Annotated in this window: 43 protein-coding genes (2 of these 43 cut by a window edge); 33 read left to right on the top strand and 10 right to left on the bottom strand. The window is 64.5% G+C overall.

Going from position 1 to position 57,671, the window contains the following annotated elements:
• On the bottom strand, positions 1 to 4,542 hold the 5' portion of the coding sequence (locus tag C1A15_RS01010) for an InlB B-repeat-containing protein (RefSeq protein ID WP_101720852.1). The gene continues 330 nt to the left of window position 1, outside the view; 4,542 of the gene's 4,872 nt are visible here — the first part of the coding sequence; it begins with the start codon at positions 4,540 to 4,542; its stop codon lies off the left edge, out of view.
• A 148-nt stretch (positions 4,543 to 4,690) separates the two neighbouring features.
• On the opposite strand from C1A15_RS01010, the gene C1A15_RS01005 reads away from it, so the two are divergent.
• From C1A15_RS01005 to C1A15_RS00945, 13 genes are all read left to right on the top strand, one after another.
• Positions 4,691 to 7,312, top strand: coding sequence for a winged helix-turn-helix domain-containing protein (locus C1A15_RS01005; RefSeq protein ID WP_101720851.1), 2,622 nt, complete (start codon positions 4,691 to 4,693; stop codon positions 7,310 to 7,312).
• A 156-nt stretch (positions 7,313 to 7,468) separates the two neighbouring features.
• On the top strand, positions 7,469 to 8,641 hold the full coding sequence (locus tag C1A15_RS01000) for a hypothetical protein (protein ID WP_245864860.1): 1,173 nt from the start codon (positions 7,469 to 7,471) through the stop codon (positions 8,639 to 8,641).
• A 190-nt stretch (positions 8,642 to 8,831) separates the two neighbouring features.
• Positions 8,832 to 9,347 (top strand): ferritin, encoded by a 516-nt coding sequence (locus tag C1A15_RS00995; RefSeq protein ID WP_101720849.1) that lies wholly within the window; start codon positions 8,832 to 8,834, stop codon positions 9,345 to 9,347.
• Between the two features lie 130 nt (positions 9,348 to 9,477).
• Complete coding sequence (locus C1A15_RS00990) at positions 9,478 to 10,518, top strand: type IV toxin-antitoxin system AbiEi family antitoxin (RefSeq protein WP_146001776.1); 1,041 nt, start codon at positions 9,478 to 9,480, stop codon at positions 10,516 to 10,518.
• Entirely contained in the window at positions 10,515 to 11,354 is an 840-nt protein-coding gene (locus tag C1A15_RS00985) for a hypothetical protein (protein WP_101720847.1), read from the top strand. Before C1A15_RS00990 ends, C1A15_RS00985 begins: the two co-directional genes overlap by 4 nt.
• A gap of 463 nt (positions 11,355 to 11,817) precedes the next feature.
• On the top strand, positions 11,818 to 12,612 hold the full coding sequence (locus C1A15_RS00980; protein ID WP_101720846.1) for a ZIP family metal transporter: 795 nt from the start codon (positions 11,818 to 11,820) through the stop codon (positions 12,610 to 12,612).
• Between the two features lie 386 nt (positions 12,613 to 12,998).
• The gene (nrfD, locus tag C1A15_RS00975; protein ID WP_101720845.1) at positions 12,999 to 13,835 is read left to right on the top strand and encodes an NrfD/PsrC family molybdoenzyme membrane anchor subunit; all 837 of its coding nucleotides are present in this window, start codon (positions 12,999 to 13,001) and stop codon (positions 13,833 to 13,835) included.
• A gap of 69 nt (positions 13,836 to 13,904) precedes the next feature.
• Positions 13,905 to 14,312, top strand: coding sequence for a GntR family transcriptional regulator (locus tag C1A15_RS00970; protein ID WP_101720844.1), 408 nt, complete (start codon positions 13,905 to 13,907; stop codon positions 14,310 to 14,312).
• A 12-nt stretch (positions 14,313 to 14,324) separates the two neighbouring features.
• A complete protein-coding gene (locus tag C1A15_RS00965) occupies positions 14,325 to 15,284 on the top strand; it encodes a slipin family protein (RefSeq protein ID WP_101720843.1) in 960 nt (319 codons plus the stop codon).
• Between the two features lie 187 nt (positions 15,285 to 15,471).
• Positions 15,472 to 17,940 carry a molybdopterin-containing oxidoreductase family protein gene (locus C1A15_RS00960; protein WP_101720842.1) on the top strand — a complete coding sequence of 823 codons (2,469 nt, stop codon included), beginning with the start codon at positions 15,472 to 15,474 and terminating at the stop codon, positions 17,938 to 17,940.
• Positions 17,941 to 17,942: 2 nt separating this feature from the next.
• Entirely contained in the window at positions 17,943 to 18,566 is a 624-nt protein-coding gene (locus C1A15_RS00955) for a 4Fe-4S dicluster domain-containing protein (RefSeq protein WP_101720841.1), read from the top strand.
• 90 nt (positions 18,567 to 18,656) lie between these two features.
• On the top strand, positions 18,657 to 19,349 hold the full coding sequence (locus tag C1A15_RS00950) for a ferric reductase-like transmembrane domain-containing protein (protein ID WP_101720840.1): 693 nt from the start codon (positions 18,657 to 18,659) through the stop codon (positions 19,347 to 19,349).
• Entirely contained in the window at positions 19,334 to 19,984 is a 651-nt protein-coding gene (locus C1A15_RS00945; protein ID WP_180952948.1) for a TorD/DmsD family molecular chaperone, read from the top strand. Before C1A15_RS00950 ends, C1A15_RS00945 begins: the two co-directional genes overlap by 16 nt.
• A gap of 42 nt (positions 19,985 to 20,026) precedes the next feature.
• Here the strand turns inward: C1A15_RS00945 and C1A15_RS00940 are convergent, their stop codons facing one another.
• On the bottom strand, positions 20,027 to 20,515 hold the full coding sequence (locus C1A15_RS00940) for a hypothetical protein (protein ID WP_101720839.1): 489 nt from the start codon (positions 20,513 to 20,515) through the stop codon (positions 20,027 to 20,029).
• 98 nt (positions 20,516 to 20,613) lie between these two features.
• On the opposite strand from C1A15_RS00940, the gene C1A15_RS00935 reads away from it, so the two are divergent.
• A complete protein-coding gene (locus C1A15_RS00935) occupies positions 20,614 to 21,786 on the top strand; it encodes an iron-containing alcohol dehydrogenase (RefSeq protein ID WP_101720838.1) in 1,173 nt (390 codons plus the stop codon).
• Between the two features lie 192 nt (positions 21,787 to 21,978).
• Here the strand turns inward: C1A15_RS00935 and C1A15_RS00930 are convergent, their stop codons facing one another.
• The 5 genes from C1A15_RS00930 to C1A15_RS00910 form a co-directional block, all read right to left on the bottom strand.
• A complete protein-coding gene (locus C1A15_RS00930) occupies positions 21,979 to 22,677 on the bottom strand; it encodes an LrgB family protein (protein ID WP_101720837.1) in 699 nt (232 codons plus the stop codon).
• Positions 22,678 to 22,681: 4 nt separating this feature from the next.
• Entirely contained in the window at positions 22,682 to 23,170 is a 489-nt protein-coding gene (locus C1A15_RS00925; protein WP_101720836.1) for a CidA/LrgA family protein, read from the bottom strand.
• 192 nt (positions 23,171 to 23,362) lie between these two features.
• Complete coding sequence (locus C1A15_RS00920) at positions 23,363 to 23,734, bottom strand: phage holin family protein (protein WP_101720835.1); 372 nt, start codon at positions 23,732 to 23,734, stop codon at positions 23,363 to 23,365.
• A gap of 145 nt (positions 23,735 to 23,879) precedes the next feature.
• Complete coding sequence (locus tag C1A15_RS00915) at positions 23,880 to 25,382, bottom strand: basic amino acid/polyamine antiporter (RefSeq protein WP_101720834.1); 1,503 nt, start codon at positions 25,380 to 25,382, stop codon at positions 23,880 to 23,882.
• A gap of 257 nt (positions 25,383 to 25,639) precedes the next feature.
• Positions 25,640 to 26,416 (bottom strand): dimethylarginine dimethylaminohydrolase family protein, encoded by a 777-nt coding sequence (locus C1A15_RS00910; RefSeq protein ID WP_101720833.1) that lies wholly within the window; start codon positions 26,414 to 26,416, stop codon positions 25,640 to 25,642.
• Between the two features lie 383 nt (positions 26,417 to 26,799).
• On the opposite strand from C1A15_RS00910, the gene C1A15_RS00905 reads away from it, so the two are divergent.
• The 11 genes from C1A15_RS00905 to C1A15_RS00855 all read left to right on the top strand — a co-directional run bounded on the left by C1A15_RS00905 (position 26,800) and on the right by C1A15_RS00855 (position 41,418).
• Positions 26,800 to 27,450, top strand: a complete 651-nt coding sequence (locus C1A15_RS00905) for a GntR family transcriptional regulator (protein WP_101720832.1) — start codon at positions 26,800 to 26,802, stop codon at positions 27,448 to 27,450.
• The gene (gene rlmD / locus C1A15_RS00900) at positions 27,428 to 28,696 is read left to right on the top strand and encodes a 23S rRNA (uracil(1939)-C(5))-methyltransferase RlmD (protein ID WP_101720831.1); all 1,269 of its coding nucleotides are present in this window, start codon (positions 27,428 to 27,430) and stop codon (positions 28,694 to 28,696) included. The genes C1A15_RS00905 and rlmD overlap by 23 nt, the downstream gene beginning before the upstream one ends.
• Positions 28,693 to 31,356 carry a bifunctional diguanylate cyclase/phosphodiesterase gene (locus C1A15_RS00895; RefSeq protein WP_101720830.1) on the top strand — a complete coding sequence of 888 codons (2,664 nt, stop codon included), beginning with the start codon at positions 28,693 to 28,695 and terminating at the stop codon, positions 31,354 to 31,356. The genes rlmD and C1A15_RS00895 overlap by 4 nt, the downstream gene beginning before the upstream one ends.
• Positions 31,356 to 32,471, top strand: coding sequence for a tRNA lysidine(34) synthetase TilS (gene tilS / locus C1A15_RS00890; RefSeq protein ID WP_101720829.1), 1,116 nt, complete (start codon positions 31,356 to 31,358; stop codon positions 32,469 to 32,471). The genes C1A15_RS00895 and tilS overlap by 1 nt, the downstream gene beginning before the upstream one ends.
• Positions 32,472 to 32,768: 297 nt before the next feature.
• A complete protein-coding gene (locus C1A15_RS00885) occupies positions 32,769 to 33,455 on the top strand; it encodes a Maf family protein (protein ID WP_101723637.1) in 687 nt (228 codons plus the stop codon).
• 263 nt (positions 33,456 to 33,718) lie between these two features.
• Positions 33,719 to 34,261 carry a hypoxanthine phosphoribosyltransferase gene (gene hpt / locus C1A15_RS00880; protein ID WP_101723636.1) on the top strand — a complete coding sequence of 181 codons (543 nt, stop codon included), beginning with the start codon at positions 33,719 to 33,721 and terminating at the stop codon, positions 34,259 to 34,261.
• A gap of 150 nt (positions 34,262 to 34,411) precedes the next feature.
• Positions 34,412 to 36,616, top strand: a complete 2,205-nt coding sequence (ftsH, locus tag C1A15_RS00875; protein WP_245864858.1) for an ATP-dependent zinc metalloprotease FtsH — start codon at positions 34,412 to 34,414, stop codon at positions 36,614 to 36,616.
• Positions 36,613 to 37,920, top strand: a complete 1,308-nt coding sequence (folP, locus tag C1A15_RS00870; protein WP_101720828.1) for a dihydropteroate synthase — start codon at positions 36,613 to 36,615, stop codon at positions 37,918 to 37,920. Before ftsH ends, folP begins: the two co-directional genes overlap by 4 nt.
• Entirely contained in the window at positions 37,917 to 38,939 is a 1,023-nt protein-coding gene (locus tag C1A15_RS00865) for a biotin--[acetyl-CoA-carboxylase] ligase (protein WP_245864857.1), read from the top strand. The genes folP and C1A15_RS00865 overlap by 4 nt, the downstream gene beginning before the upstream one ends.
• 215 nt (positions 38,940 to 39,154) lie before the next feature.
• Complete coding sequence (locus tag C1A15_RS00860) at positions 39,155 to 40,663, top strand: MATE family efflux transporter (protein WP_101723635.1); 1,509 nt, start codon at positions 39,155 to 39,157, stop codon at positions 40,661 to 40,663.
• Between the two features lie 164 nt (positions 40,664 to 40,827).
• Positions 40,828 to 41,418, top strand: coding sequence for a biotin transporter BioY (locus tag C1A15_RS00855; protein WP_101720826.1), 591 nt, complete (start codon positions 40,828 to 40,830; stop codon positions 41,416 to 41,418).
• 168 nt (positions 41,419 to 41,586) lie between these two features.
• On the opposite strand, the gene C1A15_RS00850 is transcribed toward C1A15_RS00855, so the two are convergent.
• The gene (locus tag C1A15_RS00850; RefSeq protein ID WP_101720825.1) at positions 41,587 to 42,693 is read right to left on the bottom strand and encodes a 3-oxoacyl-ACP synthase III family protein; all 1,107 of its coding nucleotides are present in this window, start codon (positions 42,691 to 42,693) and stop codon (positions 41,587 to 41,589) included.
• Between the two features lie 399 nt (positions 42,694 to 43,092).
• Positions 43,093 to 43,899 carry a gamma-glutamyl-gamma-aminobutyrate hydrolase family protein gene (locus tag C1A15_RS00845; RefSeq protein WP_101720824.1) on the bottom strand — a complete coding sequence of 269 codons (807 nt, stop codon included), beginning with the start codon at positions 43,897 to 43,899 and terminating at the stop codon, positions 43,093 to 43,095.
• Between the two features lie 195 nt (positions 43,900 to 44,094).
• Here C1A15_RS00845 and C1A15_RS00840 point away from each other — a divergent pair, with 195 nt between their 5' ends.
• Both C1A15_RS00840 and C1A15_RS00835 read left to right on the top strand, forming a co-directional pair.
• On the top strand, positions 44,095 to 45,339 hold the full coding sequence (locus C1A15_RS00840; RefSeq protein ID WP_101720823.1) for a CoA transferase: 1,245 nt from the start codon (positions 44,095 to 44,097) through the stop codon (positions 45,337 to 45,339).
• Positions 45,340 to 45,491: 152 nt separating this feature from the next.
• Positions 45,492 to 46,766, top strand: a complete 1,275-nt coding sequence (locus C1A15_RS00835; protein ID WP_101720822.1) for an MFS transporter — start codon at positions 45,492 to 45,494, stop codon at positions 46,764 to 46,766.
• 676 nt (positions 46,767 to 47,442) lie between these two features.
• On the opposite strand, the gene C1A15_RS00830 is transcribed toward C1A15_RS00835, so the two are convergent.
• On the bottom strand, positions 47,443 to 48,204 hold the full coding sequence (locus C1A15_RS00830) for an Hsp70 family protein (protein ID WP_101720821.1): 762 nt from the start codon (positions 48,202 to 48,204) through the stop codon (positions 47,443 to 47,445).
• Positions 48,205 to 48,335: 131 nt separating this feature from the next.
• Here C1A15_RS00830 and C1A15_RS00825 point away from each other — a divergent pair, with 131 nt between their 5' ends.
• From C1A15_RS00825 to C1A15_RS00800, 6 genes are all read left to right on the top strand, one after another.
• On the top strand, positions 48,336 to 49,679 hold the full coding sequence (locus tag C1A15_RS00825; protein WP_245864856.1) for a CaiB/BaiF CoA transferase family protein: 1,344 nt from the start codon (positions 48,336 to 48,338) through the stop codon (positions 49,677 to 49,679).
• A 17-nt stretch (positions 49,680 to 49,696) separates the two neighbouring features.
• Positions 49,697 to 50,968: an MFS transporter gene (locus C1A15_RS00820; RefSeq protein ID WP_101720820.1), complete on the top strand. Its 1,272-nt coding sequence runs from the start codon at positions 49,697 to 49,699 to the stop codon at positions 50,966 to 50,968.
• 141 nt (positions 50,969 to 51,109) lie between these two features.
• Positions 51,110 to 53,206 carry an oxidoreductase gene (locus C1A15_RS00815; protein ID WP_101720819.1) on the top strand — a complete coding sequence of 699 codons (2,097 nt, stop codon included), beginning with the start codon at positions 51,110 to 51,112 and terminating at the stop codon, positions 53,204 to 53,206.
• Between the two features lie 23 nt (positions 53,207 to 53,229).
• Positions 53,230 to 54,054 (top strand): enoyl-CoA hydratase/isomerase family protein, encoded by an 825-nt coding sequence (locus C1A15_RS00810; protein WP_245864855.1) that lies wholly within the window; start codon positions 53,230 to 53,232, stop codon positions 54,052 to 54,054.
• A gap of 21 nt (positions 54,055 to 54,075) precedes the next feature.
• Positions 54,076 to 56,775: an AMP-binding protein gene (locus C1A15_RS00805; RefSeq protein WP_101720817.1), complete on the top strand. Its 2,700-nt coding sequence runs from the start codon at positions 54,076 to 54,078 to the stop codon at positions 56,773 to 56,775.
• Between the two features lies 1 nt (position 56,776).
• Positions 56,777 to 57,671: the 5' portion of an acyl-CoA dehydrogenase gene (locus C1A15_RS00800; RefSeq protein ID WP_101720816.1), read on the top strand. Its footprint extends 287 nt past the window's final position; only the first 895 of its 1,182 coding nucleotides appear in the window; it begins with the start codon at positions 56,777 to 56,779; its stop codon lies off the right edge, out of view.

Here is a 57,671-nt window from a genome sequence, read left to right as displayed (position 1 = left end):
GAACGTGGGCGGCGCGATGGGCAGCTCGCCGTCGAGCACCGTGTGGGAGGTCGGGTTTCCTGCGGGGTTCTTGCCGGTGCCCGCGAAATAGAACAAGGGATACTCGATCAGCCTCCACTTCGCGTACAGGCTGATGTCGCCCGTCGCGCCGCGAGGGATGGCCGTGACGGGCTGCGAGAGCGAGCTGTCGGCGAACCATCCCTCGAATGCGTAGCCCTCCTTCGAGGGATCGCGCAGGGTGACGGTCGTGCTGTCGTTCATGAGCGTAGCAGGGTTGTCGAGGCTGTTCGTTCCGCCGTCCAGCTCGTATGAGATGGCGTACTCGTTCTGAGACCAGGCGCTGTACACCGTCGTCTGGCCGGGGCCGGACGCGAACGGGGGCTCGAACGGGCTTGCCAGGTCGGCATCGGTGAACCAGCCATCGAACTGGGCGCCCACCATTGCGGGGGCGATGCTAGGCAGGGGCATGTGCTTCGTGAGGGCGTACGTCGGTCCGCCGGGCATAAGGCCCTCGGTGTCGCAGGTGAGCAGGTGGGCGGCGCGCTCTGGCAGGACCACGCCGTAGTTGATGATGAAGTACTCGTTGATGGGCAGCACCTTGGTCACCGTGGGGCTGTCCAGCGAAAGGCGAGCCTCGACTTCGAACACCCGCGCGCCGTCGCCTCCCGAAGGAGTAAGGGGCCAGTAGCTTGAGCTTGGATCGGAGGCGGGATAGTCGCCTTGAAGCGTATGCAGTCCGTCTGTGAGGGCGAGGTCCTTGCTCGTTCCGACATTGCGGCTGCCGTTCTCGTAGGTGTACCTGGAGAGGGTGATTTTGCCGAGGCACGGGTTGCCCTCAGCGTCCTTCACGGTGAAGGTCATATCGAATTCGCATCCATAGGGAACGAAGAACTCGTCGCGGTGCTGGACGATGGTGTTGCCGTCGGTGGGCGTCAGCTCGAGCGTGACGGTCGGCACCATCCTGAGCGTCGCCGCGGCTGCGTCGGGGTCGGCGATTGCGCTCGTTTGCTCGACGCCCAGCCGCGCCGGTTGCGAGCGCACCGTCGGCACCACGCCGCTTGCGTTGACCGTCCGGTCCATCACGTCCACGCAGAAGAGCGTTCCGTTCCACAGGGTGTCGGCCGCATCGATGGCGTAGTCGGGTCCTGTTTCCCCCACGACGGGCTTCCATTCCGCATAGGCATTGTTGCTTATGTCGAGGTAGAACCACTGGTAGCTCAGGGTCTCGCCGCGCTGGGAGTGCGCCTGCACGGAGAACGTGGCGGCGGTCCCTCCGAACACGGTCACGCTTTTCGGCTGGACGTCGATGACGGGAACGTCGCCGCCTATCGTGGTGCCGACGATTGCCGGGCCAAGCGCGCTCGGGTTGCTTTTGCCCAGGTCATCGTAGGACTGGAACCGCACCTGCCGGGTGTCGCCTGCGGCGAGGCCGTCTTCGATCCAGAACCTGCCCGCGTCGACGCCCATCACGTTGCCGGCGGGCACCGTCCACTCGTTGGTGCTCGTGGGCAGCGCCACGCCGTAGGCTCCTGCGGGGCGGGTGGTGTTGTTGCTCCAGGCCCAGATGATGCTGTGCTCGTTCGCGCTGTAGGCCATGGGGTAGAGCGGAAGGCTCTTCGGCGCGGTGCCCGATCCGGTTCCCTCCACCACGTAGCCGATGACGAGCGGGTTCTTCGCCACGGCATCGGTCTGCCACACGGCCAGGCGAACACCGTAGGCGTATTCGTTGCCCTTGTTCTTCAAGTAGGAAAGGGTGTGCAGCGAAGGCAGCGAGGTGGAGAACCGCGCGCCCTTCGTCTGCGAGGACACCCAGCTGGCACCGCCCGTCGCCTCGGCCTTCCATCCCGCATGTCCGCTCGCGGACATGGCGATGCCGATCGTCTCCTGGGCTTGCACGGCCAAGGACATGCCTCCGCTCACGGTTATGTCGAACCCGTTGGTGAACTGGGACGTGTCGGTTACCGTGATCTCCGCCGACGTCTCCGAGCCCTTGTCGACGGTAACTTGCACGTTGGGACTCTCCAGCACCGCGTTGTTGTGCGCATTCGCGATCTGGCTCGTTTGGGTGAAGTAGGTGGTGGGGTCGCCCTGCGTATGCGGGAACACGGCGGCCATGTCGATGGGCGGCACGTCCGGAGATCCCACGTTCGCCGCCGCATTGTTGTAATCCTCCAGCGTCATGAGCCCGAGGGTGGAATCGTAGGTGTTGTCCACCTTGTAGGCCACGTGGACGTTTCCCGCTTTGGTGCCCACCTTTTCCGGCCCCCACTGCTTGCCGGGCGCGGCGTGCTTGTTGTATTCGTCGAGATAGTCCTGCGTGACCGTGAACTCGGGCACGTACACGTCGTACTCGTAGACGACCACCGGCACCGCCGACGTCACGACCATGGTTCTGCCTGCATACTCCTGGTACGAAAGCGCACGTTCGACGTTGCGCTCGTGGTAGTAGCTGCCCACGTAGTTGAGCATCTCCTCGAAATCGAAGCCGCCGCCTAGCATGGCGCTGTTTCCGAGGATCCCCGCGCCCAGGAGCAGCTCGGCGGACATGTTGAAGCCGCCGCCCAGGCCCCACCTGCCCTCGGTGCCCGCCGATTCGGACGACGAGATGCCGAAGGTCGTGGTGCCGATGTCCGTTTTCTCCTCGCCGAGCCGCTCGTCGGAAAGCTCGCTCCAATAGGGCACGCTGGCCAGGATGGCAAGGGGCTGCGGTGCGCTCCAGCCGAACGATTTGGACTTCAGCGCGAACTTGAACGCGTTGTTCTTGTTGATATCGCAGGCGGCGATGGTCAAAAACGTGCCGTTGTCGTCGGTGCTCGCGTTGTGGATGAAGCTGGGATCGGTGTCCTCGGTTGCGAGCTTGCCGTTCTGCTCCAGCACCCAGCGCACGTCGAAGGTGACCTTGTAGTTGCCCGATTCCACCGCCCCGCTCTGCACGATGAGCTGTTCGGTGCCGATGTTGGTTTTGGCGAAGTTGCCGGATACCGCTTTGGTGATGAAGTGGTTGCGGTAGCCCGTCAGATCCATGTGGTACAGCGAGGTGAAGCTGCTGTCCCTGAAGTGCGCCGCCTCCGAATCGCCCTTTTTGTTCGTGGACGAGAGCGAGAACACGTACCCCTCCAAGAAGAGCAGGTCGTTGGCCTCGGAGCGCAGGAACTTGCCCGTGGCGAGCGCGGCGGGTTCGCACATCTCGTACTGCACGTAGATATCGCTTAACGCAGATACGACCTGCGGGGTATCCCAGACGTACTGGTACTGGTTCTCCGTCGTGTCGAACGTGAACATCTGCACGAGGTTCTTATCCGATTCCATCCAGCCCACCTTGTCGCCTTTGTCGTAGGCGTTGTAGTGGCCGGCCATGATGAGCTCGGGTACGCCGTTGCCGTTGAGGTCGGTCTGCAGCGTCGAAGCGAACCGCATACGATACGACCCGAAGTCGGGGGCGTACTTGTATACCTGCTCGAGCTGGGACCACGATCCCCCGGTCTTTCTCGAGTAGATGGCCATGTATGAAGGCGTGCTGCGGAACCCGAGGCTGTTATGGTAGGTGAGCGGCAGGCTCATGGTGACGACGAGGTCGTCGTAGCTGCCGTGCGAGAATGTGGCCAGGTGGATGATGGGCATGAACCAGTCGCTGAATTCGCCGCCGAAGCTGGAATGGATGTCGCCGAGGTAGATAACCTGCTCGTTGACGAACGCGTTCTTCGAGGAATCGAAGCGGTAGATGACGATGTGGGGACCTGCGGGGTAGGGGTTGTAGACGGCGAGCTCCTGGTTTCCGTCGCCGTCGAAATCGCCGCCGACCATGGCCAAGAGCCCGAGCGAGCCCTCCTGTTGGATGTGCTCCATGATGAGCGGATCGTTTTTCGCGGCAAGGCCGTGGCGGACCCGCGCCAGCGTTTGAACCTGCCCGTTCGCGAAGCGCTGCAATTGGATATCCTGTCCGCTTTCGCGATTGTTGCCGTGACCCGACTGATAGGTGCCCGTGTAGATGGTGTTCGAGACGATGAGCTGCTCTCCGCTGTGTTCGAGCGTGCACGCGTTGTTCGCGTGATACTGATAGTCCTTCCAGTTGGTGTCGAGGGATGTTGCTCCGAGGGTTTTGCGCGCCATGCTGTCGAGCTTCATCGAGGATGCGGTGAGCGCCTCGAGGCTGTCTGCCACGTAGGCGCTCCCCTTGTCGTAGTCGGTTCGGTTCACGTAGCCCACGTAGAGGTTCTGCGGGTCGAGCGTCGTGAAGCCCGCGAGGGGATCGCTCGACGTGTCGTCGTTGAAGTCGGCCGGCGCGACGGAGGTGTCCAGGTTGAAGGCGCGGTACGACGAGGCGTCGGGGAAGTAGTTCTGCGCGTTCGCCTGCGACGTTGCGGCTGCGGCTGCGGTGTCGGCCGATGCGGGCGCCGCAGCGTCGAGCGCCGCTTCGTCCGCGTGCGCGCGAGGTATGAGCGGTCCGACGGAGCCGAGCGAGCATGAGATCGCCACCACGCCTGCTCCTGCCACGAACGAGCGCCTTGTCAACGTTATGCTGCTGCCGTGTTTCTCGGACATGCCTGCTCCTTGCCATACGGGATCAAAACCATATCAATATGATCGAATATACCTCCGGCGGCGGTGAGGCACCATCATACGGTATGAGGTTTTGGGGTATACTCCTCAGAAAGCGCGGTGCGCTGAGGGAATGGAAGGGGTTGATCGCATGGGGCGTTCTCCCTGCGACGACAAGGATGACGCGCAGGTCGCATCCGGCCGCGCGCCGCGCGCGCTCGAGCGCTCGCGGCTCATCCTCAGCGACAAGTTCGAACCGGCGGCCCTTCCCGACGTGTGCGCTCCGCGTCTGCGCGTGGTCGACGCGTTCGACCGCGCCGCCCGCAAGCGTTTCGTGTACGTCGCCGCTCCCGCCGGCAGCGGCAAGACGGTGTCGGCGCTGCTCTGGCTGAAGAAGGCGAAGCTGCCCACGGTGTGGATCGGGCTCGACCGCTACGATGACGTGCCTTCGGTTTTCTACCAGCAGGTGGCCACGGGCTTGTATTCGACCCAACCCGAAAACGAGGCGATGCGCCGGGTGCTGACGAGCCCTGCGTTCGCGCTCTCGCCCGTGGAGCACGCCGTGCAGCTCATCACGAGCATGCTTCCTCCCGAACGAAGGCTCGCCTTGGTGTTGGACGACGTGCATTTCATCGAGAACCGCGAGATCGTGAAGTCGCTCCCGACGGTTCTCAAGCGTCTTCCCGGCGCGTTCACCGTGCTGCTGCTGTCGCGCAAGGAGCTGCCCGACGAGTGGAAGGCGCTCGGCGGCGCAGACGGCCCTGCGGTGCTGGGCGCCGAGGATCTGCGCTTTGCAGCCGACGAGATCCGCGCGTACTTCGCAGCGCTCGGCCGGCCGCTGTCGGTCGACGAGGGCCGCTTCGTGCAAGCGGCCACCGAAGGGTGGGCCATCGGCGTGGCTGCGCTTGCCAAGTCGGATCACGTGCGGCGGGACGGCGATAGCCGCACCTTGTTCGCCAGCTTCTTCGAGGAGCAGGTGTGGCGCACCTGGGACGAGGGCTTGCGCGCGTTCTGCCTGGCCACAAGCGTGGCGGAGCAGTTCGATCCCGAGCTGGCCGAACTGCTATCGGGACGCGCGGACGCACGGGACGTCATGGACGAGCTCGCTCGCACGAACACGTTCCTCACGCGGCTGTTCGGCGACACGTACCGCTACCACCATCTGTTCCGCGACTTTCTGCGCGAGAAGGCGGAAGAGGCCGGCATCGACCGCTCCTCGCTGTGCAAGCGCGCAGCCGAGTATTTCCGCGCGCAGCTCGATTACACGCAGGCGCTGCGCTATTGGATCGAAAGCGGCGATTTCCGCGGCATGGACACCTACTTGCTGCTGTACCTGTACGAAAGCAGCAGCGGCTCGGTATCCGACTGCGCCGATTTCATGCGCACGCTCCACCTGGACGAGCTTCCCGACCGTGCGTACCGCGACTGTCCGCCGCTCCATATTCTCGCGCTGTGGTACGACTACCTCACCGGTCAGCAGGCGCGATTCGAACATCACCTGGACGAGCTGTACCGCGCGCTGCCGCGCATCGCCACGTTCGACACCCGTTTCATCGAGTCGGCCACGCTGTCGCACAGCATCGACCATCGCACCACGATCATCGACAAGGCGCGGAAGTTCTCGAAGTTCGGCCGCCTCATCAAGCGCTTCAAACCGAAGGGGGTCGCGAGCGCGCTCGTGTCGTTTACGCAGAACCTCCCCTATCCCCATCGCAGCAACGTGGATTACTCGGCCATCGCGCTCGAAGAGGGCGGCATGGATTTGCTGGGCAAGACGTTCGGTCCGCTCTTGGGCGCGGAGTGGGGCTACGTGTACCCGCTCATCCCCGCCTGCTTCGCCTACGAGCGCAATCGACTGGAGGAGGCGCTCGCGGGCATCCGCGAGGCCGAGGCCGCGCTCGTGCCCGAGAACAAGGAGGACGGGCGCATCTGCATCGGCGTCATGCATCACGCCACGCTGTGGCAGATGGGGCGCGCTGACGAGGCGGCTTCGGTGCTGAACGATCTGGAGGCGTACGTGGCGAGCGACGCTTCTCACTTCCAGCACAACCTGAAAGCCTACCGGGCGAAGCTGGCGCTGTTCGACGCCGATGCCCGCGCAGCGCGCGGATGGCTCGGCGAGTACTTCGTCAACGACGCCGAGCGCATCGAGCTTGTGCGCGTGTTCCAGCATTTCACCACCGCCCGCGCGCTCGTCGTGCTCGGGCGCATGGAAGAGGCCGAGCGCCTGATGGAAGCGCTGCTGGCGTTCGGGCGCGGGTTCAACCGCCCGCTCGACGAGGCCGAGGCGGGCACGCTGCTCGCGTCGCTGCGCTGGGCGCTCGGTCGGCGCGATGAAGCGCTCGACTCGCTTGCAGGTGCGCTGGAAACCCTCGCGCCCTACGGGTTCTTCCGCGTGGTGGCCGACGAGGGGGCCGCGGTGGAACCGGTGCTCAAAAGCTTGGCCGCACGCATCGCGCGTCCCGACTACGCAGGTCCGCTCGATCGCGCGTTCGTGCAGGAAGCTCTGCTGGCTGCCCACGATCGCGCGAAGCGGTTCCGCGGCATGACGGCCGACCTCGGCGCGAGCGACAAGCCCGTCAGGCTGTCCCGCCAGCAGACGCGCATGCTCGAGCTGCTCGCGCGCGGCCTGCGCACCCCCGATATCGCGCAGGAAACGGGGCTTTCCGTCCCCACCATCAAAAGCCACACGGCCGCAGCGTACAGGAAACTCGGCGTGCACAACGCCATGGATGCCGTGTTGCGCGCCCGCGAGCTGGGATTGCTCACGTAGCTGCGGAGCGGCTGCGGGGCCGCTCCGACATTCGTTACCTGCCATTTCGCCTGAGTTGGACTATAATAGGGCGCTTCATGGAAAGGTAATCTGATCAACGGTTTCACGAAATATGCTCGCGAATGGTCGCCCGTCGGCCTCGCGCTGTCCTGCGTCTTGGCCGGGTTCGCCCTGTGCCTGCATGCCGACAACCTGCTCCTGGGCGCCTATGCGCTCAAAGGCGCGGCCGACCTGTTCATCCATTCGTTCCTCGTGGGCGTGGTGGTGCTGTGCATTGTCGTGTTCGTGTCGGCGCACGATGGGGAGAAGCGGCGCTGGTCCATCGGCGTAGGGCTGCTCGCCTCGGTGGCGGGCGTGCTGTGCGCGCTGCTGTACCAGGTGCTGCCGGTTCAGGTGAGCGCTGCGGGCGCCGGTTTGCTCCTGGGTTTCGGCCTGACGTGCCTGCTGAGGCAATGGGGGCGCTACTACCGCCTGTTCTCCTACCAAGGGGCGCTGCTCAACACGATGCTGGCGTTCTTGGCGGCGTCGTGCTGGTGGTTCGTGGTGTCGCACGCCGGAACGCCGTTTCTGTTCTGCCTCGGGATGCTCGTGCTCGTATCGTGCGGCGCGCTGCCGCTGCTGGCAAGCCAGATCGTGCAAGCTGACGAGATCAAGGTGGGCCTGCGCAGCGCCGTGGTGGTGAAGCCGATCGAGACCATGCGCGAGGTCATGCAGAAGGGCTGGGCCGCGGTCGCCGGGCTCATGTTCAACTTCTTCACGATCGGGCTGACGCTGTGGTCCGAGCGAATCGGCGAGGGCCCGGCGGACGTCGCGTTCAAGCCGATGGCGTATCTGCTGCTCGCCATCGTGGTATGGTGGATCGTCGCGCACGCGTATCGCGCGACGGGAGGCATCCTCCAGGCGTTCTATCGCGTGGGTCTTCCCGTCGCGGCCGCGCTCATGCTGGCATGCCCGCTCGTCAACGCGTCGGGCGCGCTTACGGGCACGATGCCCTTCTCCATCCTTTCCTATTTGGGCGTCGCGCTGATGAACGTGCTGGGTCTCGTGGTGCTGCTGTGGATGGCGAAAAGCTCCGACGTGGGGTTTTCGAAGGTGTTCGCCGCGTTCTGCGCGAGCTGCGCCGCCAGCGTGGTGGCAGGCATGATCGCGTTTCAGCTGTTCGGTTCTCACGCGCAGCTGCTGTGGTCGAGCGTGTTGTCGATCTACCTCGTGGCGATCGTTCTGAGCGAGTTGATTGCGGTTGTGGGACGTCGTCATGAAGCGCGCGTGGCGACGTGCGAAGCAGGCGCGGAGGACGAGCTGCTCGATTTGGCCGAAGAGGCCGACTAGCCGGTCGGGGCCTCCCGGCTGCCGGGCGGCGCGCCGGTCGGAGCCTCCTGCCGTGCCGCGCCGCGCTGTGTTGATTTGGCGCGAGCATCGGTATCCGGCTCGTGTCCAAGCCTCATCAGGATTATCATATATGCAGATGAAACGGGGTGCACTACCGTTCGCCCCCGAACGAACGAAGAAGGAGATGCCCATGGACGCACGCGTGTATGAACTTCTGAACGATCAGATCAACAAGGAGCTGTACTCCTCGTACCTGTACCTGTCCTTCGCCGACTACTACGAGGAGGAGGGCCTCGAAGGCTTCGCCAACTGGTACGAGATCCAGGCCAAGGAGGAGCGCGACCACGCTCTCATCTTCCGCAACTACCTGCATGAGAACGGCTGCAAGGTGAAGCTGCTGGCCATCGACCAGCCCGACAAGGAGTTCACCAACTTCCTGGAGCCGCTCGAGGCCGCCCTCACGCACGAGAAGTACGTCACGAGCCTCATCAACGACATCTACGCCGCCGCTGCCGAGGCGAAGGACTACCGCACATGCAAGTTCCTCGACTGGTTCATCGAAGAGCAGCAGGAGGAAGAGGACAACGCCGACAAGATGATCACGCGCATGAAGTTGTTCGGCTCCGACGCGAAGGCCCTCTACGACCTCGACCAGGAAAACGCCGCGCGCGTTTACTCCGTCCCGAGCCCTCTGGCCACCGCGTAGCTCCGCGTCCCAAACCCAAGCTCCAAGCATTCGGCGCCCCCTGTTCATCCGGGGGCGTTTTTTGCGGTTGCTCCTGCATGATTTCACCTTTATAATACATTTCACCAAATAGGTGAAATGGGTGATAAACGTGAATTTCTATAGTTCCGAAATCGAACGCGTGTCGATGACGCTCAAAGGGCTTCCCTTCGTCGATGACGTGACGTTCACGGCAGCGGATGGCATTGCCGAATTCGGTGCCGAGATTCGCGTGTACGATGCTCTCGGCACGGTCTCGTTCAAAGACGGATCCGCCGTGCCCGTCGTGCTGGAAGCAAAGCGAAACGTGTGGCCTTCGACGATCGGCGAAGTCATAGACGCTCAACCGTCCGATGCGGATACGGTGTATGCAGTCGTGTCTCCAAGAATTTCCGAAGAAGTGCGATCACTCTTGCAGAGTGCGGGTGTCAGCTGGTTCGACGGCGTCGGGAACTGCTATTTCGAGAGCAGTCGTGGATACGCGCTCATCACGGGAACCCCTTACCAAAAGGCTCCCAGAAAAGATGCGTCCGCTTTCGAGCGATCGGCTGCGGTGTCCTCGCGCGTGCTTCGAAGGCTGCTTGTGGACGCATCGCGGTATTGGCGCGTTGCCGAGCTGGCGCAAGAGGCTGAAAGCAGCGTCGGAATGGTCTCGCGTGTCAAGCAGTTCCTCGATCGACGAGGTTTCCTCGATGTCGGTGAAGAGGGGTTTCGACCCGCGAACGTTCCCAGCCTCATGGGGGAATGGGCGCGCATCTACAATCGAAAAGCTCCAGAAGCGACCGGCTTCTACTCTTTCGACGATGTTGCAGCATTGGAGGCCGAGCTCGCGCGTTTGGATCTCCCGGTGTACTTGACCGGTCCTTCAGGGGGCGTTCGTTACGCGCCCGCCGTTCGTTACGGCAGCGTCGATGCGTACGTGCCGCTCAGCGAAAGGGATTCGGTCGTCCAGACATTAGGGCTGCGCCCCGTTGAGTCGGGAGCCAATTTCAAGATGCATGGCCTCGATGAAGGATCGGTGCTGCTGGATGCTCGCGTTGTGCGGGGAAATCGAGTCGTCTCCCCTGTTCAAGCCTACCTCGATTGCATGGCGAACGGCGCGAGGGGAGAGGAGGAGGCGCGAGCCATCCTGGAAAAGGAGATCGTGAGATGATAGAAGACGCCAATCTCCGCTCGCGCCAAGATTACCGTAGCGGCCAGGTGGAGGCCGCACGCTGCGTGCTCATCGAGCTGACCCAGCTGTGCTCGGAATACAGGGACCATATGCTCGTCATAGGAGGCTGGGTTCCCGAGCTCATGTTTCCTGGTGAGGGGCATATTGGCAGCATCGACGTCGACGTGTTGCTGGATCATGCGAACCTTCAGGATGCGGGGTATGCGACGATTGCTCGCGTGCTCGAGTCAAACGGCTACCGCAAGCACCCGCAGCATTTCTTCTCATACGTTAAGACGGTTATCGTGAACAGCATTCCTTTTGACGTCGATGTCGACTTTCTGGCCGGCCGCGAAGGCGGAACGACCGATGCAAGGCGCAGTCAGCATGTTCAGGGAATCAAGGCGCTCAAAACACGTGGAGCGAACAAAGCGTTTGATTTTCCCGTTCAGATTGTCAAGCTGTCCGGAAGAAGGCCAGATGGCGCACTTGACACCGCCGACGTGCGGCTTGTCTCGGTCGTGCCGTATTTCATTATGAAAAGCGAGGCGCTGGGGAGGGGAAAGCGAAAAGACGCATACGATCTGTATTTCGTTCTGCGTCGGTATCCGGGAGGCTGCCGAGTGTTGGCCGCCGAGTTCGTTCCGTTCGTCGACCAGCCTATGGTGAAGTCGATGGAGGGGAAGCTTTGGGAGAAGTTCGGGTCGATCGAAAGTGCTGGCGTTAAAGATGTGGTCGACTTTATGGAAGCGAACGGCGAGGATGCAGAGCGCGTTGCGCGCGACGCGTACGAGAGGATGCGGGCGTTCCTCCTCGAGTTGGGCATTGGGCGATAAGCGGCGTCTCGCCCCCTCAACAAGGCGTTGTCGGCGGGGTGACAGATGGCAACGATTTGGTTGTTCACCTGCACAAAAACGCTTCCGGGGGTTCGCAAGTCGAACAAAAGAGCGTACAATCTCCGTTGTCCGACAGTTGATAAAAAAATCGCAATACGAACGAATAAAGACTATCTTCGCCAAGTAACAGTCTCGTAAGGTATTGCTACGAACATCGCGAAAGCGGTGGGCTAGTAGGCTTTCAGCCAAGCGGTACTGTCGGTATTCCTTTCGATGAGACCGGGGAGCACTCCCCGGTCTCGTTGCGTTTCGACGTTGGGCGCGCATAGGTAACGTTGGGAAAAAGCATCGGGTTTCTCATCGCTTATTGGCGTACACTGTGCTCGGACAAACACATGGCGCGACGCCGATGCGGCACCGAGGCGCTGAAACGCACATTCGAACGAATACGATGGGAGCAGGTATGCAAACTGCTTTGTTATGGGCTGCCGGCGGAACCGGCTTCACCTTTCTCATGACCACGCTGGGCGCCGCCTCGGTATTCTTATTCCGCAAGCGCAACAGCATGGTGTTTCAACAGGTGTTTCTTGGGTTCGCCGCAGGCGTGATGGTGGCGGCGTCCGTGTGGTCGCTGCTCATTCCCGCCATCGAGCGCGCGGAGGAAGCGGGGCAAGTAGGGTGGATCCCCGCCGCGGGAGGCTTCGCTATCGGCGTTGCGTTCTTGATGGTGTTGCACCAGCTGCTGCCGCACCTGCATCCGGGCGAGAGCAAGCCCGAAGGCCTTCCCAGCAAGTGGGATCGTCCGACGCTGCTGTTCACGGCCGTCACGCTGCACAACATCCCCGAGGGCATGAGCGTGGGCCTGTTGTTCGCCATGGCGGCGCAGAACGGCGGCGATCCGGGCATGTTCGGCATGGCGGTGGCGCTGGCCATCGGCATCGGCATCCAGAACGTGCCCGAGGGCGCGGCGGTGGCGCTGCCCATGCTCCAGGAGGGCATGAGCGCGCCGAAGGCGTTCGCGCTGGGCACGCTGTCGGGCCTGGCCGAGCCCGTGTTCGGCATCCTCGTGGTGCTGTTCGCAGGGCTCATCTCGCCGTACATGCCGTGGATGCTGGCGTTCTCGGCCGGCGCCATGATGTACGTCGTGGTGGAGGAGCTTATCCCTGAGGCGCATCTGGGCGAGCATTCCAACGCAGGCACCCTCGGCGTGATGGCCGGCTTCCTCGTGATGATGGTTCTGGACGTGGCGCTGGGGTAGGGCGTGCCCGGTGGTTTCCGGATGCAACCTTCGTTGTTCCTGTGCTCTATGACTCTCTTTCGCGGATATTCGCTGTCGAACCGATATCGACATGCTGGTTCGACGATGGGCGTGCGCCAGGTTGGCAGAGAATGCACGTTGTGAACGACAATAGCCACGTCTAACTTTTTGCGACCTGGGGTTATGCGAAATTGATCTGTAAGCGGAAGCTCAAAATCGTTCATAACGTGCATTCTCTGCCAAGCTTTCAAAGCGGAGTTAGCAGCGAGAGGCTTGCGTGCGTATTGCACGGGTCGATGCGCGCGCGTGCGGCCGGTCGGCTTTGATCGATGGACTGTTATAATCGGCCTATCGTGCACGCAAACGTCGAAGCGGGAACGTGACCCATGTTCAACAACTTGATCGTCGCATATCTCTTTCTTGGGGGCATGGGCGCGGGGGCTTGCTGCGTGCTGAACGTGCTGGGCTTCGCGACGGAGCGCGCGGGCATCGCGTCGCGACGGCTGTTCGGCTTCGGGTTCCTCATCGCTTCGGCCGTGTGCATGGTGGGCGCGTTCTGCCTGCTCGCCGACATGAGACGACCAGACGAGATCCTGATCCTCCTCACCGAGCCCACGCTTTCGGTGGTGTCGGTGGGCGCCTACACGCTGGCGGCCACCATCCTGTGCGGGGTGTTCTCGGGGTTGGCATGGCTGCGGGTGTTCCCGGTTCCTCCGCTGGCGATGCGCATCATCGCGGCGGTCCATATCGTGCTGGCGTGCGCGGTCATGACGTACACCGCGTTGCTGCTCATGGCGTTCTCGGGCGTGCCGCTCTTCCGGTCGCCGCTGCTCATTCCGCTGTTTCTGGCATCGTCGCTCTCGTGCGGCGCGGCGGCCGTCACGCTGAGCGCCGTCGCCACGAGAACATGGGACAGCTTCGCGCCCGCGATGCGCCGCGTGGCGCTGGCTGATGCGGCGATTCTGGTGGTGGAGCTGCTCGTGCTGGGAGCTTTCGTGCTGGCGAGCCTTCAGGATGCGCCCGCGTCGGCATGGCGGCTGATCGGCGGAAGCGCGGCGGTCCCGTTCTGGGCCGGCCTCGTGGCGATCGGCTTTCTCGCGCCGCTCGTGCTGTACGTGCTGGCGCGCAAAATACCGACGCTTCGTATCCATCCGCTCGTTCCGGCGACGCTCGTGCTGGTGGGCGGGTTCGTGCTGCGGTGGTGTATTCTGGCGGCGGCGTGAGCCGTTGGTGTACTCTGATCACGACAGATAGTCAAATGCGAGATAAGCGGGGAATGAGGACAACCGATCGTGTTTCACTTCGAGAAGAACGAAGAAAGCCGCGTGCCTTTGTGGATGCAGCTGCGCAACCGCCTGGTGTACCTGATCAACTCGGGGCATTACCAGCCTGGCGACCAGCTGCCGACGATCCACGAGCTGGCAATCGACCTCTCGATCAACTACAACACGGTCAGCAAGGTATACACGAGCTTGGCGAACGACGGATACATCACGTCGAAGCGCGGCGTGGGCGCGTTCGTCAACGGGTTCGACGCAGGGGAGAGCAGGGAGCAGGCTGATGCCATCGAGCAAGCGCTCGACGAGTGCATCGCCGCGCTGACGGATATCGGGCTTTCGAACCGCGACATCGAGGCCGCCATGAGGACCCGCGTCCGCAAACTGGAGCAAGAGGCCGGCACGTATCCGCCGCACGAGTAAGGGGAGACGTTCATGGGGATGAAACGAAACGACGAGGGCAGGGAGAGCAACAACGGAAAGCCGCGCCGCGTGACGGTGGCGCCGCCGGGCGAAGGCGATCCGATGCAGCGGGCGTCGCGCAACGGTGTGTACTTCCTCCAGGCGATGATCATCGCAGCGGCATTCCTGATCGTATGCTGCGTATTCTACCTGGCCAGCGGTAAGATCGGCTTCTTTGCCATCGCCGTTGCCGTCTTCGCTGCCATCGTGGTGGCATCGTCGGTCCACATCGCGCAGCAGTGGGAGCGCATGGTGGTGATGCGCCTGGGCAAGCTGAAATGCGTGAAGGGCCCCGGCCTGTTCTTCACGATCCCGTTCATCGAGTACAGCACGATGCGCATCGACGTGCGCATCCGCACCACGGCGTTCGGCGCGGAGGAGACGCTGTCGACCGACCTCGTGCCCCTGGACGTGGACGCGGTGGTGTTCTGGATGGTGCACGACGCCGAGCGCGCATGCGTTGCGGTGGACGACTACGCCAACCAGCTGCTGTTCTCCGCGCAGACCATCCTGCGCGACGCAATCGGCCGCGCGACGGCCGCCGAGGTGACGGCGCGCCGCGACCAGCTGGACCGCGAGCTCAAGCGGCTGCTGGAGGAGAAGGTGTCGGAATGGGGCATCACGGTGCTGTCGGTGGAGGTGCGCAACATCCTGTTGCCCGAAGAATTGCAGGATGTCATGTCGTTGGAGGCGCAGGCCGAGCAGAAGAAGAAAGCACGCCTGATCCTCATGGAAGCCGAGCCGGAAATCTCGGCGATGATCGAGCGCTACGCGCACACCTATGACGACGATACGGCGCTTGAGCTGCGGAAAATGTACCTGCTCTACGAGGGCGTCAAAGAGGGGAAGGGCACGGTCGTCGTCCCCAGCTCGTGGAACGAGGGGTTCGCCGACAAGGTGAGCGAAGCGTCTTCCCCGAAGCCCGCGAAATAACCTGAGCGGGGAATCATCTAAAACTAGAATAATGCAATCCCTCTGAGGCACTTGAGTTTTCATATGAAAAGTGTTTTCATATGAAAACTAGAGGGGTTGGCCAATCCTGACACGGCAAGAGGGTTCTCGAAACGCGTGCGTGCGTGGTGGCCCATGCGCGTTCGCCCTGGATTTCGAAGGGGGAGACATGTCTTGGACGAATGAAACGTCAGGCCTTACGAGGCGGAGTTTTCTGAAATCGACGGCGGTTGTCGCGGGAGGGGTGTGGGCCGGCACGGCGCTGGGGTGCGCGCCGAGCACATCGGGCTCCGACGACGGCGCGGCCGAAACGCAGCAGGTCAACGAGGAGCACTTCAACGTGTGCTGTCGTCCGAACTGCTTCAACACCTGCATGATGACCGCTACGGTGCGCGACGGCAAGCTGGTGAAAACGGCTCCGGCCGATTTTCCGAGCCCCGAGCTCAACCGCATCTGCCTGCGCGGCTTGGTCAGCAACGAGAACATCTACCATCCCGATCGCGTGCTGTATCCGATGAAGCAGACGGGCGCACGCGGCAGCGACCAGTGGGAGCGCGTGAGCTGGGACGAGGCGATCGACGATATCGCCGCGAAGATCAAGGGCTATCGCGAGGAGTTCGGCGACTCGTCCATCTTCAAAACCTCGGGCTCGAGCGTGTACCACGCCACGAGCGGCACGCCGGGCAAGCTGTTCGGCACCATCAACGCCTCCACGATGAGCGGTCCGCTGGACGCCGGCAACATGTACGGCATCATGCGCGTGTTCGGGTACGGCGGTTCGCCGTGGCCCGGCAACGACCAGCGCGACTACGTGAACGCGAAGAACCTGTTTCTGTGGTGTAACAACCTGACCGATGCGCAGATTCACGACTGGCACTTCGTGGCCGATGCCATCGAGGCGGGCACGAACGTCATCTGCATCGACCCGATCTACACGCAGATGGCCGCGAAGTCGCACAAGTGGGTGCCCATCCGCCCCGGCGCCGACCTGCAGCTGATCATGTCCATGATGTACGTCATGCTGGAGGAAGACCTGGTCGACTGGGACTTCATCAAGCAGCATACGGTGGCTCCGTTCCTGGTGAAGGATGCCGACGGGCTGTTCCTGCGCATGAGCGATTTGGGCGTGGAGCCCACGAAGGGCGATATCGACCCCACGACCGGCGAGCCGGCGATCATCGACCCGTACGCGGTGTGGGACGAGGACGCGGGTGCCGCCGCTGAGCTCTCGACGGTGGCCAACGCGGCGATCGAGGGTGCGTTCGACGTCGACGGAATCGCCGTGCATACGGCGTTCACCCTGCTGAAAGCCGAGATCGAGAAGTTCGCCCCCGCGCAGGCGTCCACGATGTGCGACGTGCCGGAGGAAACCATCGTCGAGCTGGCGCGCCTCGCCTGCGACGGCCCGGTCACGCACCGCGTCGGATGGGGCACGCAGGCCTACGACAACGGCCTTGCTCCCCACGTCGCAGGCGCGACGATGGCGGCGCTCACCGGCCAGCTGGGCAAGCCGGGCGCGAACTACAGCTCGGCCGTGTGGATGTCGTGGGCGGGCGGCAACAAGGCCGCGACCTCGCCCGCAACGCCGGCGACCTCGCCCACCATCGCGTACATGAACATGCCCGAAGTATTCGCGAGCGGCCAGTACCTCGGCGCTCCCATCACGCCCAAGGCGCTGTGGGTGTACTCGGGCAACCCGCTGTGCACCTGGTGCGACACGAACGCGCTGCGCGACGACATCTTCGCCAACTTCGAGCTGGTGGTCACCGTCGACTACATGATGACCGACACGGCGCGCTACTCCGATTACGTGCTGCCGTGCGCCCATTGGTTCGAGTACGAGGACGCCATCACGAGCGGCAACACCTACCACATCATTCACTCCGAGAAGGCCATCGAGCCTTTGGGCGAGGCGCTGTGCGATCTCGACATCATGCGCAAGCTGGGCATGGCGCTCGGGTTGGACGACAACCTGTTCCCGGACAGCAACGAGGCGTTCCTGCGCGAGTACTTCGACAGCGAGCTGGCCACGAAGCAGGGCATCACGTACGATGCGCTGTGCGAAAAGAACGCCATTCATGCTTGGGGCGACCACTTCATGCAGTGGCAGGACCTTGTGTTCGCCACGCCGTCGGGCCGCGCGGAGTTCTACGTCGAGAAGCCCACGCCGTACGGGGTGACGGGGAAGACGCCCGACCTGTCGCGCGAGCACCTTCCCACCTGGTTCGAGCCCCGCGAGGCATGGCCGACGAACCCGCTGGCCGAGCAGTACCCGTTCGTGCTCATGTCCGAGCGCCCGCGTTTCCGCGTACACGGCCAGTGGTCGTACAACCGCATCCTGCGCGAGTTGGATCCCGAGCCCACGGTGAAGATCAACCCGGCCGATGCCGCCGAGGCCGGGCTGGCCGACGGCGTGCTGGTCGAATGTTACAACGACCATGGCCATGCGGTCGCCAAGCTCGTGCACAACGAGGCCATCCGTCCGGGCACCCTCGTGTACCCGAAAAGCTGGCAATCCGACCAGCACGTGGCGGGCGGCTGGTCCGAACCGCTCTCGCGCGAGACCGACGCCGTGCTGGTCAACCAGAGCTTCATGGACTGCTTGGTGGGCATTCGCGCTTGGGAAGGAGTTGAGTAACGATGACGCAATACGGAATGATTATCGACGTCAAGCGGTGCATCGCGTGCAGCACGTGCGTCGTGGGATGCAAGGTTGAGAACAATCTGCCGCAGGATATGTGGTGGAACAAAGTGGTGAACGAAGGCGGCGAGAACCCCGATTCGCCGGCCGGCACGTACGGCGGCGAGATGAGCATGTCGTCCTACACGCTGTCGTGCCAGCACTGCGACAAGCCGGCCTGCGTGGCGGTGTGCGCGACGGGCGCGACGTGGAAAGACGAGGAAACCGGCATCGTGATGATTGATGCCGAGAAGTGCATCGGCTGCGGCCTGTGCGTGGAGGCCTGCCCCTACGGCGTGCGCTCGCTGCAGGAGGGCGACCCCGTGCAGTACGCCGACTTCGCCTTCGGCGCGGCGAACGCCCCCGCGCACCTGGCGGGCACGGCCGAGAAATGCACGTTCTGCCACCATCGCGTGAAGGACGGCGACGTGCCGTTCTGCGTGGAGGTATGCCCCGGCCGCGCACGCTTCTTCGGCGACTTGGACGACCCGAATTCCGAGGTGGCGAAGCTGGCTGCCCAAAGCAACGCCGAGCAGCTGCTGGCCGATGCGGGCACCGGTCCGAACGTCTATCTGCTGCGTTAGCTGCGGCGCGTGCGGCGCCCCGCCCGACCTTCCCTCCCTCCTCGGGCGGGGCGCCCACCCAAACAACGCGTGGCGTGAGGAGGTGCTATCATGAGTCAAGCGATATCGTTGGCGTGTTCGGTCGCGTTCGTGGCGCTGTTCCGCAACGCCATCAAGGCGCGACCGTCGGCGTTCTACGTGCTTGCTGCGGCGACGGCGTGCTTCGGCGTGTACTTCACGTACCATCCTGTTGCCGACGGCTTCGTGCGCGCAACGGCGTTCGCGATACAAAAGGGGCAGGTGGGGTTCGCGTTTCTTGCCATCGTGATGTTCGTGGGAGCGTTTCGGGACGGTTCAGCGGTGCGCAAGGCCTTGCAGCCTGTTCGCGGGGAGCTCTCCATCGTCGCCACCATCCTGATGATCGCCCACTTCGTTCCGTATCTAACCAGCTATGCGGGCATGGTGGGCGCGCTCGGCTCGCTGAGGCCGACCGTGATCGCGTCGTTGGGCATCGCTGTGGTGATCATCGTGCTGCTGGCTGTTCTCTCGGTCACGTCGCTGCAAGCGGTCAAGCGTGCGATGAAGGCGAATTCGTGGAAGCGCGTGCAATGGCTGGCGTATGCGTTCTTCGCGCTGATATTCTTTCATATGCTCGGCTATATGATGGTTCCCGTTGCAGCGGGGTCGCCGGATGCGTCGGCGTCGCTGGGATTTTATCTGGTCGTATACGCGTCCTATGCGGTTGCGCGCGTACGACGCGTAGTGGTTGACAAAGGAGGAGGGCGATCATGGTTGACGACATGAACGGAAGCGAGGCGCTCGCGGCGGCGTGGGAGCTGGCCGCGTTCAGCTTCCGGTATCCGACGGATGAGCTTGCCGAGGCGGTGGCGTCGGGCGAGTGGGCCGACGCGGCGCGCGAGGTTGCGGAGGCGCGGGGGATCGAGCTTCCGGAATCGTTCGGCGCGAACGGCGCCGAGGACGTGCAGGATTTGAAGGCGCTGCGCGTTGAGGCGACGCGCCTGTTCATCGGCTCGCCGCAACCGTTGGTCAGCCCGTACGAGGGCGTGCGGCGCGCGCAAGAAGAGGGCGTGCAGGCGCTTTTGTTCGTGAACCCGCACTCGATGGCGGTGGAGCGCTTCATGAAATCGTGCGGGTTGACGAGACCCGAGGGGACGAACGAGCCGCTCGACCATCTTGCGACCGAGTGCGAGCTGCTCGAGCACCTCGCATTGCGCTCGCTGGGCGTCGCCGTGGACGACGAGTCGCCGCTTCCCGCAGATGCGGACTTGCCAGGGGGTTCGCCGCAGGCGGCGTACGAAGCCTTCCTCGCCGAACACGTGCGCGTGTGGGCGCCCGGCTTCGCCGCTGCGGTGGCCGCCGAAACGCGGCTTCCGTTCTATCGCGATGCGGCCGAGCTGCTAAAGGCTCTTACGGCGTAGCAGGCACGCGAGAAGCGCCTCCGCATGCGGAGGCGCTTCTGGTTACGGCTGGTAGGGCGGCATCGGTGGCTGCGGCTGGTAGGGGGTTCGCAGCTTGTTGAGGTACACGGCCGCGATGATGAGCAGCGCCATCGTGATGAGGTTGCCGCACAGCAGCGACAGCACGGCGCCGGCGATGGCCCAGCCGAACGCAGCGCCCAGCTTCTCGGGGCGGGAGGATGCCTGCAGTCCCAAGATTCCGGCGACAAGCACCACGCCGTGGCAGATCACAAGCCAGATCACGCCGACGGCGGCGATGCCCAGGCCGAGGGCCGTGACCACGGCAAGCGCTTCCGCATCGGAGTTTCGCGCGAATGCTTCCATGAATTCGGGATCGTTGTGCGCGACGACGAACGACGATGGGTCGTTCAGCAGGGCGCCGCCGATGCCCAACGCGACGAACAGCAGCAGGCATCCTGCAAGCGCTAACGCTGACAGGACGATCACGGCGATGCTCAAACCTCTCACCAGTCGCGCATCGGAGTTCGGCATAGGGTATCCTTTCCTGAGGGTATCGCTGGTAGTAGTATACGATACGTTGCACTACGAAAAATCAACAAGACGTGAACGCACAGCGGAAAGGATCGTCTATGGAGAACTTCGAATTCGTGTCGCCGACCCACTTCGTGTTCGGCAAAGGCGCGGAGGAACAGGTGGGCGCGAAGCTGGCCGAACGCGAGGCGCGCAAGGTGCTGCTGCATTTCGGGGGGCAGAGCGCGGTGAAAAGCGGCCTGATCGATCGCGTGAAGGCGTCGCTCGATGCGGCGGGGATCGAACACGTCGAACTGGGAGGCGTGCGCCCGAACCCCGAGATCACGCTCGTGCGCGAGGGAATCGCGCTATGCAAGGAGCACGGCATCGACTGGGTGCTGGCCGTGGGCGGCGGCTCGGTCATCGACTCGGCGAAGGCCATCGCCGTGGGCGCGCACTACGACGGCGACGTGTGGGATTTCTTCGAGACGAAACGGCAGACGAACGACGTGCTGCCCATCGCCGTGGTGCTCACCATCCCGGCTGCCGGCAGCGAAGCGTCGAAGAACACGGTGGTGTCGAACGACGAACTGCAGATGAAGTCGGGCTACCCGAACAACGCGCAGCGCCCGAAGCTCGCGTTCATGAACCCCGAGCTCACGTTCACGCTGCCGCCGTTCCAGACGGCCGCGGGCCTCACCGACATGTTCTGCCACCTGCTGGAGCGCTTCTTCGACGACGTGGGCGCGGTGCCGGTGACGGACAACCTGTGCCTGTCGCTCATGAAAACCGTGCGCGCCGAAGCTCCGCGCGTGATGGTGGAACCCGAGAACTACGATGCGCGCGCGAACGTGATGTGGGCGGGCATGCTGTGCCATCAGGGCCTCGCCGGCGTCGGCCGGCATGAGGACTGGGCGACGCACGGGCTGGAGCACGAGCTGTCGGCGCTCTATCCCGAGATCACGCATGGTGCGGGCCTGGCGGTCATGTTCCCGGCGTGGATGGAGTACGTCTACTCCGAGAACCCGGCGCGCTTCGCCTACTACGGACGCGAGGTGTTCGGTCTGGCACCCACCGGCGACGTGGATGCCGACGCGCTATCGGCCATCGACGAGACGCGCTCGTTCTTCGCCTCGCTCGGCATGCCTATCACGCTTGCGGAGCTCGACGTGGAGGAGGATGACATCGAGAAGCTCATCCCCACGCTCAAGGAGAACAAGGGCGAGCCCTTCGGCAGCTTCAAGAAGCTCACCATGGACGACGCCCGCGAGATCTATCGCATTGCACTCTAGCCGGGCTTGCTTCTGAGGCGCGCGTTCGAATAATAGAGGAGAGCCGCGGGGAGGGCTTGCTCCCCGCGGCTCTCGGATCGCTTCGGCGGTTTGGCTTCTTGTTGCGGCTCCTTGTCCGTGAGGATTGGGGGCCGTTCCGTTATTGCGGTCAAGAACCCCAGCAAGCTGGAAGCGAACTCAAGGATCGCCTTCCTACAAAAAGCAGCTGGCTACGATCACGATGGCGGTGGTCAGCAGGCCCGACACCGCGATGGAGACGCCGCTCATGGCACCTTCCAGCTCGCCCATCTCGAGCGCCTTCGTCGTGCCCACCGCGTGGCTGCACGTGCCGATGGCCACGCCTTTGGCGATGCCGTCGCGTACGCGGAACAAGCGCGCCATGAACGGTGTCGTGATGGCTCCCAGGATGCCGGTGACGATGACGGCCGCCACGGTGATGGACGTGATGCCGCCCAGCTGCTGCGATACCGCGATGGCGATAGGCGTGGTCACCGACTTGGGGATGAACGACAGCGCCAGCGCGTCGTCGAGCCCCAGCAGCTTGCACAGAGCGTAGGCGCTCGTCATGGACACGACCGAGCCCACGAGGCATCCGGCGAAGATGGGGACGAAGTGGTCCTTGAGCGTCTGTCGCTGCTGGTACACCGAGTACGCCAGCGCCACGGTGGCCGGTCCCAGCAGAAACGAGATGAGCTGCACGCTCTGCTCGTAGGATTCCAGGGGGATGTGCAGCGCCACGAGCGCTGCGATGATGAACGCGACGGTGACCAGCAGGGGGTTGAGCAGCGGCGATTTCACGCGCTCGTACAGCAGCACGGAAAGCTTGAACACCGCGAACGAGGCCGCGGTTCCCAATGCCAGGGTCAATGCGAGGTGCACCATCGGGTCCATGCGCCTACGCCTCCTCGTCAGCCGTGCGCGCGTCGCGCTTCTTCAGCAGTCGCGACACGAGCATCACCGTGTACGAGGTCGCCAAGAACACGAGCACCGTGGTGATCACGCATACGAGCGCGAACTTCGCCGCATTGCCTTCGAGCAGGGAGAAGCATCCCATGATGGCTACGCCGGCGGGGATGAAGAACAGCGACATGTTGTCGAGCAGGCAGTCGCAGGCATCGCCCACATGGCGAGCTTTCAGCAGGCCCGTGCCCAGAAGCGCGAGCAGCAGCACCATCCCCACGATATTGCCCGGCAGCTGGATGGGCAATATCGAGGCGAGGGCGCATCCTGCGGCGTACACCGCCACGATCACGCCGAGCTGTGCGACGAGCCGAGCTCCGCGTTTGCCGGCGCGTCCGGCCTTCGCTCTCCACGAGGCATCGTTAGGAGAGGGCGCGCACGCGCACCCGGAGACGCCCGAAGCGGCGTCGGTCAGCTGTTCCATGATTCGAGTTCCTCACCTGTATGCGGATGGGCGCGGCTCCCTGCCGAGCGCTCTCGATCCGCCCGATTTTGTCGCGCCTATTGTACGGCTGCCTGGCGTCGCCCGCGCAACACACGTCCAGAATTCACGCAAAACGAAAGCGGCACCGTCGAATAACCGACGGTGCCGCTCGAGGCTCCTGGGAGCCGCGCGCTAGTCTTTGTTGCCTACGAGTGCGTTCACCAGCGCCGATACGATGCTGATGACGATCGATGCGACGAACGCGCTGCCGAACGAATCGATGACGAGCCCCACTTGGAAAATCCCGTTCGCCAGCCACGCGGCGATGTACAGCATGAGCGTGTTCACCACGAGGTAGAAAATGCCGAGCGTGATCACGCTGATGGGGAGGCTGAGCACCTGCATGATGGGCTTGACGCTGATGTTGACCAGCGACAGGATGAGGCCGAAGATCGCGATGCCAACCCACGCATCCGAGCCGCCGAGCAGTTCCATGCCGGGGACGATCCACACGGCTACGCCCACGGCGATAGCGGTGACGAGCCAGCGGATGATGAAGTTCATGACGTGCTCCCTTACGTTTCCTGATGTGCGACGATATAACCGCATCACTATACCACGCTGTAATCGGCAGGGAGTCCATCGGTCACGCAGTCGTAAACCTCGGCCACCCGGCAGCCCGCTCGCGAGCTGCCGGGTGGCCGAAACGCTACAGCACCTGGATCGTGCCGGTGGCCATAAGGGCGATCGACACCACCATGAGCACCACGATAACGGCGGCGATGGCCTTGTCCGCCGCGTTCGGCAGGATCTTCTCGCCGCGCTCGCGCTGGCCCATGGCGTACACGATGATGCCCGGGGCGAACAGGATGGTGGTGATCATGATGCCCACGAGCCCAGCCGCCCACACGAGGAACACCGTGTACACGAAGCCCACGGTGCCGAACACGCGCGCCTTCTTCACCTGGTCGGGAGTCAGATGCTCGCGCTTCCAGGCGATCTTCATGTAGTAAGCCGCCGAGCACACGTAGGGAATGAGGATGGTGGACACGGCGCACGCGTAGAAGAACTGGTACGTGGACGACGAGAACACCGACACGACGAGGAACAGCTGCGTGATGCCGGCCGAGATGAGCACGGTCACGATGGGCGCGCCGTTCTTGTTCGTGCGCGCGAACGACTTGGGGAACACGCCCTGGCGCGCGGCCTCGAACGGCGTCTCGGCTGCGATGATCACGTAGCCCAGCATCGCTCCCAGCAGCGACAGCACCACGCCGAGGTTCACGATGCCCGCGCCGACGGGGCCGATGGCATGCTCGAGGATGCCGGCCATCGAGGGCGTGGCCAGCTCGGCCATCTGCGCGCGCGGCATGACTCCCATGCTCTCGAGCGAGATGATGAGGTACAGCACGAACACCGAGATGAAGCCGATGACCGTGGCGCGGCCCACGTCGCGAGCGTACTTTGCGCGCCCCGAGATGACCACGGCGCCCTCGATGCCGGTGAACACCCACACGAGCGCGATCATGGTAGAGACGATCTGCTGTCCCAGGTCGGGCCCGCCCGGCTCGCCCCAGAAGTTCTCCATGAAGATGGCGGGATCGAACTTCCCCAGCAGCGCGATGGACAGTACGAACAGCGCCAGCGGCACGAGCTTCGCGATGGTGACGACGACGTTGATGCCGGCTGCCTCTTTCACGCCGCGCGACACGAGCCATACGAGCAGCCACAGGAACGCCGAGGCGCACACGCACGACAGCAGGTTGTTGCCGCTCTCGAACGGATGGAAGAAGTACCCGAGCGCCGAGAACAGCAGAATGGCGAACGACACGTTCGACAGGCAGGCCGACACCCAGTAGCCCCAGGCGGAATTGAACCCGACGAAGTCGCCGAAGCCTGCCGCCGCGTACGCGTAGATGCCGCCGGTGAGGTCGGGCCGGGCCTGCGACAGCCCGTTGAAGCACATCATGAGCGAGAACACGCCGACGAAGCAGATGGCCCAGCTGATGAGCACGGCGCCGGTGCTGGCGCCGCCAGCGGCCATGTCGCCGGCCAGCGCGAAGATGCCTCCGCAGATGCTGGCCGTGATCACCATCATCGTGAGGCGGAACAGGTCAAGGCCGTTCGGATCGATGATCTGGCCTTTATCGCGGGATTCGCCCGCGCCGACGGCGATGCTCCCGTCAAGGGTTTCAGAGACAGCGCTCGACATAACCCCTCCTTTCCAGGGGGTTGCAGGGAATGCTGACGCACGGCACGGCAAGGTGCGGCGTCGGAAATGAAGCGGCGCGCCGGGCAGGTGCCGCAGCGCGCCGTATGCGGCGAATGAGTAAAGTGGGAGACAGGCTGATTGTGGCGAGTCGGATAGCCGTGAAGGTTCCGAGGGCTTGAGCTAAGCGGCCTTCCGGGCCGTGTGCGAAAGTCCTAGGGTTCTGAACGGCTAGGCGGTCGCCACAATCAGCCGTCAGGTTAGAAGCGCAGCGACAGGCAGCTCAGGCCGCCGTCCAGCTTGCGATACTCGGACGTGTCGACCGTGATGGTCTCGTAGCCGGCGTCCTGAACGGCCTTCAGCACGGTGGGGTAGCCCTCGGGCACGATGACGGTGCCGTTCACCCAGATGCAGTTCGCGGCGTAGGCCTCGTCCTCGGGGATCTCGATGCGGTTGTACTGCTCGAAGTCGGGCTTCGTCACGAACTCGCCGGACACCAGCATGTTGCCGTCTTCCAGGTAGTTCACGCCGGTCTTGAGGTGCAGCACCTTCTCCAGCTTCACCTCGGAGCCCTCGAGGCCCCAGCCTTCCAGGATCTCGCAGAACTGGCGGATGCCCTCTTCGTTGGTGCGGGCGGACTGGCCCACGTAGAAGTGGTCGCCCACCATCATGACGTCGCCGCCGTCGAGCGTGCCGGGGCTCACGATGTGCTTCACGTGCTCGTCGTCGAAGAACTTGCGCACGGCCGGCTCGATCTCGTCCTTCTCGCCGTTGCGGCTGTCGGCGCCCGGGTTCGTGATGATGGCGCCCATGCGCGTGATGACCGCGGGATCCTCGACGAAGCAGGAGTCGGGGAACTGCTCAAGCGCCGGCAGGACGGTCACTTCGACGCCGCACTCCTTGAGGGCCGCGATGTAGTCGTCGTGCTGCTTGAGCGCCTTCTCGTAATCGGGCTGGCCCAGCTCGGGGGCGGAGGTGATGCCTTCGACCATGGACTTCGCGGGACGGCGGACGATGACGTTGGAGAACTTGGTCATGACGGAATCCTTTCGTAGAGATTATTTCCGTTCGTTCCTATGCCGCACATTGTATTCTGTATATTGTATACAATCAAGGGAGAGCGGGAAGTTTTTCGGAATTGTTAAAAAGTGTCCCCAGGGATCCCGCCTTCCGGTTTTCGCAAGCGTACGGGACTCGCGAACGCCCTCCGGCGTGGCGAGAGCCATGCGCGCACAGCGCATCTTCGCCCGAAACACACGCAAAACAGCCCCCAAGCGTGTGTTTCGGGCGAAGATGCGTGCCGGAAGCGCAGGAGCGAGCGCAACAGATGCGTGCGCGCCGAGCGGGGTCGCGCGCGAACGCGCCGCGGCGCTTGTGGTATATTGGTATACACGATGGCGGCACGACCCAGGCGGATGATATGACGAACGAGTACCGATCGCTCAAGGACCATGTGTACAACCACATCGTCGACCTTATCGACGGCGGCACCCTCGCCGACGACCACAAGATCAGCGAGCAGCAGATATGCGACGCGCTCGGCGTGAGCCGCACGCCCGTCCGCGAGGCGCTCATCCAGCTCGCCGCCGACGGCTACCTCGAGAACGTTCCGCGCAAGGGCTTCTACGTCAAGCGCGTGACGGAGGACAGCGCCCGCGAGATCGTGGAGATCATCGGGCCGCTCGACGGCCGCGCCGCGCTACTTGCCGTGGACGAGATGACCGAGGACGACATCGCGCAGCTGCAATTCCTCCACGGCTCTATGCAGCTGGCCATCGAGAAAGGCCTCTTCAAGAAATACGACGACCTGCAGCACGATTTCCACGATTGCTACGTGCGCAAGTGCGGAAACTCGCATCTTGTAGGTCTGATTCACCAGATGAACCGTTACTTTATGAAGCGAGAGTACGCCAACGTCCGCGAGGACGAGCTCGACGGCCTGCTGCGCAAGGCGAACGAGGAGCATGCCGAAATCGTCAGGCTCTTCGAGCAGCGCGACGGAGAAGAGCTGCAACGGTTCATTCGCGACGTACATTGGAGCATCGACAATGCCAAATTCCTCGTCTGGTAGCGCGCGGCACGCAAAGCGTCCCGCGTCGAAGGCGCCTGCATGCCCCGTCGAGCGCGAATGCGGAGCGTGCCAGCACGTCAGCGTCCCGTACGACAAGCAGCTCGCGCGCAAGGACGCCCGCGTAGCCGACCTGTTCGCCGATGTGGCCGACGCCGCCGCGCTGCGGCCCATCATCGGCATGGACGAACCCTTCCACTACCGCAACAAGGTGGTGTCCCCCTACGCGCCCGGGCGCAAGTTGCAGGGAACGGCGAAGCGCGGTCAGAAGCCGCGCCGCGAAATCCTCTGCGGCATGTACGCGGCAGGGTCGCATCGCATCGTGCCCACCGACGGCTGCCTCATCGAGAACGAGGAGGCCAAGCGCATCATCCGCGCCGTGCGCGATCTCATGGGGCGCTTCGGCATCGAGCCGTACCGCGAGGACGCGGGCTCGGGGTTCCTCCGCCACGCCGTGGTGCGCGTCGGCCACACGAGCGGCGAGATCCTCGTCACGCTCGTGACGAACGGCCGCACGTTTCCCGCGTCGCGGGCGTTCTGCCGCGAGCTCGCGAGACGCTGTCCGCGCATCACGTCGGTCGTACAGAACGTGAACGAGCGGCAGACCAACGTGATCCTCGGCGAGAGGGAGCAAACCCTGTACGGCCCGGGCTTCATCTTGGACAAGCTGTGCGGGTTGAGCTTCCGCATCTCGTCGCAATCGTTTTACCAGGTGAACGCAGCGCAGACCGAAGTGCTGTACGAGCGTGCAATCGAATTGGCGGGCTTCACCGGCACCGAGTGCGCCATCGACGCCTACTGCGGCACGGGCACCATCGGGCTCGTGGCGGCCAAGCACGGTGCGAAGCAGGTGATCGGCGTGGACACGGTGGCATCGGCCGTGCGGGATGCGCGCGAGAACGCCAAGCACAACGGCGTGGAGAACGCGCGGTTCGTGGTGGGCGATGCGGGCGCGTTCATGCGCGAGCGCGCCGCTGCGGGCGAGGCCGTGGACGTGCTGCTCATGGATCCTCCGCGCGCAGGGTCGAGCGAGGAGTTCCTCGCCTCCGCCGCCGCGCTGGCCCCGCAGCGTATCGTGTACATCTCGTGCAACCCTGAAACGCACGTGCGCGACCTGGCCTTTCTGCGGAAGCAGGGCTACGTTGTGCGCGCGGTGCAGCCGGTGGACATGTTCCCGCATACCGATCACATCGAAACGATCGCGCTCGTCGAGCGCGGAGAGGATGCCCCCGAAAGGAGCGAACGATGAGCGAGTGCGATTCCGAGCAATCGTCTGCGTCGGACGAACGGCCGGGCGAGATGGCTCCGGTGATGCGTCACGATGCGCCGTCGACTGCCGATGGTCGAAGCGACGGCGTGACCGATCTGCACCGCTTCGTGTTCGACACCGTGTTGGAGGGCATGCGCACGAGCATTTACGTGACCGACCCCGAAACCGACAAGATCCTCTACATGAACGGGTTCATGAAGCACGATTACGGCGTGGAGAACCCCGAAGGCAAGACGTGCTGGCAGGTGCTGCAGCGCGGCTTGACTGAGCGGTGCGCGTTCTGTCCCGTAGACGAGCTTTTGAGCTGCGGCGACGAGACGCCGTTGGTGGAGTGGGACGAAGAAAGCCCGGTGACGGGCCGCACGTATCGCAATTACGACAGCTTGGTCGAGTGGGTCGACGGCTCGCGCGTGCACCTGCAGCAGTCGGTGGACATCACGGCGCTTGTGTCGGCGAACACCGACGAGCTGACCGGCATGATGAGTCGCCGCGCCGGCAAGGATCGCTTGGCCATCTCGCTCGCGCGCGCCGCAGTCGAGGGCGAGGACGTGTCCATCGTGCTGTACGACATCAACCGCTTGAAGGACGTCAACGACCAGTACGGACACGCCGAGGGTGACTATCTCATCCGCTCGGCCGCGAACGCCCTGCGCAGCGAGTTCGGGCCGAACGACTACGGGTTCCGTCTGAGCGGCGACGAGTTCGTGTGCGTGTTCCTGGGCGATGCGGCCTCGACGCGTGCGAAGGTCGAGCACGCTCGCCGGTCGCTCACCGCGATCCCCCGCCGTACCGATCCTCCGTACGACATGGGCTTCTGCTTTGGCATCGCGGAGGTCGATCCGGAAGCGCCGCTCGAGGTGTACGAGGTGCTGGCCTTGGCCGACCAGCGCATGTACGAGGAGAAGCGCCGCTACCATATCGACCGCAACATCAACGAGCTGATCAGCTCCGAGCAATCGGGCAAAGGCGTGTCGGTCGATCCTCGCGCGTTCTCGTACGAGGAGGGCAAGCTGTACGACGCGCTCGTCGAGAGCACCGACGACTATCTTTACGTATGCAACATGAGAACCGGCGTGTTCCGCTATCCGCGCGCGATGGTGGAGGAGTTCGACCTGCCCTCCGAAGTGGTGGAGAACGCGGCGGCCGTGTGGGGTTCGAAGGTGCATCCCGACGACAAGCAGGTGTTCCTCGAATCGAACCAGGAAATAGCCGATGCGCGCACCACGCGTCATTGGGTGGAGTACCGCGCCATCAACCGCAAGGGCGAGTGGGTGCGGCTGCGGTGCCGCGGTCGGCTCATCCTCGACGCGGGAGGCAAGCCGCTGCTGTTCGCCGGGTTCATCGCGAACCTTGGCAAGAAGAGCAAAGTCGATCCGCTGACCGGCCTGTTCAACAAGTTCGAGTTCGAAGACGACGTACGTCGTCGCATCGAGACGATGCCGAACGAGCCGATGAGCCTCATGATGCTGGGCATCGACGACTTGCGGCACATCAACGACCGCTACGACCGCGCGTTCGGCGACGAAGTCATCCGGTTCGTGGCGCAGCGCATTCAGAGCGCGCTGCCCGAGGAGGCGCGCGTGTACCGTCTCGACGGCGATGAGTTCGCGGTGATCGTCAACGACGACGTCAACGTGCTGCGAGGGGCGTACGCCCAGCTAGGCGGTATGTTCCAGCGACAGCACGACCACGAAGGGCGCAAGTTCTACTGCACGCTGTCCGGCGGCATCGCGCAATATCCTGTCGATGCCGAGACCTACGAGAGCCTCGTCAAGTACGCCAACTACGCCCTGGAGTACGCGAAGGGGCACGGCAAGAAGCGCTGCGTGAACTTCTCACAGCCCATCCTGGCCGAGCGCGTACGCGAGCTCGAGCTCATGGAGCTGCTGCGCGACAGCGTGGAAAACGGTTTCAAGGGGTTCAGCCTGTGCTACCAGCCCCAGGTGGAAGCCGCGACGGGGCGCGTCGTGGGCGCCGAGGCGCTCGCGCGCTGGCGCTGCGACGCGTACGGCGATCTGTCGCCGCTCGAGTTCATCCCCCTCCTCGAAGAGAGCGGCCTCATCGTGCCGATGGGCACGTGGGTGCTGCAGCATGCGGTGGACACGTGCAAGCGATGGCGCAAGGCGATCCCGTCCTTCACCATGAGCGTGAACCTGTCGTATCGCCAGCTCGACGAAGAAGGTCTGGCCCCGCTCATCGTCGACACGCTGCACGAGGCGGGGCTGCCTCCCGATAGCCTCGTCGTGGAGATGACCGAGAGCCGTTTTGCCGACGATGCGCAGGCCACGCATCAGCTGTTCGATCAGCTGCGCATGCAGGGCGTGCGCGTGGCTATGGACGATTTCGGCACGGGGTACTCGTCGCTGGGCGTGCTGAAGACTTCGCCCGCCGATATCGTGAAAATCGACCGGGCGTTCATCCGCGACATCCAAACGAGCACGTTCGATGCCACGTTCATCAAGTTCGTGGTGGAGCTGTGCCACGCCGTGGGCATCAGCGTGTGCCTCGAAGGCGTGGAAACCGATGCGGAGTACGAGGTGGTGGGCGGCATGGGGCTCGACTACATCCAGGGCTTCCTGTTCGGTCGCCCGCTGCCCGAAGACGAATTCGAGCGGAGGTTCTTGGAGGGGAGGGCGTGATGGCTGCCGAACGGACGGAAACCCTGGTCGGTCGCGTGGCGGAGACGTTGGAGGAGCGCGCGTTGGCGGGGGCGGACACCCCGGTGCTGTTGATGGTGTCGGGCGGATCGGACTCCACGGCGCTCGCCTACGTCGCGAGCGAGCTGCGCGAGTGCGGGGCGCTCGGCCAGCTGGCCATGCTGCATGTCAACCATCAGCTGCGCGGCGACGACGCCGACGACGACGCGCGTTTCGTCGCCCGGCTGGCCGAGCTGCTGAACATCCCGCTGTTCTCGTGCGACATCGACATCGCAGGCGAGGCGCGGCGCACGGGCGAGAACGTGGAAGCCGTCGCCCGCCGCGAGCGCTACCTGGCCGCGAACGAGGCGCTCGAAAGCCTGTGCCTTCACGCGGCGGCGCCCCTGGCCGACGGTCGCATCCTCACGGCGCACACGTCCGACGATCGCGTGGAGAGCTTCTACATGCGCTCGATCGTGGGCACGGGGCCGGGCGGGTTCCGCGCTATGAAGTACCGCAACGGACCGGTGGTGCGCCCGTTGCTCGACGTCAGCCGCGAGGAGCTGCGCGCCTACATTGCAGAGCGCGAGCAGACAGAAGCGCCCGTGGCGTGCGACGGTGCGGGCAACCTGTGGCGCGAGGATGCGACGAACGCGCACACCGATCGCTTCCGCGCCTACGTGCGCCACGAGATCGTGCCGCGCGCGAAGGAGCGCAATCCGCAGCTGCTCGAGGTGCTCGGACGCACCATGAACCTGATCGCCGACGAGGACGACATGCTGGAGCGCATGGTAGACGAGTTGATGGCCGACCGCGTCGAAGCGCTCGGCGACGACTACGGTGCAGGCTGCGTGCTGGCTCCCGGGTTCGGCGCGGAGCCGCTGCCGCTGCGCCGCCGCGCCGTGCTGCGCGCGTTGCAGCTGATGCTGGGCCGCGACGCCCGCGTGGAAACGGCGTCGGTGGAAGCGGTGCTGGCCGCGTTCGACGACGGGCAGGGCGGCAAGCCCCGTGGCGGCTACGTGACCAACATCCAGGGCGATCTCGCCGTCAGCGCGAACAAGCATGGCGTTCGCATCGAGCCCATGGCCGCCTACCGAGCCCGCCGAAAGCGCGGGTAGGCCGCGCTACGAGGTTCCGGAGTGGGCGCAAAGCGGCGCCCATGACAATTTCCGACCGTCTTGCGTAGGCCGGCCGAGCCAAAACATCGCGAAAACCCCAGGTGGCGAAAATCCAGACCCGTTTCTTCAAGCTTTGGGCCACTGAAAATTGTCATGGGCGCCGCTTTGCGCCCACTCCGGAACGTCTGCCGCAGGGACGCATAATCAACAGGGGCGAAACGCCGAGTCGGGTGATCTCGCCATTGCGGTATCGCAATGGTTTAGGAAAACAGGGGCGGTTGCGCTACAATGCGTCGCATGGAAAACGAACAGAACACCCAAAACGCTCCGGAGGTTTCGGTCGCTCCGGACGAGCCGATGCCCGCCCTCGACGTGGTGCTGGCCAGCGCCTCGCCCCGTCGCAAACAGCTGCTCGAGGATGCCGGCGTGCGCTTCGTCGTGCACGCGTCCGAAGTTGACGAAACGCTTGAGCCCGACCTGCTGGCCGACCCGCCCGAGGCGTGCAAAAAGCTGGCCGAGCGCAAAGCCGGCGCGGTGGTGCAGGAGGTGCTTGCGGAGGACTACGTCGGCATGGCCGCCGTCCTCGGGGCCGATACCATGGTGGTGCTCGACGGCGAGATCTTCGGCAAGCCCGTCAGCCTGTCCGATGCGAAGCGCATGCTGCGTCGCCTGTCCGGCCGTACCCACGAGGTGCTCACGGCCGTGTCCGTGTGGATGGTGGCCGCGCCCGAGCCCGAGAAGATCTCGCTGGGCTTCCGCACGTTCGTGGATCGCTCGGCCGTGACGTTCCACGAGCTCACCGACGAGCAGATCGCTGACTACCTGCGCAAGGGCGAGTCGTTCGACAAGGCGGGCGCCTACGCCGTGCAGGGGGCCGGGGCCGATCTGGTCGCGCGCGTGGACGGCGCGCTCGACACGGTCATCGGCCTGCCCGTCGGCCGCTTGCTCGAGGAGTTCCCCGACCTCGCGGGTTCGCCGTCCTGACGGACGGCGAACGACTCGACGCTAAGGAGCCCCTCGCTGACCCATTGCGCCAACCTATGACTTTTTCAACCTATCGTCCCAGTTCCCGTTGCGAAATGTAAAAATCGTGACAGGTGGGCTGGCGTTACCGTATCGTCTCCTTTTCCCGAGATGGCAATGGTACACTAACCGAACTCAAGGTAAGCGTGACGCCGTCGCTTCGCGATCGCGAAGAACGATCAGGGACGATGGCGGAAGCGAAACGCGACGAAGAGGTTAGGAACGTGCACAACGACATTTCGGAGATCCTATTCACCGAAGAGCAGATCGCAGACCGCGTATGCGAGATCGGCGCCGCCATTACGCGCGACTACGCCGATGCGGCTGACGAGGGCATCGTCCTCGTGTCGGTGCTGCGCGGAGCGGCCATCTTCATGGCGGATCTTGCGCGGAGGATCGATCTTCCGGTCGAGATGGACTATATGGCCATCTCGTCGTATGGAAACGGCGCGAAGAGCTCCGGCGTGGTGCGCATCCTGAAAGACCTCTCGTCCGAAATCGAAGGTCGCCACGTCATCGTGGCCGAGGACATCCTCGACTCCGGTCTTACCCTGACGTACCTGCTGAAAAACCTGTCGTCGCGTCAGCCGGCTTCCATCGAGGTGGCCACGCTCCTTCGTAAGAAGACGCTCGCACAGGCGAAGATCGATTGCAAATATATCGGGTTCGAGTGCCCCGACGAGTTCATCGTGGGCTACGGGCTGGACTTTGCGGAACGGTATCGCAATCTGCCCTACATCGGCATCTTGAAGCCGGAGATTTACTAGCGAAGCAGCCTTGGCGGGCGATCGGTTCGACGCTGTCGGACCGCGCGATGCGCTGAGGGTATGCGGCATCGGCCGCGTGCGACGGTGGGCCGGGCACGAGCTCGGACCTTCTCGCAGCGCGAGTCGGTGAGAAAAGGAAAGTTAGACGCTATGGCACAGCAAAACAAACAATCGCAGTTCCAGCAGCCCAGCCCGAGGACCACCATCATCTCGGTCATCCTGTTCATGCTGGTGGCCTTCTTCGTGGGCCAGCAGTTCCTGAACATGTCGTCTTCGGGCGCCAAGCCTACCGATCGCCTGATCACGTCTGAGTTCGTGCAGGCTGTCGAGCAGGATCGCGCGACGAAGGTGGTGTACAGCGCCGGCGATTACTCGGTGTCCGGCACGTACTACCCCGCGATCACGGCGGGTTCCACCGGCGCCGACGCTTTCAACGAGGCGTTCCAGGCGCTCAACGCGCGCATGGCCACGATCAAGAACCCCGATACCGGCAAAGCCCTCGGGGGCGTGGGCACCACCGACATCAACGGCGCCACGCTCGGCGTGGAGCGCAACTTCACCTCCACCTATTACGGCGGGTCGCTGGGCGACCTCATGGCCGCACATCCCAACATCCCCTACGAGGTATCGCTGCCGAGCCCCTTCATGGAGCTTCTGAGCACGCTGCTGCCCATCGGCCTGATCGCGCTCGTGCTGCTGTTCTTCTTCACGCAGATGCAGAAGGCGAACAACTCGCAGATGAGCTTCGGCAAAGCGAAGACGAAGAAGTCCATCGAAGAGCGTCCCGACGTGAAGTTCTCCGACGTGGCCGGCGTGGACGAGGCCGTCGAGGAGATGCAGGAGATCAAGGACTTCCTGGCGAACCCGGCGAAGTACCAGTCCATGGGCGCGAAGATCCCTCGCGGCTGTCTGTTGGTGGGCCCTCCGGGCACCGGCAAGACGCTGCTCGCGCGCGCCGTCGCCGGCGAGGCGGGCGTGCCGTTCTTCAGCATCTCCGGCTCCGACTTCGTCGAGATGTTCGTCGGCGTGGGCGCGTCCCGCGTGCGCGACTTGTTCCAGCAGGCGAAGGACGCATCGCCGGCCATCATCTTCATCGACGAGATCGACGCCGTCGGCCGCCAGCGCGGCACGGGCCTCGGCGGCGGCCACGACGAGCGCGAGCAGACGCTCAACCAGCTGCTCGTCGAGATGGACGGCTTCGAGAGCAACGACTCCGTGGTGCTGATCGCCGCCACGAACCGCGCCGACGTGCTGGACCCGGCGCTGCTGCGCCCCGGCCGCTTCGACCGCCAGATCGTGGTGGACGCGCCCGACGTGAAGGGCCGCGAGAAGATTCTGCAGGTGCACTCGAAGGACAAGCCCATCGGCAGCGACGTCGACCTGACGAAGGTCGCGAAGCTCACGCCGGGCTTCACGGGTGCCGACTTGGCGAACCTCATGAACGAATCGGCGCTGCTCACCGCTCGCCGCGGCAAGAAGATCATCACGCAGCAGGAAGTGTCCGAGTCCATGGAGCGCGTCATCGCCGGACCGGAGCGCAAGGGCCGCGTGCTCGACGAGCAGACGAAGCACACGATCGCCTACCACGAGAGCGGCCATGCCCTCGTCGGCCACTCGCTGCCGCATGCCGACCCGGTGCACAAGATCTCGATCATCTCGCGCGGCCGCGCGCTGGGCTACACGCTGTCCATCCCCAAGGAGGACAAGGTGCTCAACTCGCTCGGGGAGATGCGCGATGAGCTGGCCGTGTTCATGGGCGGTCGCGTGGCGGAGGAGATCTTCTGCGACGACATCACCACGGGCGCTTCGAACGATCTCGAGCGCGCCACGAAGATGGCCCGCGCCATCGTGACGCAGTACGGCATGAGCGCCGAGCTGGGCACGCAGGTGTTCGGCCAGCCGAACCACGAGGTGTTCCTGGGCCGCGACTACGGCAACACGCAGGACTACTCGGAGGAGACGGCCAAGCGTATCGACGACGAGGTCGCCCGCATCATGAAGGACGCGCACGATCGCGCCTACGAGATCCTGTCGAGCCATCGCGAGCAGATGGACCTCATGGCTAGCGTGCTGCTGGAGCGCGAGACGGTGGAAGGCGAGGCCTGTCTGGCCCTGCTGGACAACACCTGGGACGAGTATCTCAAGCACGAGGACGAGATCAATGCCCGCAAGGAGGCCGAAGAGGCCGCCGCGCGTGCTCGCGACGAGCATCTGGCCGATCCGAACTGGAAGGAAGAGCCGGTGGAGCCGGGCGACCAGGATCCGAACCCGCCCTTCCGCGAGCCGTCGGATGTGGCCGAGGGAACCGACCCGCAGGAAGCCCCCAAGCAGGAAGGCGACGAGACCGTACGATGATCTGGCGCTGTTCAACCTATGAGTTCGATACGAGGATGCCCATCGTGATGGGCATCCTCAACGTTACCCCCGATTCCTTCTCCGACGGAGGTCAGCACGATTCGCTCGACGCGGCGTTGGCGCATGCCGAGCGCATGGTGGAGGAGGGCGCCCGCATCATCGACGTGGGCGGGGAATCCACGCGGCCCGGCGCTGCGCCGGTCTCGGTGGACGAAGAGCTGGCGCGCGTGGTGCCGGTGGTGCAAGCCCTCGCGCAGCGCGACGTGTGCGTGAGCATCGACACGCGGCATGCCGAAGTGGCGCGTGCGTGCCTGGATGCGGGCGCGGCTATCGTGAACGACGTGTCCGGGTTCCGCGACGCGAGTATGGTGGAGGCGGTGCGCGAAAGCGATTGCGGCCTTGTGGTCATGCATATGCAGGGCGACCCCTCCACGATGCAGGATGCGCCCGCCTACGACGACGTGGTGACGGACGTGCGCGATTGGCTGCGCACGCGTGCGGTCGAGCTTGAGGCTGCGGGTATCGCGCACGACCGCATCTGCATAGATCCGGGCCCCGGGTTCGGCAAGACGCCGTCGCAGACGCTTGAGCTGGTGCGCAATTTCCAGGAGCTCGTGCGCCTCGGCTACCCGGTGATGGTGGCGGTGTCGCGCAAGAGCTTTTTGGGCTGGGCATACGGGATCGACGAGCCGTCCGCGCGCGACGAGGTGTCGGCGAGCGAGGCGCTCATGGCGTGCGAGCTGGGGGCCAGCGTGGTGCGCACGCACAACGTTGCTGCCACGGTTGCGGCGCTCGAAGGGCTGCGTCCGTACGTTCTCGTCGGGATGGGCTGCAACGTACCGCTGGTTGCGTCGCCTGGCGAGGAGCGCGAAGGCAAGATCGCCATGCTCAACCAAGCCATCACCGAACTGTGCTCGCTGCCCGACTCGCAGATCGTCGACATATCGAGCTTTTACGAGAGCGAGCCCGCCTATTATCTCGATCAGGACGCGTTCGTGAACGCCGTCGTGCTGCTGCGCACGGGTATCCCGCCGAAGGAGCTGCTGGGCTACCTCCATGCGGTGGAGAACAGCCTCGGCCGCGTGCGCACCGTGGAGAACGGGCCGCGCACCTGCGATCTCGACATCCTCGACTATCAGCTGTACGTCGTCGACACCGACGTCCTCACGTTGCCGCACCCGCGCTTGCTGGAGCGCGACTTCGTCGTGCAGCCCTTGCTTGAGCTGGTTCCAGGCCACGTGCTGGCGAACGACGTCCCCGTCACGACGGACGGCGCGTGCGTGGGGAAGGCCGTGCGCCTGTGAGCGACGAACGGGAGCCCCTGTTCCACGTTCGGCTTCTCGAAGAGGTTTCTTCTACGAACGATGAGGTCAAACGCGCGCTCGACAACGGCGAACCCGAGGGCCTCGTGGTTCGCGCGCTTCGGCAGGTTGCCGGGTACGGTCGCCAAGGCCGCGCATGGACCAGTCCCGAGGGCGGCTTGTACTGCTCGTTGCTGCTGCGCCCGCAGGTGGCGCCGCGCGAGCTGCCGACGTTGAGCCTGGTCGTGGGAATGGCGGTGCGCCGAGCGCTCGTGGCGTTGGCGGGGGATGTCGCCGCAGACGCCGTGCGCATCAAGTGGCCCAACGACGTGGTGCTCGTGCCCGGTCGCGCGAGTGCGGGCGCAGGTGCCGGCGCTGCCGACGTTGCTTTGGCACAAAATAGCCGTTATGAACGATTTTCCGAAGAAAGCGCAATCAGCGACCTGGGGTTTTGCGATTCCCAGGCTGTTTTGGGCGCGAAAAATCGTTCATATCGCGACTTTTGTGCCAAGCTGCCCGCATCGAGCGTCGATACATGGCGTGACGGATCGGCGGATGCGTTCGCTTCCGCGACGTTCGCCGCATCGGGAGACTCGGAACCGGCCCCTGCGAAGCTCTGCGGCATCTCGCTCGAGGCGCACGGAGGCGGCGTGTGCGTGGGCGTGGGCGTGAACGTGTTGCCGCCCGACGAGCGCCCCGACGTGGGCGGCAAGAACCGCGCCGCGTACGTGGCCGATCTCGTTCCCGTCGCGCCGCCCTCCATCGAAGCCGTGCTCGCTGCCTTCCTCGCTGCCTTCTCGCCGCTGTACGACGAGTGGGCTCGTGCCGGGTTCGCCGCCCTCGTCGACGAGTTCAACGCCCATGCGAGTCTCATCGGCCGCACGGTGAGCGTCGTCGATCGGGCGGGCTCCACCTTGGCCGAAGGCGTTGTGCGGCGCATCGACGCCCAGGGCCGCCTCGTTCTCCTCGATGCATCCGGCACCGAGATACCCGTTTCATCAGGCGAAGCCCACCTCGTCTAGCGCCTCCCGCTTCCCCTAGCGCACGGATCGAGCGGGATACGGCGTCGGTCCCTTACGCGCCTCCTCGTGGTAGCGCCGCGTCCAGATGTTTCACGTGAAACATCTGTTTGTGTACGAATTGTGTATCTGCTGCTCAGCTTTGAGCGATGTTTTCGTAGGGGTTACAATGTGCCGTTCCTCGAAAATGGAGAAAGTTGAAAGGCAGCAGCGAACTCATGGAAACAGAAGCAACGAATACCACCCTCAACTTCAACGAAGAAAGCACCGGCGCGCCCGTGGGCAAGGATCCGAAGCGCCCGGGACGCGACGACAAAGTCAGTCGCATGGGCACGGCATCCATCCCGCGCCTCATCGTCGAATTCGCCATCCCGTCCATTCTCGGCATGCTGGTGAACGGCGCGTATAACGTGATCGACTCCGTCTTCCTCGGCCAGGCGCTGGGCGAGATCGGCCTGGCCACCGCCACCGTGGCGATGCCCATTATGACGGTGTTCATGGCCATCGCCATGCTCGTGGGCAACGGCGGCAACGCGTTGGCCGCGCTGCGCATGGGCGAGGGCAACCGGGTGGAAGCCGAGCGCAGCCTGGGCAACACGGTGTGCTTGTCCATCGTGTTCGCCGTGGTGGTGGCCGTGGCCATGCACGTCCCTGCGTGCGTCGACGGTCTGCTGAGCGTTTCGGGCGCCACGCCCGAAGACTGGGAATTCGCGCGTTCGTTCATCCAGATCATCTCGCTGGGCTTCGTGTTCCAGTGCATCGGCATGGGCGTGAACAACTTCATCCGTACGGCCGGCGCGCCGAACCGCGCGCTGGGCACCATGATCATCGGCGCCGTGTCGTGCACCATCTTCAACTTCCTGTTCGTGATGGTGCTGGGCTGGGGCGTGCAGGGCAGCGCGCTGGCCACGGTGTGTGGCCAGGCCATCTCGTGCGCCACCGTGCTGTGGTACTTCATCTTCACGAAGAACGTGCCCATGAAGCTGCACCTGCGCTTCATGCCGCTGCATGTGCGCACCGTGCGCCTCATCCTGTCGCTCGGTCTGGCCAGCTTCGCGGTGCAGGCGGGCATGGCCGTGGTGAACTTCGTGCTGAACAACCTGCTGAACATGTACGGTGCCATGAGCCCGCTGGGGGCCGAGGGCGCGCTCGCGTCCATCGGCGTGGTGCAGCGCGTGTCGATGTTCGCCGTGCTGCCGCTTATCGGCGTGGCTATCGCCATTCAGCCGTTGCTGGGCTACAACTACGGGGCGCATCTGTTCGAGCGCGTGAAGAAGACGCTGTGGTATGGCATCATCGGCGCGACGGGCATCGGCGTGGTGCTGTGGACGCTCGTGCATTTGTTCCCCGAGCAGATCGTCGGGTTCTTCGGCATCACGAGCGAGTCGTTGCGCGACTTCACCGTGTTCGCGCTCAAGGTGCAGCTGCTCATGCTGCCGTTCATCGGCTTCCAAATCGTGGGCTCGAACTACTTCCAGGCAACGGGTCAGCCGCTGAAGTCCATCTTCCTGTCGCTGACGCGCCAGATCTTGTTCCTCATCCCGCTGCTCGTGGTGCTGCCGATGCTGCTGCCTGGTTGGTTCCCGCAGTTCACCAGCCTCGATGCGTTGTATTTCGCCACGCCTGCGGCCGACTTCCTGGCCATCTTCACGACGGTGGTGTTCATCATCCTGGAGATGGGCCGTCTGCGGAAGCTCAAGAGCGGCGAGCTGAAGGCGAAGTTCTAGCCGGCGCCGCCGCGCGTGCGGAGCGCGCGGAAACGTGCGCGATTCCGCATCGATCATCCCGATTGTCACCCTTGCCCAAGCCCCGCGGTTCACAAGACCGCGGGGCTTGTCTATAGTGCGATGTCGTGAAAACGGCACTTGGGCTTCGAGAGAGGAAGCGGCACATGGAGGCAAGCAAGGTGAAACAGGGTTCCGTGCGGGCGTCGCGCACGCGTTCCATCGCGTTCGTCGGGTTGACCATCGCGATCATGGGCGTGTCGGCATGGGTGGCTATCCCCTTCGGGCCGGTGCTGCTGACGCTGCAGATGTTCGCGCTCATGTTCGCCATCATGGTGCTCACGCCGAAGCAGTGCATGGCGGCCATCGCGGGCTACCTGGTGCTGGGGGCCATCGGGCTGCCGATGTTCTCGGGAATGCGCGGCGGCATCGGCATGCTGATGGGGCCGACGGGCGGCTACCTGTGGGGGTATCTGCTGGGCGCCGTCGCGGCGCTGCTCGTGCGGGAGGCGCTCGGGCGCGCGATGGGCGGCGCGAAGAGCCTCGGGGGAACGAAGGCGTTTGCCGTGGACATGATGGCGTGCCTCGCGTTCATCGTGGTGACGTACGTGTGCGGGTGCTTCCAGTACGCCGCCGTGGTAGGGGTCGACTTGGCTGCCGCCTTCGCCGTGACCATCGCGCCGTTCGCGGTGCCCGATGTGCTGAAGGCGGTGGCGGCCGTGCTATGCGCCCGCGCCGTGAAGCGCGCAATCCGGTAGATGTGTCCGGGGGTGAGACAGAGGGACGGGGTTATTGTCTCATTTTGCGGGCAAAATGAGACAATAACCCCGTCCCTCTGTCTCACCCCCGTCCCCCTGTCTCGAAGCGCTAGAGCATAAAAACGGGCACCCGCAGGTGCCCGTTTTCATGCTGATGGGGGGGGGTCGCTATGCTTCGATGAGCACGGCGCCCGAGGTGAAACCGCCGCCGAACGCGACGAGCACCACCTTGTCACCGCGCTTGATGCGGCCGCTGGCGAAGGCGTCGCAGAGGGCCATGGGCAGGCTGGCGGCCGACGTGTTGCCGGTGTGGTCGATGGACAGCTGGAAGAAGTCCATCGGACGGCCGAGCTTCTTGGCGGCGTACTTAATGATGCGCTCGTTCGCCTGGTGGGGGACAATGCAGGCGACGTCGTCGAGCGTCAGACCCGCGCGGTCGAGCGCTTCGTGCACGGCGACCGTCATAGCTTCGGCGGCGAACTTGAACACCTTGGGGCCATCCATGCGCAGCACTTGGCGCGGCTCACCGGCCTTCACGAGCTCGATGATGTCCAGCTCGTCGTCGATGCGAGGGAGCGTAGCGTCTTCGGAATGCCCGGCTTCCACGCCCTCGGTGGTGAACGGGATGGGTGCATCGAAAGCGAACGAGCAGGTCAGCGCGTTGGTGTCGTCGTCGGCGTTCGTGATGAAGCTGCTCATGATGCCCGGGCGCTGCTCGTCCCACTCGAGCACCGCCGCGCCGGCGCCGTCGCCGAACAGCACGCAGGTGTTGCGATCGCCCCAGTTCGTGACGCGCGTCAGGCGCTCGGCGCCCACCACGAGCGCGCGGCGGATAGGGTTGCGGCCGGTCGCGCCCGGCGCGCCGGCGGCGGAGCCGGCCATCATGCACTCGGCAACGGTCAGACCGTACACGAAGCCCGTGCAAGCGGCGTTCAGGTCGAACGCGATGGCGTTCTCGAGGCCCAGACGGCGGCGCAGCAGGCCGGCGGCGGAGGGCACCACGACGTCGGGCGTGATGGTTGCGTAGATGACGAGGTCGATGGTGGCGGGGTCGATGGCCCCTTCGCACCAACCGCCCTCGACGAGGCCGAGGGCCTGGCGCGCGGCGGCTTCGGCGAGGTCGGTTGCGGTTTCCTCGACGGCGACGTGGCGGGTCCTGATGCCCGTGCGCGTGCTGATCCACTCGTCGTTCGTGTCGACGAGCGCTTTCAGGTCGTCGTTCGCCACTTCCAGCTTCGGGAGGGACTTTCCGCATCCGATGATCGTGCTGCCCATGCTGCTCCATCCTCGTTCGCGCCACCGAGGCGCATCCTTAATGCTTTGATAATCAAACTAAATGCATTATAGCACCGAGCTTGTTCCTCGCCAGAAACCCAAGCGACCTTCACAAAGGGGTGGGCGAGGAGGGAGCGAGCGGGGTCGGGATCGCGCTCGGCGCGGAAGGGCGAAACCGGCTCTTGCGCCTGCTTCGTGCCGCGAGAGGGGCCGATGTGTCGCACGCGTTTCACTTGAAACATTCGTTCGCTAGCACAAAATCGCCTTTATGAACGATTCTGCATCGCTGCGAAAAATCGCGACCTGGGCTTTCTCGTCCGCGTGGAGCTTATTCCTCCCCAGAATCGTTCATAAAGGCGATTTTGTGCTAGCCGGAGGGAGCCCGAGCGTTTCCTCCTCCTACCGCGCGGCGGCTGCCAGCGCTTCGAACAACGCCGCGTTGCTGTCGAGGTATTCGGGGTGCCACTGAACGCCCAGGTAGAAGCGGAGCGCGGGGTCTTCCACGCCCTCGACGATGCCATCGCCGCTGACCGCGCACACCTGCAGCGGATCGGCCACGCGAGCGAGGGCCTGGTGATGCATCGAGTTCACCAGCAGCGAGCGCGGCGCGGGGGCGATTCCCTCCCAGCTCGTTTCCAGCGCCGCCGGCCATCCTGCCTTGCATCCCGGCACCATGCCGTCGCCCGGGCCGCCGCACAGCACGCGGTCGAGCACGCTTCCCGGCGCGATGTCCACGCGCTGCGCCACAACGTCGTAGGGAGGCTTCTGCTGATGCGCGGCCTCCGTGAGCCCGCAAGCACGCACGTCCTGGTACAACGATCCGCCCAGCGCAACGTTGAGCACCTGCATGCCTCGGCAGATTCCCAAGGTGGGCAGGTCGCGCTCGTGGGCCAAGCGCGCCAGCTCCAGCTCGAGAGCGTCGCGATCGTCGAATACGTGCACGGTTTCCGGCAGGCGCGCCTCGTCGCCGTAGGTTGCCGGGTTGAGGTCCCCGCCGCCGGCCAGCACCAGGCCGTCCAGCCGCTCCACCAGCTCGCATGCCGCGCGGCGATTCGCATCCGCCCCGCCCGCGACGGGCGGCAGCAGCACGGGCACCGCCCCGGTGGCGGCCACGCGCCGCACGTATTCCACCGTCACGCGCTCCACGGGAACGCGCTCGTCCTCTTGCTCCTCTACAACATACGTGGTGGTGATACCGATGATCATGCCGTTACCTCCGGTCGCCGTCTTCCTGTCAGCAGCATACGAAAAAGCGCTTCTTCGGGAATCGACGTGCGAGGAATCCACAAAAGCAAGAGGGAAAGGTTGGCACGCTAGTTGCTACAGGGAGGCCAGAGAAGGTTGTCTCCCGCAGATGCGGGCGACGCAGGATACGGGATCAGGACACAAGGAGGAACGCACATGAAGTCATCGGATCGCCCCAAGTTCGGCAACTTGCAGAACTTGAAGGTGCTCAACGCGGGCGCCGTCATCGCGGCGCCGTTCGTCTGCGAGCTGTTCGCCGAGCAAGGCGCCGACGTCATTGAGCTGGAAAGCACGGTGGCGCCCGACATGTACCGCATGTACGGAGATGCATGGTCGGTCGATCGCCGAAACCAGCGCATGATCACGCTCAACATCCCCTCGCCCGAGGGCAAGGAGATCCTGCTGCAAATGGTGAAGTGGGCCGACGTGCTGGTCGAGTCGTCCAAGGGCGGCACCTGGGAGAAGTGGGGGCTTACCGACGAGGTGCTGTGGGAGGCGAATCCCGCGCTGGTCATCCTGCATATTTCCGGCTTCGGCAACTGGGGCGACCCGGACTACGTGCGCAAGGCGTCGTTCGATCCCATCGGCCAGGCGTTCTCGGGCTACTCGAACCTCAACGGCTTCCCCGACAGCCCGCCCAGCGTGACCAAGCCCTTCACTGGCGACTTCATGACCGGCCTCATGGGCGCGTGGGCCACGTTGGCCGCCGTCATTCGCGCGCGCGAGACGGGCGAGGGCGAGTCCATCGACTGCTGCCAGTTCGAAGCCCTCGTGCGCTTGCAGGGCGCCACGTTGTCCGACGGCATCAACCACGGCATCCAGCCCATGCGCATCGGCAACGAAGACCTCGTGGGCGCGTGCGCCGGCGCGCAGAAGTGCAAGGACGGTTACTGCCAGGTGGCCGTGGGCGGAGCCGGCCCGGTGAAGAAACTCGTCGAGTTCTTCGGCTTCGCCGACGACCCCGACTTCCAGCCGCTCGGTACGTATCCCTCCATCACGCGCAAGCCCGGCTGCAAGAGCCTCGACGAGCCGCTTCCCGACCGCGCCGCGAAGTTTCGCGCTGCGCTCGACAGCTGGTGCGAGGAGCACACGGTTGAGGAGGTCAACCGGATATTCGGCCAGATGGGCGTGGCGGTGAGCCCCCATATGACCTACGAGATGATGCTGAACGACCCTCATTACCAGGCGCGCGAGGTGTTCGTCGACTGCTACGACGAGATCACGCAGAAGACGGTCAAGCAGGTGAACATGATCCCGCGCTTCAAAAAGCATCCCGGCAAGATCGTGCGCGGCGGGGCGAAGTACGACGCCGATACGAAAGACGTGCTGAACGAGTTCGGTTACTCGGAAGAGGAGATCGAGCTGCTGTACGAGAAGGGGGTGTTGCGCAAGGGCGAGTAATGTGCCGGGCGGTTGGCGGCCTCGACGTACTCGGGCCGAGGCCGCATCGCCGGGCAGGCGGGGAAAGGGAAATCCTCGGACGCCCTAACGATGGCATGGATTTTGCTTATCGCTAGAGCGTTGGGGATTCTACGTTCGACAAAGGAGGCATTATGGGATCTGAAACAATGAAGGGCAGCAACTACGCCTGGGCGATCGCCATCGCCTGCGTAGCCTTCTACGCTATACCGCTTGGTTTCGTGGCCAACCAAGCGGGCCTGTTCGCATCGCCGGTCATGGAAGAGTTCGGCTGGTCGCGCACCGATGCAACGCTGTACATGTCCATCCAGCCGTGGGTGGCGGCCATCTGCACGCCGTTCGCCGGTAAGCTCATCACCAAGTTCAATCCCCGCTGGGTGATGACCGCTGCCGCTGCCGTATTCGGCCTGGCCTCGCTTGCGTGCGCCTGGTTCACCGAACCGTGGCAGTGGAACGTGTACGGCGTGCTGTACGGCGCTTCTGCCGCGTTCTGGATGTACATCGCCACGCCGACGTTCATCAACCGTTGGTTCGCCAAGAGCAACGGCACCGTCATCGGCGTCATCGGCGTGTGCGCATCGCTGCTGGGCGCGTTCATGAGCCCGGTTATCCAGGGTTGGATCAGCGGCTACGGTTGGCACACCGCCCGTATTATCATCAGCGTCATCGCGCTTGTCGCGTCCGTCGTGCTGACCGCTGCGCTGCTGCGCGAGTCGCCCGAGAAGATGGGCGTGCTGCCCTGGGGCTACGGAGCTGCTGAGGTTGCGTCCGCGAAGTCCGAGGCCAAGTCCGTTATCGACGTTGCCGCCGACGAGGGTGCCACGGCTGCGCAGGCGCGCAAGAATCCCGCGCTGTGGCTGCTCATCGTGATGGCCGGCTTCTTCGTGATCGCCGCCGGCATGATGCAGCAGTTCTCGTCCTATGCTTCCACCGGCGCGCTCGGCGCGGCCGTGGGTGCTATGGGCGTGACCGTGTGCATGATCGGCCAGCTGTTCGGCAAGTTCGGCCTGGGTTGGCTGTGCGACCACACCGGCGCCCGCGTCTCCGGCGTGGTGGCCAGCGTCTTCGGCGCGCTCGGCATCGCCATCGTGCTGTTCAGCGTTGACAGCGCCATGATGTTCTACGTGGGCGTGTTCCTGTTCGGCATCGGCTTCGCGGCGCTCAACATCGTGCCGCCCATGGCGTGCCGTCAGGCGTTCGGCCAGAAGGACTACGCCAACATCTTCTCGATGGTGGCCACCGGCCTCAACGTGTTCTCCGGTTTCTCGGCGCTCATCTACGCGCAGATCTACGACATCACCGGATCGTTTGCCGGCTGCTTCTGGCTGATCATCGCGTTCTACGTGGTGACGCTCATCTGCTCGCTCGTGATCGTTCCGATGGGACGTCGCTCCTGGGCAAAGAAGTAAGCTCGCGTTTCTCGTCCAATCGCACAACGGGCCGCCCTCTCGGGCGGCCCGTTTGCGTCCATGCTTCGAAGGTGACGAGCGGGCTGGCGAACGATGCAGCGCATTGGCGCGAAATCCGTCGCAGCATCGGCGCTCGCCCGTGTCGAGCCGCCACTGCCGCGCTTCCGTAAGGCGGCATGCTTCCGAGCCGTCGGAGGGCGGCGGGGCGTACTGACGGCTCGAAATACGGTAATGGAATCAGAGAAAATTTCCGATATCTTACCGTAACGGGTGAGCAGGGACCCCGAATCCCCCTCCTAAGATGGAAAAACAACCCGACGCGTCGAAAAAAGCCCGGTTCCGAGCGACCGAAGGCGGGTTCCGGGTACGAGATCTCGAGTTTCGGTACTATATCGAGAAAAAATCCCGAATCCATTACCGTCGCAGCTCCGCAGTCGCGCATGGGCGCTCGTCCGCGCCGAGCCGCCCGCGCCGAGCCGCCGTCGCCGCCGAGCTGTCGCCGGTGCCGAGCTGTCGTTCACACCGAGCCGCCGGTGTTGAGCCGCCGCCCGCGTTGAGCCGCCGTCGCCGCCGAGCTGTTGCCCGCGCCGAGCCGCCGCCGCCGCTTGCCCGCACCTCCTCCTTTTTCGATCCCTTCCTGCGTGGGTTTCCCCACCGGTGGGAAGCGGAGCGCCTCCTACTTGTACCAGTCCATCACTTGCTTGTAGAGGGGGAGGATCTGCTGACGCTGCGCGCGGAAGGCGGCTTCGGCGGCGTCCAGCTCGGCCACCGTGTCGTCGGTTGCGTCGGCAACATCCACGCTCAGCGCTTTCTCGAGGCGCTTGCGGGTTTGCTTGTACGCGCTTTTCGCGCCGTGGCTCATCTTCTTCTTCGCCGCGCTGTAGTAGTCGTTCGTCGCCCCGATGAACGCGTAGCACTCGAGCATCTTCTGGATGAGGTCGCGGGTGGCCCGGTCGGCCGCCTCGTGCTCGAGCGCGTCGGCCAAGGCCTGCTGGATGTCGCTCTGGGTGACGACGTCTCCGGCGGTGAACGCGACGATCTCCGCGTTGCTCCGGTCCAGGTTCGCGGCCGACACGGTCAGGACACCCGTCGCGTCCAGCTCGAACCGCAGCTCGATCTGGGGCACGCCTGCGCCGCTCCACTTGATGTTGCGCACCCGGATGCGGCACAGCTCGATGCCGTCGCGCGCGAGCGGGCGGTTCCCCATGAGGACGTGGAACTCCGCGGCCATCTGGAACGAGTCGGCCGTGGAGAACATCGTGGACGCCGTATGGGGCACGCGCACGTCGCTCGGGACCACCTCGGATACGTAGCCGCCCGGCAGCTCCACGTTGAGGGCCAGGGGCAATAGGCCGCCCGGCAGCTCCACCTGTATGCGCGCCTCGGGTTCGTCGACGCGAACCATATTCTGATAGAGGTCGGAAGCCTTGCTCGCCATAGTCGCTCCTCCTGCATCGATCGGGTATCCCTTGCCTCGATCATCGCAAAAAGCATGCCATGTTGGCATCAATTTTGCAGGGGATTTCGCAGCCGCTCTCTCAGGCGGCAACGTCGAGAAGGAGGAACCGTATGAAAGCTCAAGATTGCCCGAAGTTCGGCCCGCTGCAAGGGGTGAAGGTGGTCAACCTCACCATGGCTATCGCGGGCCCGTTCGCCTGCAGCCTGCTGGCCGACCTGGGCGCCGAGGTCATCGGCGTGGAAAGCCCGCGCGGCCGCGACACCTCGCGTCCTACCAATCAGGCGTTGCAGGGCTGGGGCACGCAGATGGAGCGCCGCAACACGCGCTCGCTGTGCATGAACGTGAAGGACGGCGCAGGCCGCACCTGGTTCTTCGAGCTGCTCAAGCAGGCGGACATCCTCGTGGACGGCTTCCGCGGCGGCCAGATGGCGAAGTGGGGCATGTCGGACGAAGCGCTATGGGAGGTCAACCCGAAGCTGACCATCGCGCACATCTCGGGTTTCGGCCAGACAGGCGATCCGGCGTACGTGTCGCGCGCCTCGTTCGACGGCATCGGCCAGGCCTACGGCTGCTTCATGGAGATGAACGGCTATCCCGATCGTCTGCCGGTGCTCGCGTTTCCCCAGGTGTCGGACTACTACGCGGGCTTCATGGCCAGCATCGGCGCGCTGGCCGGCTACATCAACGCGCAGCGTACGGGCAAGGGCGACAGCGTGGACGTTGCCCAGTACGAGGCCATGCTGCGCTGCGAGGGCTTCTATGCGCTGAACTACCTGAACACGGGCGCGCTGCCCGTGCGCGAGGGGTCGCACAGCACGTCGAGCGCCGGCTACGGCACCTACATCTGCCAGGACGGCGTGCCCATCTACACGCTCATCCTGGGTCCCGGCGTGGTGCGCGCCGCGCTGCCCGTGTTCGGTTTGGAATACGGCAGCGAGCTGTTCCCCGAAGGCACGCCGGTCATCTCGTTCGGCAGCGAGGCCGGCATCGTGCTGGAGGAGGCGATGGAAGCGTTCTTCGGGTCGCACACCGCCGAGGAGGCCGAGCGCATCATGCTGGATGCGGGCGTTCCGTGCAGCCGCATCTACACCTTTGAGATGGCCGAACGGGATCCCCACTACCAGGCGCGCGAGAGCTTCACGTCGTGGAAGAGCTCTTACGACGACGAATCCATCCGCGGGGTGAACGTGGTGCCTCGCATGAAGAACAACCCCGGTCAAATATGGCGCGGCATGCCGCTCGTGGGCGCCGACAACGAGGACATCCTCGAAGAGTTGGGCGCCACGCCCGACGACGTCGCCAGCCTCTACGACGAGCAGCTCCTCAAGCCAGAAAGCAAATACCGTGCCAAGTTGGAATGGGAGGGGGACGGCATCGCATTCCCGCCCCCCTCCCATTCCAACTTGGCACGGTATTTGCTTTCTGGTCTTCATCGGAAGTTTCAGGGGATTTGAGACAAGGAGATGAGGACATGGGCACTGCACGTACCAAAGGAGCCGTGTGGGCTTGGCTCGTCGTTATCGGGTGCATCGGCTTCTATTCGATTCCGACGGGCATCGTCGGCAACACCTCGGGCATTTTCGTCGCCCCGGTGATGGACCAGTTCGGTTGGACGCAAACCGACACCACCATGTACCGCACCATCCAGCCGCTCGTCGCGGCCGTGTGTGCGCCGATCGCCGGCAAGCTGATGGAGAAGTACAACCCCCGCTGGATCCTCGCTGCGGTGTCGGCGGCCTTCGGCCTGGCATCGTGGGCGAGCGCCTACGCCACCGAGCTGTGGCAGTGGAACCTCTACGGCGTCGTGTACGGCGTAACGTCGGCGTTCTACATGTACCTCGCGGCTCCCGTGCTGATCAACGCCTGGTTCAAGAAGAGCGCCGGTCTGGCCATCAGCATCACGGCGGCGGTGCTGTCCATTCTGGCGGCCGTGGCCAGCCCCATCGGGCAGGAGCTGATCAACCAGTTCGGTTGGCAGACGGCGCGCGCCGCGCTGTCCATCGTCACCACGGTGCTGTCGGTGGTGCTGACGGTGGCGTTCGTGCGCAAGAGCCCGTCAGTGATGGGGCTGCTGCCGTTCGGTGCGGGCGAGAAGGACGCATCCGACGACAAGCTCGCCGCGGCCCCCGAGGCTGACGAGGGCGCCACGGTGGCGCAGGCCATCAAGTCGCCCGGCCTCTACCTGCTCATCCTCGTGGCCTGCATCTTCGTCATGTGCGCCGCGTTCTTCCAGCAGATCCCCGCGTTCGCCGCGCACGGCGCGCTGGGCGCGAGCGCGGGTGCCATGGCCGTGTCCATCATCATGGTGGGAGGCGTGGTGTTCAAGCTGCTGCTGGGCGCGCTCAACGACAAGATCGGCGTCAAGTTCACGGGCATCATCGCCGCGTCGTGCGGCGCCATCGGCATCCTGCTCGCCTACATCGCCGGTGAGAACGTGGCTCTGTTCTACGCGGGCATGGTGGTGTTCGGCGGCGGCTACGCGGGCCTCACGGTCATCGCTCCCATGCTGGCGCGCGCGGCCTTCGGCTCGCTCAACTACTCGCAGATCTACTCCTGGGTGTCCACGGGCATCTTCATCGCAACGGCCGTGTCGTTCTTGGTGTACGGCATGATCTACGACACGACGGGCTCGTTCGACCTATGCTTCATCCTGGTCATCGCCCTGTACGTGCTGGCCGTCGTCCTGGTTCCCATCACGCTTGCGCTATCCCAGAAAGCCTGGAAGCGCGACGGCAGCCGTTAGCAAATCCATCGCAATGCGGATGAGACAAAGGGACGGGGTATTTGTCTCATCCGACCGCCATCATCAAAGAGGAGAAACGGGAATGAGACAAATACCCCGTCCCTTTGTCTCACACGACCGACAAGAGAGGACTTCGAACGCATGAGCACGCAGTACCCCATCCTGGGATCGCCGTTGCAGGTGAACGGCGTCACCTTGAAGAATCGCATGATCACCACGTCCATGTCGCCGGGCGCGGGCTATGTGACGAAGGACAACCGTCCCACGCAGCGTTTGGCGAACTACCTGGAGGAACGGGCCGAAGGGCAGACGGCCCTCATCATCCAAACCATCTGCCCGTGGAAGCGCAACGAGATCGACCCCGACCACATCCACGAGCTGCCCAGCTGCTACGACGAAAGCTGCATTCCCGACCTGCAGCGCTACCTGGTCGAGCCGGTGCACAAGCACGGCGGCCTCATCTGCGCACAGCCGTACTACGTGCACGACTGGAAGCCCGACGCCGAAACGCCGGAAGGCCCCTACGGCCCGTCCGATATCGCCATCCTCAAGTTCATGGGCGGCTTCCGCGCCATGACGCTCGAGCGGATCGAGGCGTTCAAGCAGCAGTTCTTCAATGCGGCGCGCGTGTGCAAGGCGGCCGGCTTCGACGCCATCGAGGTCATGGCCGGCGTGGGCGGCATCCTGTCGCGCTTCATGGCGCTTGCCACCAACAACCGCACCGACGAGTACGGCGGCAGCCTGGAGAACCGCGTGAAGCTGACGCTCGAGGTGATCCGCGGCGTGCGCGAAGCGGTGGGGCCGGAGTTCCCCATCGTGGTGCGCTGGTCGCCCGTCGACTTCATCAAGAGCCCTGCAGGCCCGGGCCTATCCATGGAGGAGGCGCTGCGCATCGCGCCGATGCTGGAAGAAGCGGGCTGCGACTTGCACGATCTTGCCGTGGGCTGGCACGAGACCAGCGAGCCGCTCACCACGAAGGTCATCGAGGACGGCCACTGGACGTTCGTCTCGCAGCAGATCAAGACTGTGGCGAAGAAGCCGGTGGCGCAGGGGTACCGCAACACCGATCCGCGCGTGATGGAACGGAACCTGCAGGACGGCAAGATGGACGTGGTGGCCGGGCTGCGCTACAGCATCGCCGACCCAGCGCTGCCCCGCAAGGTGATGGAGGACCGCACCTGCGACATGCGCCTGTGCATCGTGTGCTGCCGCTGCCTGGACGACGTGGTGAGCCAGGGCAAGCCGCTCAACAACTGCGGCGTGAACCCGCGCTTGGGCGAGGAGCTCGACCATGAGGCGTTTCCGCCGGCACAGAGCGCCAAGAAGGTGATGGTGGTTGGCTCGGGGCCGGCCGGCATCAACGCGGCGCTGACGGCGGCGCAGCGCGGCCATGCCGTGGACCTGTACGAGGAAGGCCCGCGCCTCGGCGGATGCGTGAAGATGAGCAGCATCTTCAGCCCCTACCACGAACGCTATCTGGACTACCTCCTCACGCAGGTGAAGCAGCACCCCGAGATCACCGTGCACCTCAAGACGAAGGTCACGCCCGAGACGGTGCGGCAGGCCAAGCCCGACGCGGCCATCGTGGCCGTGGGCGGCAAGCCCGTGGGGCTGGACGTGCCGGGCGCCGACGGCAAGAACGTCGTGTCGTCGCACGATTTCCTCGAGATGATCAACGGTCATGCGCCTGCGGGGAAGAAGGGCGCGCTCAACAGCTTCATGTGGGGCGCGGGCTCGCAGTTCCTCAAGCATTACTACACGCCGTCGTTCGCGCGCACGATGACCGAGAAGTCGCCGTGGCCCATCGGCCGCAGCGTCGCCATCATCGGCGGCGGCCTGCCGGGCTGCGAGTTCGGCCACCTGTGCATGGAGACGGGCCGCACCACCGCCATCGTCGAGGAGCGCAAGAAGGTGGGCTTCGACGTGGGCGGTTCGGACCGCTTCGGGCTGATCAGCGGTTTCAAGAAGGCCGAGAACGTCGAGATGTACCCGCTCACGCGCGTTACGGCCATCACCGAGGAGGGCGTGAAGGCCGTGCAGACCACGCCGGAGGGAGACAAGGAGCTGTTCATCCCCGCCAAGACCGTGGCCATCACGCTGGGTCTTGCCGAGAACCACGATCTGGGCGAGGCGTGCAAGCCGCTCGTGGACGAGGTGTACCTCGTGGGCGACTGCGAGACGCCGGGGCGCATTGCCGACGCAACCAAGATGGGCTATCGCGCGGCATGCGCGCTGTAGGAGAGGAAACGCGAGTGAGTGCTATGACCGAACAACCTGTCGTTCCGAGCGAAGTCGCCGGAGTCGAAGGATCTCCTGCGTGCGCTTCCGTTCACGACGTCGTGTACGCCGAACGGCTCGATGGGGGCATCGAGGTCGTCTACCTGAACCAGCCGCGCAAGAAGAACGCCCTATCCGGCGAGATGATGACCAAGCTCGACGGGCTGTTGCGCGCGGCGGACGTCGACGACGGCGTGCGCGTGGTGGTGCTGCGCGGCGCGGGGGACGACTTCTCGAGCGGCGGGGACCTCGATCAGGGCCCCGCCCTCGAGCCCGGCCCCGAGGGCGCGCGCAAGACGCTGCGTCGGTACCTGGCCGTGATCCGGACGATCCGCACGATGGCGAAGCCGGTGATCGCGATGGTGGACGGCTACGCCGTGGGCGGCGCATTCGCCCTCGTGTGCGCGTCGGACCTCGTGTGCGCGTCCGAGCGTGCGCAGTTCGTGCCGGCGTTCTGCCAGATCGGCATCGTGCCCGAGATGGGCATGATGAAGCTGCTGCCCGATCTGGTGGGCCTGCAGCGTGCCAAGGAGCTGCTGTTCTTCGGCGGCAAGATCCCTGCGCTCCAGCTGTACGACTGGGGCGTGGTGAACCGGCTGTTCCCGGCTGAGACCCTGGAAGCCGACACGCTTTGGTTCGCGCGCCAGCTGGCGGGAATGCCCGACGCGTCCATCCAGCTGACGAAGAACATCATGAACGGGCTTGCCGACGGCAATCTGGAGGCATGCCTGGAAGCCGAATCGACGGCGTCGCCGTTCTGCACGACGACGAAGGCGTACGCCGCCACTATGGAGAGATTTGCCCGCTGAACCCTGCGAAGGTGAGAAGATATGGCACAGTGCAACGTAGCGGAACCGTTCCTCGCAAGCGCGCAGGCGCATCCCGATAAAACGGCCGTCGTGTTCGACGGACGCGAGATCACCTACGGCGCCCTGAACGATCGCGTCAACCAAACGGCAGCGGTGCTGGTCAGCGACCTGGGCGTTCGGCCGGGCGACCGCGTGGCCTACCTGTTGCCGAACTGCTCCGAGCTTCTGGAGGTGTACTACGCCATCCAGAAGATCGGAGCCGTTGCCGTGCCTTTGAACTACAAGCTCATCCCGCGCGAGATCGGCTATCTGGTGAACGCGAGCGGAGCCGAAGTGCTCGTGTTCGCCCACCAGTTCGCCGCGGCAGTGGCCGAGGCGGCGCGTGCGTTTTCGGCCGACGTGGCGCTCGTCAGCGTAGGCGGGGACGGGGTGAGACAGAGGGACGGGGTAATCGTCTCATCTTGCGAGCAAGATGAGACGATTACCCCGTCCCTCTGTCTCACCCCGTCCCCCTGCCCCGCCCTGGAGCTGGAGCGGGCGCGCGCCGGCCACGACACTGCCGAGCCCCCGCTGTTCCGCGACCCGAACGCCCTGTCGCGCATCCAGTACACGGGCGGCTCGACGGGCCTGCCGAAGGGCGCCGCGCGCACCCATGCCGCCGACCTCGTGGAGCTCGATGCCATCATGGACTCGAACGGCATCGGCGACGATCCTGACAACGTGGTGCTCATCCAGTGCCCGCTCGAGCATCACGGCGGCCATAGCTGGTTCACCATCACGTTCGCGGCGGGAGCGACGCTGGTCATCTGCGAGGCGTTCAACGCCGAGCAGATCCTCCACTTCATCGAGTTCTACCGGGTGACGTACATGATTCTGCTGCCGCCCACCACGTACCTGCGCCTGCTGCGGTGTCCCACCATCGACCAGTACGACCTCAGCTCGGTGCGCCTCGTGCAAAGCGCCGCCGGAGCCACCACGAAGCCTATCATCCAGGCCATCTACGACAAGTTCCCCAACGCGGTGCTCAACTACGGCTGGGGCCAGTCGGAAAGCGGCGCGGGCAGCAGCCTGAAGATCACGCGCGCGATGCTCGAGGCCGATTCGCCCCTGCTGGAGAGCGTGGGGCGGCCGATGAAGCACGTGGAGATGAAGGTGGTGGACGAGGCGGGCCAAGAGGTGCCCGACGGCGAAGTGGGCGAGGCGCTGTTCCGCTCGGCGTCGGTGATGCGCGGCTACTACGGGCAGCGCGACCTTACCGACGAGGCGTTCACGTCCGATGGCTGGCTGCGCACGGGCGACCTTATGATGCGCGACGCGGAGGGATACTACTACGTGCGGTCGCGCAAGAAGGACATGATCAAGTCGGGCGGCGAGAACGTGTTCGTCGCCGAGGTGGAAAACGTGCTGCGCACGCACCCGGATGTGGGGGATTGCGTCGTGTTCGGCACGAGCGACCCGGTGATGGGGGAGGCCGTGGCAGCCGTCATTCAGCCGCGAGCGGGCTCGAACCTCACGGCGGCCGAGGTGCAGACGCACTGCAAGGGCTACATCGCCAGCTACAAGAAGCCGCGCTATGTCGTGTTCATGGACGACCTGGGGCGCGACAGCGCGGGCAAGGTGCGGAAGCTCGACGTCGTCGCGTACTTCGACGAACGCAAGGAGCAGGCTGCGCCGCGTCACCACGAGAAGCTGTGCAGCGACCCCGACATCTACCTCATCCAGGTGCCGTACTCAGGCGGCACGCCCATCGGCTACACGAACGCCTACCTCATCGTCACCGACGAGCGCAACCTGCTGGTGGACACCGGCGTGAGCCATGAGGCGTCCTACGAGGTGCTGCGTTCGGCGTTGCAGGATCTGCGCGTGGACATGGCGCGCACCGACGTGTTCGCCACGCACTTCCACATCGACCACCTGGGACTGGTCGCGGCGCTTGCACACGAGGATACGAAGGTGTACTTGAGCTCGCGCGACGAGGAGGTATTCCGCGGCAGGGGCGCGCGCTCGTATCGCGGCACGGTGAAGGCGCGGCTGGCGCGCGAGGGCTTTCCGCCGGACGAGCTGGACGAGCTCGAGCGCACCGATGCCAGCCTCATCCCGCGCACGGAATGGCCTATGCCCGAGAGCTTCGTGAACCTGGCCGACGGGGACGAGATGCGCTACGGCGGCTACCGGATGCGGGCGGTGGAGACGCCTGGGCACACGCCGGGACACCAATGCCTGTACCTGCCCGATCGGAAGATCATGTTCTACGGCGACCACGTGCTGATGAACAGCTCGCCCAACATGGCTCCGTTTCCCGACGAAGCGGATTCGCTGGGAGACTATCTGCACAGTCTGGACAAGGTGGCGCAACTGCCGGTGACGCTCGCCTGCATGGGGCACGGGTTCGTCGACCCGCGCCGGCAGGCCGAGGCCATGCCCGAGCGCATCGCGTGGCTGCGCCAGCATCATCACCAGCGGCTCGACGAGATTCTCGCGCGAATCGCCGAGCGCCCCGGCATGACTGGCACGGAACTTGCTAAGTCCATCACGTGGAACATTCCGCATGACACCTGGGAGGGGATCCCCATCATCCAGCGTTGGATCATCGTGTGCGAAACGCTGGCCCACCTCGACCACCTCAGGGGCGAAGGGCGGGTGCGCAGGGAGCGCGCGGAAGATGCGTACCGGTATTTCATGGGGCAAGGCGTTCAGGGAACCGAAGGAAAGGAACGATAACATGGATTTCAGTTTGACCGACGAGCAGCAGCTTCTGCTTGAGAGCCTCGACGAGCTGATGGAGCGTTACTGCACCGAGCAGTACATGAAGGAGTGCGACGAGAAGCACGAATGGCCGCACGAGTTCACCGACGCGCTGCTGGAGAACGGCTTCCAGATGCTGGGCGTGGACGAGGAGTTCGGCGGCACCCCCGTCGATGTGACCACGCTCATGCTGGTGGCCGAGCGCGTGTGCAAGAACGGCGCGCCCATCTACGTGTACGGCAACCTGTGCGCGCTCAAGGACATGACCGAGTACGGTACTCCCGAGCAGCAGGAGCAGTGCTTCGCCGAGGTGATGGCGGGCCGCCCCGGATTCGTGCTGGGCTTCACCGAGCCGGGCGCGGGCAGCGACAGCTCTGCGCTGGCCAGCACCTACCAGCGTCGCGACGGCAAGGTGTACCTCAACGGCAGCAAGTCGTTTATGACGAACGCCGTGAACTCGAAGTACATGCTGTGCGTGGCCCGCAATGCCGACGACGATCCCGCCGAGCGCGCCAACCGCTCGCGCTTCTCCATGTGGTGGGTGCCGCTGCGCGACGACGAGGGCAACCTGACTCCCGGCATCTCCATCGAGCCGCTCGAGAAGATCGGCTGGAACATGGGAAACACCTGCGAGCTGCACATGCAGGACGTGGAGCTTGAGGAGAAGGACCTCGTGGGCGTCGAGGGCAACGGCTTCATGCAGGCCATGGTGAACTTCGAGGTGGAGCGTCTGCTGGCATGCGCCCAGTCGCTCGGCGCCGCGGAGTGCGCCTACGAGGACGCCGTGCGCTACGCCACGCAGCGCGTCCAGTTCGGCAAGCCCATCGGCAAGAACCAGCTCATCCAGGAGCATATCACCGACATGTACCTGA

The organism is Eggerthella timonensis (assembly GCF_900184265.1).
GTDB lineage: Bacteria > Actinomycetota > Coriobacteriia > Coriobacteriales > Eggerthellaceae > Eggerthella > Eggerthella timonensis.
The sequence above is the reverse complement of the archived record's forward strand: the minus strand, read 5'-3'. Positions and strand labels throughout refer to the sequence as shown.

Excerpts from the sequence above, each read along its gene's own strand:
- C1A15_RS01005 (WP_101720851.1), top strand. The coding sequence starts at position 4,691 with ATGGGGCGTTCTCCCTGCGACGACAAGGATGACGCGCAGGTCGCATCC.
- C1A15_RS00995 (WP_101720849.1), top strand. The coding sequence starts at position 8,832 with ATGGACGCACGCGTGTATGAACTTCTGAACGATCAGATCAACAAGGAG.
- C1A15_RS00985 (WP_101720847.1), top strand. The coding sequence starts at position 10,515 with ATGATAGAAGACGCCAATCTCCGCTCGCGCCAAGATTACCGTAGCGGC.
- C1A15_RS00980 (WP_101720846.1), top strand. The coding sequence starts at position 11,818 with ATGCAAACTGCTTTGTTATGGGCTGCCGGCGGAACCGGCTTCACCTTT.
- nrfD (WP_101720845.1), top strand. The coding sequence starts at position 12,999 with ATGTTCAACAACTTGATCGTCGCATATCTCTTTCTTGGGGGCATGGGC.
- C1A15_RS00965 (WP_101720843.1), top strand. The coding sequence starts at position 14,325 with ATGGGGATGAAACGAAACGACGAGGGCAGGGAGAGCAACAACGGAAAG.
- C1A15_RS00960 (WP_101720842.1), top strand. The coding sequence starts at position 15,472 with ATGTCTTGGACGAATGAAACGTCAGGCCTTACGAGGCGGAGTTTTCTG.
- C1A15_RS00955 (WP_101720841.1), top strand. The coding sequence starts at position 17,943 with ATGACGCAATACGGAATGATTATCGACGTCAAGCGGTGCATCGCGTGC.
- C1A15_RS00950 (WP_101720840.1), top strand. The coding sequence starts at position 18,657 with ATGAGTCAAGCGATATCGTTGGCGTGTTCGGTCGCGTTCGTGGCGCTG.
- C1A15_RS00945 (WP_180952948.1), top strand. The coding sequence starts at position 19,334 with ATGGTTGACGACATGAACGGAAGCGAGGCGCTCGCGGCGGCGTGGGAG.
- C1A15_RS00940 (WP_101720839.1), bottom strand. The coding sequence starts at position 20,515 with ATGCCGAACTCCGATGCGCGACTGGTGAGAGGTTTGAGCATCGCCGTG.
- C1A15_RS00935 (WP_101720838.1), top strand. The coding sequence starts at position 20,614 with ATGGAGAACTTCGAATTCGTGTCGCCGACCCACTTCGTGTTCGGCAAA.
- C1A15_RS00930 (WP_101720837.1), bottom strand. The coding sequence starts at position 22,677 with ATGGACCCGATGGTGCACCTCGCATTGACCCTGGCATTGGGAACCGCG.
- C1A15_RS00925 (WP_101720836.1), bottom strand. The coding sequence starts at position 23,170 with ATGGAACAGCTGACCGACGCCGCTTCGGGCGTCTCCGGGTGCGCGTGC.
- C1A15_RS00920 (WP_101720835.1), bottom strand. The coding sequence starts at position 23,734 with ATGAACTTCATCATCCGCTGGCTCGTCACCGCTATCGCCGTGGGCGTA.
- C1A15_RS00915 (WP_101720834.1), bottom strand. The coding sequence starts at position 25,382 with ATGTCGAGCGCTGTCTCTGAAACCCTTGACGGGAGCATCGCCGTCGGC.
- C1A15_RS00910 (WP_101720833.1), bottom strand. The coding sequence starts at position 26,416 with ATGACCAAGTTCTCCAACGTCATCGTCCGCCGTCCCGCGAAGTCCATG.
- C1A15_RS00905 (WP_101720832.1), top strand. The coding sequence starts at position 26,800 with ATGACGAACGAGTACCGATCGCTCAAGGACCATGTGTACAACCACATC.
- rlmD (WP_101720831.1), top strand. The coding sequence starts at position 27,428 with ATGCCAAATTCCTCGTCTGGTAGCGCGCGGCACGCAAAGCGTCCCGCG.
- C1A15_RS00895 (WP_101720830.1), top strand. The coding sequence starts at position 28,693 with ATGAGCGAGTGCGATTCCGAGCAATCGTCTGCGTCGGACGAACGGCCG.
- tilS (WP_101720829.1), top strand. The coding sequence starts at position 31,356 with ATGGCTGCCGAACGGACGGAAACCCTGGTCGGTCGCGTGGCGGAGACG.
- C1A15_RS00885 (WP_101723637.1), top strand. The coding sequence starts at position 32,769 with ATGGAAAACGAACAGAACACCCAAAACGCTCCGGAGGTTTCGGTCGCT.
- ftsH (WP_245864858.1), top strand. The coding sequence starts at position 34,412 with ATGGCACAGCAAAACAAACAATCGCAGTTCCAGCAGCCCAGCCCGAGG.
- folP (WP_101720828.1), top strand. The coding sequence starts at position 36,613 with ATGATCTGGCGCTGTTCAACCTATGAGTTCGATACGAGGATGCCCATC.
- C1A15_RS00860 (WP_101723635.1), top strand. The coding sequence starts at position 39,155 with ATGGAAACAGAAGCAACGAATACCACCCTCAACTTCAACGAAGAAAGC.
- C1A15_RS00855 (WP_101720826.1), top strand. The coding sequence starts at position 40,828 with ATGGAGGCAAGCAAGGTGAAACAGGGTTCCGTGCGGGCGTCGCGCACG.
- C1A15_RS00850 (WP_101720825.1), bottom strand. The coding sequence starts at position 42,693 with ATGGGCAGCACGATCATCGGATGCGGAAAGTCCCTCCCGAAGCTGGAA.
- C1A15_RS00845 (WP_101720824.1), bottom strand. The coding sequence starts at position 43,899 with ATGATCATCGGTATCACCACCACGTATGTTGTAGAGGAGCAAGAGGAC.
- C1A15_RS00840 (WP_101720823.1), top strand. The coding sequence starts at position 44,095 with ATGAAGTCATCGGATCGCCCCAAGTTCGGCAACTTGCAGAACTTGAAG.
- C1A15_RS00835 (WP_101720822.1), top strand. The coding sequence starts at position 45,492 with ATGGGATCTGAAACAATGAAGGGCAGCAACTACGCCTGGGCGATCGCC.
- C1A15_RS00830 (WP_101720821.1), bottom strand. The coding sequence starts at position 48,204 with ATGGCGAGCAAGGCTTCCGACCTCTATCAGAATATGGTTCGCGTCGAC.
- C1A15_RS00825 (WP_245864856.1), top strand. The coding sequence starts at position 48,336 with ATGAAAGCTCAAGATTGCCCGAAGTTCGGCCCGCTGCAAGGGGTGAAG.
- C1A15_RS00820 (WP_101720820.1), top strand. The coding sequence starts at position 49,697 with ATGGGCACTGCACGTACCAAAGGAGCCGTGTGGGCTTGGCTCGTCGTT.
- C1A15_RS00815 (WP_101720819.1), top strand. The coding sequence starts at position 51,110 with ATGAGCACGCAGTACCCCATCCTGGGATCGCCGTTGCAGGTGAACGGC.
- C1A15_RS00810 (WP_245864855.1), top strand. The coding sequence starts at position 53,230 with ATGACCGAACAACCTGTCGTTCCGAGCGAAGTCGCCGGAGTCGAAGGA.
- C1A15_RS00805 (WP_101720817.1), top strand. The coding sequence starts at position 54,076 with ATGGCACAGTGCAACGTAGCGGAACCGTTCCTCGCAAGCGCGCAGGCG.